Consider the following 55,118-nt stretch of genomic DNA (forward strand, 5'->3'; position numbering starts at 1 on the left):
GGTGGCACCGTAACTTCCGGGAACGCAGGCAAATTTGGCGCTTCCGATGACCACCGACTTCAAGGCCAATCTTCGCAACTTCTCCGACGCCGAGTTGCTGGCGTGCTTCCGCCGGGCGCGGTGGGGGAGCCTGGAGGCGTCGACGATCGGGTGGGAGATCCACCGCCGGCGGAACCCGACGGTGCGCCTCACCCACTGACCCGTAGGCCGGATCACAGCACCTCGAACAACCCCGCCGCACCCATGCCGCCGCCGACGCACATCGTCACCACCACATAGCGGGCGCCGCGCCGCTTGCCCTCGATCAGCGCATGGCCGGTCATCCGGGCGCCCGACATGCCATAGGGATGGCCGATCGCGATCGCGCCGCCGTTGACGTTGAGCAGCTCGTTGGGGATGCCGAGCTTGTCGCGGCAGTAGAGCACTTGGACCGCGAACGCCTCGTTGAGTTCCCACAGGCCGATGTCGCCGATGCCGAGCCCGAACCGGTCGAGCAGCTTGGGGATCGCGACTACCGGGCCGATCCCCATCTCGTCGGGCTCCGTGCCGCCGACCGCCATGCCGACGTAGCGGCCGAGCGGCTCGAGCCCGCGCCGCTCGGCGAGCTTCTCCTCCATCAGCACGCTCGCCGAGGCGCCGTCGGACAATTGGCTGGCGTTGCCGGCGGTGATGGTGAGATCGGGGCCGAGCACGGGTTTGAGCGCATGCAGACCCTCGATCGTGGTGTCGGCCCGATTGCCCTCGTCCTTGGCGAGCGTCACTTCGCGGTGGCTGACCGCCTTGGTCTCCTTGTCGACCACCGCCATGGTCGCGGTGACGGGGACGATCTCGGCATCGAACCGGCCGGCGGCCTGCGCGGCGGCGGTGCGCTGCTGCGATTGCAGCGCATAGGCGTCCTGGGCATCGCGGCTGATGCCATAGCGCTTGGCGACGACCTCGGCGGTCTGCAGCATCGGCATGTAGATGTTCGCGTGCATCGCCAGCAGCGCAGGATCCGGCGCGACGTTCATCTTGGGCGTCTGCACCATGCTGATCGATTCGACGCCGCCGCCGATCGCGACGTCCATCCGATCGACGACGATCTGCTTGGCCGCGGTGGCGATCGCCATCAGCCCGGACGCACATTGGCGGTCGACCGACATGCCGGCGACGCTGGTCGGCAGCCCGGCGCGGAGCAACGAGGTACGGGCGATGTTGGTTGCCTGATAGCCCTGCTGGAGCGCGGCGCCGAGCACCACGTCCTGCACCTCGGCGGGATCGATCCCGGCGCGCTCGACCGCGGCGGTGATCGCATGGGCGGCGAGGCTGGGCGAGGGCAGATCGTTGAACGCGCCGCGATAGGCGCGGCCGATCGGGGTGCGGGCGGTGGCGACGATGACGGCGGAACGCATGGGGTGTCTCCTAGCGGGGCTGGACGATGACGAGGCTGATCCATTCGGCGACCAGCGCGGGGCTGGATTCGCCCTCGATCTCGACGGTGAATTCGGTGGTCTGCTGCCACTGACCGGGCTTCTTCTCGGCAAAGGCGAGCAGCCGGAAGCGGCCGCGGACGCGCGATCCGGCGCGCACCGGGGTGATGAAGCGCAACTTGTTGCCGCCGTAGTTGATGCCCATCGCCATGCCCTCGATCACCGGCGCATCGGCGACCATGCTCGACAGCAGCGGCATCAGCGACAAGGTGAGAAAGCCATGCGCCACCGTGCCGCCGAACGGGGTAGCGGCGGCGGCGACGGGATCGACGTGGATGAACTGGTGGTCGCCGGTCGCTGCCGCGAAGCGGTCGATCATCGCCTGGTCGACCAGCAGCCAGTCGGACAATTGCTCGGTACCGACCCGCTGCGCCATGGCATCGGCGGTGATGGTCCCTTGCGGGGCGGCAGGATTGGCCATTTCCGTTTACGTGCCTTTCGTCGCATAGGCGGGCGATCAGATAGGCGACCACGCGCTTCGCTGGCAAGCGCGCGACCCAACCGGATCTTCGACCATGACCATTGACGCTACGACTTCCCACCGCAAAACCCTGGCAGGCCTGTACCGGGCGAGCGAACCCGATGTTCTAAAGCCGCTGCTCGAGCGCGCCGCGCTGGCACCCGATTCGCGCGAGCGGGTGCTGGGCCATGCCGCCGGGCTGCTCGCCGACCTGCGCGCGGCGCAGTCGCGTGGCTGGGTGAACCAGTTCCTGCAGGAATATCGGCTCAACTCGTCAGAAGGCGTCGCGCTGCTCAGCCTGGCCGAGGCGTTCCTGCGCGTGCCCGATCCCGAGACCGCGGACCTGCTGATCGCCGACAAGCTCGGCGATGCCGACTGGCGCGCACACGCCGGCAAGTCGAACTCCAAGCTGGTCAATTCGGCAACCTGGGGGCTGGTGGTCGGCCGGGTGCTGGTCGGCGAGGGCGAGACGGGGCCGCTGCGGCGCCTGATCAGCCGCGCCGGCGAGCCGTTCGTGCGCCAGGCGGTGGGCGCGGCGATGAAGCGGATGGGTGAGATCTTCGTGATGGGGCGAACCATCGACGAGGCGATGCGGCGGATGCGGCGGCCCGAGAACAAGGGCTTCACCGCGAGCTTCGACATGCTCGGCGAGGCGGCACGGACCCAGGCCGATGCGCAGCGCTATTTCCAGGCCTATGTCGGCGCGATCGCCGCGGTGGGGAACGACCCGGCGGCGGGCCATTCGATATCGGTGAAGCTTTCGGCGCTGCACCCGCGCTACGAGGTGGCGCGGTGGAACGAGTGCGTGCCGGCGCTGACCGAGATGCTCGAGGCGCTCGCGGTGCAGGCCGCGGCCAAGGGCATCGCGCTGACCGTCGACGCCGAGGAATCCGAGCGGCTGGAGATGAGCCTCGACATCATCGGCAGCGTCGCCAGCCTGCCGAGCCTCGCCGGCTGGGAGGGCTTCGGCATGGCAGTGCAGGCCTATGGCAAGCGCGCGCGGCCGGTGGTCGCCTGGGCCAACGAGCTCGACCGGGTGATGAACGTCCGCCTCGTCAAGGGCGCCTATTGGGACAGCGAGATCAAACGCACCCAGGTGGAGGGCCTGGGCGACTATCCGCTGTTCACCCGCAAGGCGGCGACCGACGTCTCCTACCTCGCGGCGGCCAAGGACATGCTCGCGGCCCCCAACATCCGCCCCGCCTTCGCCAGCCACAATGCCCTGACCGTGGCGACGATCATGGAGTGGGCGGGCAACAGCCGCGACTTCGAGTTCCAGCGACTCCACGGCATGGGTGACGGGCTCTACGAGCGGCTGGTGCGCGAGAACGGCTATCACTGCCGGATCTATGCGCCGGTCGGCGGCCATCGCGACCTGCTCGCCTATCTGGTCCGCCGGCTGCTGGAAAATGGCGCCAATTCGAGCTTCGTCCACCAGCTCGCCGATGCGCGGCTGAGCGAGGGCGAGATCCTTGCCGATCCGGTGGCGAAGATCGCTGCGGTGGGCGGCGCGCGCCATCCGAGCATCCCGCTCCCCAAGGACCTGTTCGCGCCGGGGCACCGCAATTCGGGCGGGCTGGACCTTAGCGACGTGGCGACGCTGGCGGCGACGGTGACGGCGGTGAACGCGCCGATCAAGACCGCCGTGGCCAGCGACGTCTCGGTGGCGGACGCGGTGGCGCGCGCCCATGTCGCCTTTCCGGCTTGGTCGTCGACGCCGGTGGCACAGCGCGCCGCCTGCCTCGAGCGGCTCGCCGACCTGCTCGAAGAGCATCGCGACGAGCTGATGGCGATCTGCGTCCAGGAAGCGTTCAAGACCATCCCCGATGCGATCGGCGAGGTCCGCGAGGCCGCCGACTTCTGCCGCTATTATGCGGGCGAGGCGCGAGCGCGGCTGCAGCCGGTGGAACTCCCGGGGCCGACCGGCGAGCGCAACACCCTCCATATCGAGGGCCGCGGCGTATGGGCGACGATCGCGCCATGGAACTTCCCGCTGGCGATCTTCCTCGGCCAGACCGCCGCAGCGCTGGTCGCGGGCAACACGGTGGTCGCCAAGCCGGCGCCGCAGACGCCGGCGATCGCGGCGCGTGCGGTCGCGCTGGCGCACGAAGCGGGCGTGCCGACCGATGCGCTGGTGCTGGTGACCGGCGGCCCCGAGGTGGGCGCGGCGCTGACCGGCGACGTGCGTGTCGCGGGCGTCGCCTTCACCGGATCGACCGCTACCGCCAAGCGGATCGCGCGGACGCTGGTGGCGGACGACGAGCGGCCAATCGTGCCGCTGATCGCCGAAACCGGCGGGATCAATGCGATGATCGTCGATTCCACCGCGCTGCCCGAGCAGGTGGTGGCGGACGTGATCGCTTCGTCGTTCCGCTCGGCCGGGCAGCGCTGCTCGGCGCTGCGGCTGCTGCTGGTGCAGGAGGATGTCGCCGCCACGATCATCGACATGCTCAAAGGCGCGATGGAGACGCTTCGGCTGGGGCCGGCGGGCGATCCGGCGACCGATGTCGGCCCGGTGATCGACCGGGCGGCCTATGATCGGCTGATGGGCTATCGCGACAGCGTCCGCAGCCGCTGGGTGAAGACGCTCGATGCCCCCGCGGAGGGTCTGTTCGTGCCGCCGACGCTGATCGGGCTCGACCGGATCGAGGACCTCACCCAGGAATGGTTCGGGCCGATCCTCCACGTCGCGACCTGGCCGGCGGGGAAGCTCGCCGAGACGATCGCGCGAGTCAACGCCAAGGGCTATGGGCTGACGATGGGGCTGCACAGCCGCATCGCCCGCGCCGCCGAGGTGACCGAGGCGCTGGCCGCGGTCGGCAATCTCTACGTCAACCGCTCGATGATCGGCGCGGTGGTCGGCTCGCAGCCGTTCGGCGGCGAGGGCTTGTCCGGCACCGGACCCAAGGCGGGCGGACCGCATTATCTGTATCGCTTCTGCGCGGAGCGGGCGGTGTCGGTGGACACGACCTCGGCCGGGGGCAATGCGACCTTGCTGAGCTTGGATGAGGGCGGGATCTGACGGCTCGTTGATTATCCTGCGGGATTGGTGGGCGCTCGCGGCCGGGGTAGGGAAGGAGCCGGTCGAGACCCCAGCGTGCGCTGGGGTGACGGCGTGGGGTTTGGCACGACTGCGAGAGATTGGCTGGGCTTACCCTGCCACCGTCGCAATGGTATGATCCTCCATGACTCGGTCGCGTTGCCCTGTGTGGCTGCCCGTGGTGCCGCTTCTCCTTGGCGCGGCACAGGCGCCGCAGCGCGAGCCGCCGGTCACGCCGCCTACCGCAGTACCGCCGATCATGCCGGTTGCGCCGGTGGCGCCGGCGGTGCTCGACGATTCGCTCGATATCACCGGCGACAGTATCGAGGCCTGGCAGCTGCAGAACCGGATGACGGTACCGGTGATGGTCAACGACCGTGGGCCGTATCGCTTCATCGTCGACAGCGGCGCCGATCGCACCGCGATCGGGCTGCGCCTGGCGACGGTGCTGGGGCTGCCGGCAGCGGCACCGGTGGTGCTGCACGGCATGGCCGGGGCGAGCCGCACCGAGACCGTGCGGATCGACCGGCTACGGGTCGGCAGCAGCGCGGTGGAGGAGATCGTCGCGCCGGTGCTGCTCGAGCGCAACCTCGGCGCACAAGGGTTGCTCGGGATCGATGCGCTCGCCGGGCAGCGGCTGATGCTCGACTTCGAGCAGCATGCGATCGTGGTGGAGGATGCGCGGCGGCCGGCGCGGCACAGCGCCGACGACATCGTCGTCACCGCGCGGCGCTTCCATGGCCAGCTGATCCTCACCCAGGCGCGCGCGGGAGGCGTGCCGCTCAGTGCGGTGATCGACACCGGATCCGACATCACCATCGGCAATAGCGCGCTGCACCGCGCGCTGTTCCGGCGGGCACGGCCGGGGATGTTCACCCCGGTGACGATGATCAGCGTCACCGGACAGCCGGTGGTGGGGCAGCGCACCACGGTGCGCGAGATGCGGCTGGGCGGGATCGTGCTGCGCGATGTGCCGATCGCCTTTGCCGAGGTGCCGCCGTTCGCGCTGTTCGGGCTCGCCGATACGCCGGCGATGATGCTGGGATCCGACGTGATGGCGAGCTTTCGCCGCGTGTCGCTCGATTTCCGGGCGAAGAAGGTGCGTTTCCAGTTGCGGCGATGCCCACCGCGGCTGGCGGGTGCGGCAGGGTTCTCGATCGGGCGGACGCCGGGATGTTGAGGGCGGAGGTCGCCCTTATCGGGGATGGAGCCGTTTGAGACCCCATCTTGCGCTGGGGTGACGTAGATGGGTGGCCACGAACGACGGGTTAGGAGTGCGGGGCAGCGTCGGGGCCGCCCGCCGCCGGTGCCGTCGGGGCTCCGGCATAAGGCATGACCAGCGAGCCGTCGGGGGCGGCGGTGAAGGTGGTCTGGGTGGGATAGGGCAGGTTGATGCCCTCGGCGGCGAAGCGGCGCATGATCGAGACCATGATCCGGTCGCGGGTGGGATGGGCGGTGGCCCAATCGTCGCCGGGAATGTCGAACTGGAGCGCGAAATCGAGCGTGCTGGCGCCGAAATTCTCGAACCCCGAGCGCGCGACCTTGGCGTTCTCGGCTTCCACCAATTCCTTGAGCAGCGCCGGAATGCGCGCCAGCGTGTCGGGCGGGGTTTCATAGGCGACGCCGAGGGTGAAGTTGATGCGGATGTGATCGCGCACCGAGGTGTTCTGGATCTCCTTGTCGAGCAACTGCCGATTGGAGATGATCCGGAGCTCGCCGGTGAAGGCGCGGATGCGGGTGGATTTGAGGCCGATCGATTCGATCACGCCGCTGGTGGTGCCGTAGGAGATCTTATCGCCGCGGCGGAACGGGCGATCGAAGATGATCGCCAGCGCCGCGAACAGATCGGCGAAGATGCCCTGCGCCGCGAGGCCGATGGCGATGCCGCCGACGCCGAGGCCGGCGACCAGCCCGGTGACGTTGACGCCGAGGTTGGAGAGCACCACCACCAGCGCGATCGCGAACAAGGCGACGGTGACGAGCAGGCGGATCAGCCCTAGCGCGCTCAGCAGCGCCTCGCCCGAATAATGTTCGGAGCTGGTGCGATGCTCGATCGCGCCGAGGATCAGTTCGCGCGCCCAGATCGCGAACTGGAACACCGAGGCGACGGTCCACAGGAAGTTGACGGTGGTGTCGACCTGGCTCGGCGCGCCAGCGTAGCCGACCACCAATTTGCACGCGAGCATGATGATGAAGAAGTTGTTGGTGCGCGTCACCACCCGGCCGAGGATGGTGCCCCAGCCGCGCATGCTCTTGTCGCGGCTGCACAGGCGGTTGCCGAGGCGGCGCAGACCGTGAAGCACGATCACGATCAGCGCGCCGGCGCCAAAGGCGATCAGGATCTGCAGCCAATGGGTGTGCAGCCAGACCGCGCTGGCGTCGGCCAGTTCCTGGAACTGGCGGTCGACATCGATCTTGTTGATGATCGGCGGCTTGGGCGTGGCGCTGGCGGCTGGGGCGGATGAAGCGGGCATAGGAGCTCTTGTCGGGCGGGCCGTAGCGGCCGGTGGCGTCAGGCGGCCGCGATGGCCGGTGGCGTGCCTTTCTCCAGGAAGGCGATGAGGCCGCATTCCTCGCGGCTCAGATAGCGCTTGGCCCGGGGCAGGCGCAGCGCCTTGCGGAAGCTGTTCTGCCCCTTTTTCACGAGCGCGATGAGCGACGGATGAACGTAGCTCTTGCGCGCGATCGCCGGGGTGTTGCCGAGCTTTTCCACCACCGGCGCGAGCAGCAGCTTCAACGACAGGTCGGCCTCGGCGCTGGCGAGCGCCTCGAATGCGGTGACGCTGGCGCCCCAGGTACGGAAATGCTTGGCGGTGAAATCGCCGCGCGTTGCCTTTTTGATATAGTCGTTGACGTCGGACGAGGTGACCGGATGGGCTTCGCCCTCATCGTCCACCCACGCGAACAGATGCTGGTCGTCGAGATCCTGCATCTTCTTGACGGTGGCGGCGAGGCGCTTGTCGGTGACCGCCATGTCGCGCTCCTTGCCCGACTTGCCCTTGTAGCGCAGCTTGAGGGTGGCGCCGCGCACTTCGCCATGTTCCTTGCGCAAGGTGGTGGCGCCGTAGCTCTCGTTCGCCGCGGCATAGGCCTCGTTGCCGACGCGGATATGGCCGATGTCGAGCAAGCGGACGATCGCGGCGACGGCGCGGTCCTTGGTCAGCCCGCGCGACGCCAGGTCTTCCTCCACCTGCTTGCGCAGGCGCGGCAGGGCATGGCCGAATTCCGCACACCGCTCATATTTCGCTGCCTCCTGCGCCTCGCGGAAGCCGAGGTGGTAGCGATATTGCTTGCGGCCCTTCTCGTCCCAGCCGACCGCCTGGATATGGCCGTTGGGCTTGGGGTTAAACCAGGCATTGGCATAGGCCGGCGGCAGGCCGATCGCGTTGAGCCGGTCGATTTCGTCGCGATCGGTGATGCGCTCGCCGGCGGGGGTGAAATAGGCCCAGCCATTGCGGACCTTCTTGCGGGTGATGCCCGGCTTGGAGTCATCCGAATATACGATTCTGGCCGCCACTCGATGCTCCTACGAAACGATCCCTGCAAATGATCCGCGGCCCGCTTCGTTCCGGAACGGCGAGCCACTGCCGGGGGTTGGGCGTCCACGTTCTCAAGGAGTTTACCATGGCCGATACCGCCTCGTTGCTGGCGCAAGCCCGCGTGCTCATCCTCGCCACCGACGGTTTCGAGCAGGACGAGCTGTTCCTGCCGCGCCAGGCGCTGCTCGATGCGGGGGCGCAGGTGACGCTCGCTTCGATCACCACCGATCCCATCCAGGGCGTGCGCCACGACACCGAGAAGGGCGATACGATCACCCCCGACCTGACGCTCGAGGAGGTGGACACCGACGATTACGACGCGCTGGTGCTGCCGGGCGGCGTCGCCAATCCGGACAAGATGCGGCTGCAGGAGCGCGCGGTCGAGATCGTCACCGAGTTCATGGAAGACGACAAGATCGTCGCGGCGATCTGCCACGCGCCGTGGCTGCTGGTCGAGGCCGATGTGGTCGACGGGCGGCGGATGACGAGCTGGCCGTCGCTGCGCACCGATCTCGAGAATGCCGGCGCCGACGTGATCGACGAGGCGGTGGTGATCGACGCCAATCTGATCACCAGCCGCAAGCCCGACGACATCCCTCACTTCAACCAGGCGATCATCGACGCGCTGGAGGAGGAACTCGCCGACGAGCCGGCGTGACGCGCGGGTACGTCAGGCGCGCGCCGCGGTTCGCCGCGGCCAGCGCCAGGCGTTGACCCAGCGTTGCGCGGGGCGCTCAACCAGATGGTAGAGCGCCACCGAGGCGGCGAGGACGAGCAGCAGATAGGCCGTGATGAGCAGCGGCGGTACCGCGGTGGCGTCGCGTACAGCCGCGAGCTTGAACACCTTCCACAGCAGGAAATGGCTGAGATAGGTCGCATAGCTGATCTCGCCGAGATAATGGATCGCGCGGGTGGCGAGCGGGTTGCCGGGACGGTCCGAGGTCAGCGCGAGCGCGAGCAGCAGCGCGGCGAAGGTGGCGGGGATAGTGACCGTCTCCGCCGCGCCGAGCGCGCGGGCGAGCAGGCAGGCCACGCCCACGGCGAGGCACGGCCATAGCGGCGGCCGGCGCAGGTATAGCGCGGCGATGATCGTGCCGGTGGCAAACTCGGTGAGGCAGCGGGCAAGGCCGAAGCGCGGGATCGCGGCGCCGAGCCCCGGTTGACCGGCCATGATCGCGTGGAGCAGCAGCAGGATCGCGGCGGCGGTGGCGACCAGCGCCATCGTCGGGAGCCGCCGCCAGTCGACCGCGGCGATTAGCAGCGGGAACAACAGATAGGCGGCGAGCTCGCAGCTGATCGACCAGGCGGGGTCGTTCCAGCGCAGCGCGGTCGTGAAACCCCAATTCTGCAGCAGCAGGAGGTGGAGCGGCAGCTCGGCGAGCGGAAAAGCGGGGTCGGGCCGGCCGGTGGCGGCGAGCAGCAGCGCCAGCAAGACGGCGGCGGCGAGCATCACCAGATGGAGCGGCCAGATCCGCGCGACGCGCTTGTGGAGGAAGGCGGCGACGCCGGCCTCGCGGAGGCGCACATGCCAGCTCAGCCAGATCACGAACCCTGAGAGCAGGAAGAAGAAATCGACCGCGAGATAGCCCTTGGTCAGCACTGCGATGGCGGCGGGCGGGGCCCAGGCGAGCGCGCCGCGGATATGGTAGAACACCACGGCCCAGGCGGCGAGGCCGCGGGCGCCGGTAAGCGCGCGCAGCTCGCTCATGCGACGAGCGGGGCGGGCGCGGCGCGATTCATCGGCCGGAAGCTGCCCTCGCCGCGGCGGCGCGTGCAATAGGTGTCGAGCCCGATCTGCGCGCCGATCAGCATATAGATGAACGGCTGAAAGGCGATGGCGATGAAGGCGGCGCCGAGCAGATAGACGAGGTGCGCGGTCTGCAGCGCGGCGGCGAGGCTGCCCGCCCAGGCGAGCTCGCCGGCGGGATCGCGGTAGCGGCGGCGCAGCATCTCCATGCGGACGATGCCTATGAGGCTGATCGACAGCCACAAGGCGAGACCCGGATAGCCCTGTTCGCCGAGCATCTCGAAATAGGCGCTGTGATAGGCGCGGGCCTTGTCCTGGGTGAGCTTGTCCTGGACCCCGGCGCCGTTGCTTGTCTTGATGTCGTAGCGGATGTGGTTGCCGAGATAGGCGGCAAAACCGCCGCCGAACGGGTGGGTCTTGGCGTAGTCGATCGTCCATTGCCACACCGCGAGCCGGGTGGAGGCGGATTCGTCTGCCTGATAGGTCTTCACCGTGTTCATCCGATCGGTGAAGGCCGATGGCAGGAACGGCACGGCGACGATGCCGACGGTGGCGATCATCGCGAGGTAGAGCAGCTTGCGCTTGGCGTTGCGCAGCGACAGCAGCGCGACCAGGCCGATGCACAGCAGCCCGGTGCGGGTGGAGGTGCCGACCGGGATCAGCAGGCAGGCGAAGATCAGCGCCAGGCAGAAGCCGGTCACCTTCCAATCGGGCCGGAAGACCGTGCCATATTTCATGAACCAGACGATCAGCGGGATGATCGCGATCGCCACCGCTGAGATGGTGCTGCCTTCGTACAGCCCCGAATTGTTAGTGATCATCAGATCGAGCTGGCCATAGCCGCCGCCGCCCGCGACCGTCTTGATCCCGCCGACGATGATGATCGAGGCGGCGGAGAGGATCATGAACAGGAGCAGCGCCTCGATCCGCAGGCGGGTGCGCAGGGTGAGCGGGAGGAAGGCCGCGAAGGCGAGGCATTTCCACACCCAGCCCCATTTGTCCGCCGCCTCCAGCGGGTAATCGGCGGTGAGCGTGGTGGCCCAGCAGTAGAGCAGCAGCACCACGATCAGCGCCTGGCGCGGCGCGAAGCGGCTGTCCGCCTTGTTGTCGACGAGCAGCCAGCCGCCGACCGCGAGCACCACCGCAATCAGCGAGATCGGCACGGTGTTGAGCAGCAGATAGGTCAGCCGCTGCGGCGAGACGATGTCGATGTAGACATAGGCGAGCACCAGCAGGAACGGCCGGCGCAGCCCCATGCCGAACAGGGTGACGAGAAAGGCAACGAAGGCAAGATCACGCATCGGCTTGGTCGCGACCTGCATTGATCTCGACCGGCTGAACTCCGCCGGGCCGGCCTCCACCGCGCTCGCGCCAGTGACGTGGCGCCGGCACCTCGGAATCAAGATCGGGCCGCTTGAACAGATAGAAGGCCGCGAGCATCATCAGCCCATGGCTTATGCCGAGCGCGAGATTGTCGATCATCCTTTCGCGCTTCCTTGCTTCCCCGGCGTTGGGCCAGGCTTAGCGCCCGGTGAGTTGACGCGCCGTTAAGTGCATCGCGCGCAGTATCGCTGGCGATGCGTATCCTCCACATCCTCGACCACGGCCTGCCGCTGCAGAGCGGCTATACATTCCGTACCCGCGCGATTCTCAAGGCGCAGGAGGCGCGAGGCTGGGCCGTCGCCGCAGTGACCGGGCCACGCCACGGCGGCGACTACGACGGCGTCGAGCAGGTCGATGGGTTGAGCTTCCACCGCACTCGCGGTGCGCGACCCGGGGGCGTCGTCGGCGAACTCGCTCAGATCGCGGCCTTCGCCCGCCGGATCGGCCGCGCGGTCGACGCGTTTCGGCCCGACATCCTCCATGCCCATTCGCCGGTGCTCGACGCACTGGCCGGCCTCGTGGTGGCACGGCGCCGGAAGCTACCGCTGGTCTACGAGATACGCGCGTTCTGGGAGGATGCCGCGGTCGGCAACGGCACCGGGCGCGAAGGCTCGGCCAAATATCGTGCGACGCGGGCGCTGGAGACCTGGGCGGTGCATCGCGCCGATGCGGTGGCGGTGATCTGCGAGGGGCTGCGCGGCGATCTGGTGGCGCGCGGCGTCGCGGCGGACAAGATCGTGGTCTCGCCCAACGGCGTCGATCTCGCGCTGTTCGGCACGGTGCCACCGCGCGACGATGCGCTCGCCGCCTCGCTCGGGCTGGATGGCGCCGACGTGGTCGGCTTCATCGGCAGCTTCTACGATTATGAAGGACTCGACGACCTGATTGCGGCGATGCCGGCGCTGGTCGCGGCGCGGCCCGCGGCGCGGCTGCTGCTGGTCGGCGGCGGGCCGATGGAGGCGGCGCTGCGTGCCCAGGCCGCGGCGTCCGCGGTGGCGGCGGCGATCCACTTCGTCGGCCGCGTGCCGCACACCGAGGTGGAGCGCTATTACGGGCTGATCGACGTGCTCGCCTATCCGCGCAAGCACATGCGGCTGACCGACCTCGTCACCCCGCTCAAGCCGCTTGAGGCGATGGCGCAGGGGCGGCTGGTGGCGGCATCCGACGTCGGCGGCCATCGCGAGCTGATCCGCGACGGCGAGACCGGAACGCTGTTTCGGCCCGACGATCCCGGCGCGATCGCCGCGGCGCTGGCAGGGATGTTTGCGGATCGATCGGGGTGGGATACAAGACGTGCGGCTGGGCGCAGGTTCGTCGAGACGGATCGTAACTGGTCGTCAAATATTTGTCGTTACGAACCGGTTTACCAGCGGCTGGTCGGCGCCGCTTCAGTGGATTGATCATGGCAGCGTTCCCCCGCCTACCCCTCAACAACCCGGCGATCACCGACCGAGTCGCGCCGCTCGGCGGCGCGGCCGCCGGGCTTGCCGTCGCCGCGCTCGCGGTGCTGGTGCCACGCGGCGTGCTCGAGGATTGGGTGTGGCAGAGCGGGCTTGCCTCGCTGGTCAGCGTCGCCGCACCGCCGCTCGGCACCACCGCACGCGCGCTGCTCGCTCTGGGCGGCGGCGGGATCGCTGCCGCGGTGACCTGGTCGGCGCTGTTCCTGCTGTTCGGCAACGGCGGCCTGCTCGTGCCAAAGCGGGTGCGCGAGGATGGCGTGCCGGTGGTGCGCCGCGCCGATGCCCACCCCGATGCGCCGCCGCGGCGGCCGCTGTCAGCCAGCGATCTCGGCGTGCCGATGCCGCCCGAGGCGGCTGTGCCCGAGCCGGAAGTCCTGCCGGCGCTGGCGCTCGAGCCCGATGAGCAGGACATTCCTGCCGATCTCGACCTGCCGCTCGCGGCCTTTCATCCTGCGGCGGTACCCGCGGTCCCGCGCGAACCGGTGCGGCCGGTGCCGTCGTTGCGCGTACCGGTGGAACTGGCGGAAGGCGAGCGGATCGCTTCGGTCGAATTGCCGCGCGCGCCCAGTGAGGCAGGCGGGCCGCCGTCGATCGAGTCGCTGCTGCGGCGGCTGGAACAGAGCACCCGCGGGCGGCGGACGGCGGCGCAATAGCGCCTGCCGCCCCGCCTCAGCGGCGCGGGCTGCTTTCGAGCAGGTCGATCGCATGGGCAACAACGGCCGCGACCGCCTGTTCGCAACCGAGGTGGTCCAGCGCGTCCAACGCCTGCCTGAGCAGCTCCAAGGCTCTATGTCGCTCGCTGTGTGCCATCGCCAATCCGTTCGCAGTTGCACAAGAACCGGTTAACTGCGGCGAGGTTCCGTGCCGCTCGCGTGTCAGCGCCTAGGCTTGTTCGCGTCGCCCACTCCGGTTAGCCTCCCGAAAACGACCGGGAGAGGGTCAATGGGCGGAACGGCGGCGACGACTGCGCCGGAGACCTCGCGCTATGCGTGGTATGTCCTCGGCACGCTGTTTCTGGTGTATGTGCTCAACTTCGTCGATCGACAAGTGATCTCGATCCTCGCCGAGGATATCAAGCGCGACCTGCATCTCGCCGACGAGGATCTGGGCTTCCTCTACGGCACCGCCTTCGGGGTGTTCTATGCCCTGTTCGGCATTCCGCTCGGGCGCCTTGCGGATCATTGGCACCGGGTGCGGCTGATGACGATCGGCCTTGCGCTATGGTCGGCAATGACGGCGCTGTCCGGCCTGTCGCGCAGCGGCGGGCAATTGACGGCGGCGCGGGTCGGCGTGGGGATCGGCGAGGCGACTGCCAGCCCGTCGGCCTATTCGCTGATCTCGGACTATTTTCCCCGCCGGCTACGCGCGACCGCGCTGTCAATCTATTCGGCGGGGCTGTTCGTCGGCGGCGGCTGCTCGTTGTTCATCGGCGGGTTGATCGTGCAGAACTGGAACCGGGCCTATCCCGGCGGCGGGCCGCTCGGCCTGGCCGGCTGGCAGGCGGCGTTCCTCGGCGTCGGCCTGCCGGGGCTGGTGCTCGCCTTGTGGGTATCGACGCTGCGCGAGCCGATCCGCGGCCGGATCGAGGGATTGCCCGAGCCGGCGCCGCATCCGGCGCCGTTGCGGGCCTTCGCGGGTGAGCTGCTGACGATCGTGCCGCCGCTGACGCTGATCGGCGCCGCGCACGGCGGGCGCCCGGCGCTGGGCATCAACCTCGTCGCCTTGGCGGTCGTGGCCGGGCTGGTGGCGCTGCTTGTCAGCCTCGGCGAGCCGGTCCTGCAATGGGCGGCAATCGGTATCGGCGTTTATGCGGTATTTTCCTGGGCAGCCGCGCTCAGGCGGCGCGATCCGGCGACCTTCGCGCTGATCGTCGGTACGCCGGCGTTCCTGTGCACGGTGGTGACCTATGGGCTCAACGCGTTTCTGAGCTATGCCGCGAGCTTCTGGGCCGCGCCTTATGCGCTGCGGGTGCTCGGCGCCTCGCCGGCCGACACCGGGCTGCTCGCCGGCGGCTGCGGCGCGCTCGCCGGGTTTCTGGGGCTGACGATCGGCGGGGTCGCGGCGGATCGGCTGCGGCGGAGCAATCCGGCGGGGCGGCTGGTGCCGGTGATCCTCGGCGCGGTGATGCCGGCGCCGTTCCTGGTCGCGGCGTTCACCGCGGGATCGGCGTGGCTGTTCTACCCTTGCCTGTTCGTTGCCTTGCTGAGCGCGAGCTGTGCGCTCGGAGCGGCGGCGGCGACCACCCAGGATCTGGTGCTGCCCAGGATGCGCGGCACGGCGACCGCGACGTTCTTCATCGGCACGACACTGATCGGGCTGGCGCTGGGACCCTATCTCGCCGGGCGCGTGTCGACGCTGAGCGGCAGCCTGTCGGTGGGGATGCTGTCGCTACTGGTGGTGGTGCCGGTGGGGCTCGCAACGGCAATCGCGGCCTATCGGTTGGTGCCGGCGGCCGAGGCGAGCCGGGAGGATCGCGCGCGGGCGGCGGGTGAGGTGATCTAGGCCCGCGAGGAAGGAATTCCCCGGCTGTCGCCGGGGAACTGTCGTCGGCTCAGCTGGCGGCGAAGACGCCGCAGGCAATCCGGGCGCCGCTGTTGCCCGAGGGATCGGTCATCAGATCGTCGGCGGCGGCGTGGATCACGATCGCGGCGCCATCGGCATCGAGCATGCCGACGACCGTCGCACCGGGGATGGTGACCGCGACGGTGCCGCGGCCGTCGGCGCCGATCACCAGATTGGGCAGGTCGCCCTCGTGCGGCCCGGCCGGGTTCATCGCGCCATGCTTGGTGTTGCTCGGGTTCCAGTGCGAGCCCGCAGTGGTGAAGCCGGGCGCCTCGCACAGCCCGGTCATGTGGACGTGCGCGCCATGGGTGCCGGCGGGCAGGCCCTTGACGTCGAGCGTGTAGCGGACGCCGCCGGACACGTCGGTCGCGGTGGCGCGGCCGGCGTCGACGCCGGTGGCGGTGTGGAGGATAGCGACTGCCTTGGCGCCGCCGGCGAGCGGCGCGCCCGTCGCCATGTCCTTGTGGTCGCAGGCGGTCAGCCCGAGGGCGAGCAGGGCGGCGAAGGGCAGGGCGGTGCGCATCAGGGGTCTCCCGTTAAATCCTGCGCGCAGATATGGCCGACTAGGTCGCCAAGGGCCAGCGGGCAATCGGCTCGTAGCGCGCGCCCTCGCCGCCGAGATGGCTCTCGTACAGCAACAGATGCGCCATGGTGAACGGTTGGCTCGCCAGACCGGCGTGGACGGCGAGCCAGCCGTCGATCTCGGGGGCATGGCCGTGGCTGCGGGCGAGGCGAGCGAGGGTGATGTGCGGCGCATAGGCGCGGCGATCCGGGGCCAGCCCGGCACGGGCGGAGGCCTGCTCGACCTTGCGGTGGAGGTGGTGGAGCGCATCGGTGGGGGCGAGCCCTGCCCACAATGTATCGGTGCGGCCGCGGTGCTCGAATCGGCCGACGCCGGCGATCGACACCTGCGGCACGGGCGCATGGATCCCGGCGAGCGCGGCGGCGATGTCCTCGCCGAGCGGACGATCGACCGCGCCAATGAAGCGCAGGGTGAGGTGGAGCTGATCGTCGTCCTGCCACCGGGCGCCAGGCACACCGGCCATGACGCCGGCGAGCTGGCGGCGGATCTCTGGCGGTGGGCGGAGCGCGACGAACAGGCGGTGCATGGGCGAGCCGTGTAATGTTGTATTGCTGAAAGCCAGCGGCTTAGCCGGTTTCGCTTGAAAAGGGATCGGTCCGGGCCGATATTTCGAGGTAACCGGCATCGGGCCGGTTTGAAGGAGTTTGGTGTACCATGGCTAACTGGTCTGACCCCCGGCCGAGCGCCGCGCCGTTCGGGGCCACGCGCGCCGACACGACGCGCAGCGCCGGCTATGACGCGGGTCTGCGCTCGTACATGCTGTCGGTGTATAACTACATGTCGTCGGGCGTGCTGCTGACGGGCATCGTCGCGCTGCTGTTCGCCTGGGGCGGCGCCAATTCGCCGGCCGCGCAGGTGTTCCTGGGCGGCGGGCTGATGCGCTACGTGATCATGTTCGCGCCGCTCGCGATCGTGTTCGGGATGAGCATGGGCCAGGGTCGGATGAAGACCTCGACCATGCAGATGCTGTTCTGGGCGTTCGCGGTGCTGATGGGCCTGTCGCTCTCGACCATCTTCCTGGTCTATAGCGGCACCTCGATCGCAGGCGCGTTCTTCTCGACCGCGGCGGGCTTCGCCGGCCTCAGCCTTTATGGCTATACCACCAAGAAGGACCTGTCGGCGTTCGGCACCTTCCTGATCATCGGCGTGGTCGGCCTGATCGTCGCCAGTCTGATCAACCTGTTCCTGCACAACAGCGTGCTCGAGCTGGTGATCAGCGCCGTCGGCGTGCTGCTGTTCGCAGGGCTCACTGCCTATGACACGCAGCGCACCAAGAGCCTGTACTATCAGGTCGCGGGCACCGACATGGTCGGCAAGGTCGTGATCATGTCGGCGCTGTCGCTGTATCTCGACTTCATCAACATGTTCATGTTCGTGCTGCGCCTGTTCGGCTCGCAGCGCAGCTGAGCCGGCGCGGTCGCGGCGACGCGGCCGGCACCGCAGACGTTCAGGGCCCGGCGGGATGATCCGCCGGGCCCTTTCTTTGGGCGCAAGGGCCTGTGATGCGGCTTAATATCGAGGTGGAGCTGGATTATTGGCTGGGCAATGGCCCGGCCGACGTGTTGCTCCAGGTGGAGGTGGCGGCGATGGCCGACCAGCGCCTCGAGCATGAGGCGCTGACGGTGTGGAGCGACACGCCGATCGCTGCGGTGGCGGGCGAGGACGGGATCGGCCAGCGCTGCTGGATCCGCGGCAACGGGCAGGTCCGCGCCTCCTATCGCGCCACTGTCGCCATCGGTCGCACGACGGTGGCGCTCGATACGTTGCCAGCGACGCCGGTGCGGCTGCTCGGCGGCGCGCTGGTGCCCTATCTGCTGCCGAGCCGTTACTGCCAATCGGACCGCTTCGAGGGTTTTGTCCGCCGCGAATTCGCCGGGCTCGAGGGCGGGGCGCTAGCGGCGGCGCTGAGCGACTGGGTGAGAGGGTCTCTCGATTATCGCTGGAACGCGAGCAGCGGCACCACCACCGCGCTCGACACCTTCGCCAGCCGCGCTGGCGTGTGCCGCGACTATGCCCATCTGCTCGTCGCGCTGGCGCGGGCGGGCGAGATCCCTGCGCGCTGCGTCTCGGCCTATGCGCCGGGCGTCGATCCGCCCGATTTCCACGCGGTGGCCGAGCTGTGGCTCGACGGCGGCTGGCGGCTGGTGGACCCCACCGGCATGGCCGACCCGGCGGAGATCGCCCGGGTCAGCGTCGGTCGCGATGCCACCGATATCGCGTTCATGACGATCTTCGGCGTGGCGCAGATGGTCAATCAATTGGTGGTGGTGACCCGGGCCTGACGCGCCGGCAGGAACGTAAGCGGCTGGCCAGCCGTTCTACTCCCGAAACCAATCGAGGAGGGTGTCACCATGACTGCTATTGACGAACGGGCTCTCGACAGTCTCTCGGTCGCGCCGGCCGAGGGCGGCAGCAACCAGGAGCGCGATCCGCGCCAGGACGCCGGCCAGGACAAGTCGATCGCCAAGCGGCTGGAGAAGAATCCCGAGAGCAGCGACGCGCGGCTCGACAATGCGCTGGATGAATCGATGGATGCAAGCGATCCGCCCGCCACGACCCAGCCGGTGCACAACCATGGTCCGGCGCCCTCGTCGGGCTATGACGAGGAAGCCGAGCGCAAGCTTCAGCAGGACTGATCGGCTACCCAAGCTTGACCATCAACAAGGGCGGTTCCGCACCAGCGGGGCCGCCCTTCCCGCTTCGGCTCCGATAGCCACGGCCGCACCATGTTGCGTGAGAGCATCACTCCTGAGTCCGAAAAGACTATCATACATCGGTTCGTCGCAGTCATGTTGCGGCGCAGCGGGATATGTGATGCTTTCGTGAATGTCGGCAGACCAAGGCGTTAAGGGATCCGTTAACCATCCTGGCGCATGATCTGCCGGTTCCATTGCGGGGCGGGGTGACAGATCATGGGTGCCAAGATGAAGCCGGCCGAAGGTGCGATGACGTTGGCCGAGATGAAGGAGTTCGCGGGCTTTCCTGCAGCGACGCAGCGGTACATTCGTCGCAGCCTGGATATCGGCCTCGATCGCGACGATGCGATGGCGCGTTGGTCGCGCGACGTGGTGGAGGCTGCCAGCATCCGTGCCCAGGCGCGGCTTTATCGCGCATTGCCCGAATTGCGCGAGATGGTTCCCGACGATGCCGATCTCGGCGCGCTCGAGCCGTTCCTCGCGCCGGTGGTGACGCTGGCGGCGTTCGACCTCGGCCAGGGACGGCTGACGCATTTCTCGGCATTCCGCTTTCTCTACGAGCGGCTGCTCGGCGCCGAGGTGCGGCCATGGCTGCCGAGCGCGTTTTGCGCTGCAGCGTCGCTGCCGCATCTCCACCCAGAACTGCGCCGCAAGCTACTCCAGTCGATCAGCGAGGCCGCGGCGACCGCGTCGGGCTGGTCCAACCGGCGGCCGGCCTTCTACCCGCATTGGGTGGAGAAGGTGGACAGCGGCGCCGCGCTGCCGAACTGATCGAGGCGAGGGCGGGGCAACGCGCCCCGTCGTCACCTAGCTGCGTGGAGCACGACCGGGCATGGGGCTTGGCGTGTCTCGATACGCTCGGCGCGCACGGGATCGATCTGCCCTCCTTGCGTTTTGCCGCCCCGCGGGCTACACGCCCTCCCACGTTCGTTGTCGAACGCGATAGACACGCGCCCACGGGTGCACGCTGGCCGGCGAGGTTTCGCCCGCCGGCGCTTTTGCGTTTGGCGGCATTGATGAGGTGATGGCGCGATGTTCGACAGTCTGAGCGACCGGCTTGGTGGGGTGTTCGACCGCCTGCGCGGCCGTGGCGCGCTGACCGAAGCCGACGTCCGCACCGCCATGCGCGAGGTGCGCGTCGCGCTGCTCGAGGCGGACGTCGCCCTGCCGGTGGCTCGCTCGTTCGTCGACAAGGTCACCGAGCAAGCGGTCGGCCACAATGTGCTGCGCTCGGTCACGCCGGGGCAGCAGGTCGTCAAGATCGTCAACGATGCGCTGATCGAGATGCTCGGCGCCGATGCCTCGGAGCTGGAGCTTGGGGTGGCGCCGCCGGCGGTGGTTATGATGGTCGGCCTGCAGGGCTCGGGCAAGACCACGACCACCGCCAAGATCGCCAAGCGGCTTTCGACCCGCGATCGCAAGAAGGTGCTGATGGCGTCGCTCGACGTCAATCGCCCGAATGCGCAGGAACAGCTGGCGACGCTCGGCACCCAGATTGAGGTGGCGACGCTGCCGATCATCCCCGGCCAGCAGCCGGTGGATATCGCACGCCGCGCGCTCCAAGCCGCCAAGCTCCAGGGCTATGACGTGCTGATGCTCGACACCGCCGGCCGACTCCATGTCGACGCGGCGCTGATGGACGAAATGAAGGCGGTCGCCGAGATTGCGACGCCGCAGGAGATCCTGCTCGTCGTCGACTCGCTGACCGGCCAGGACGCGGTCAACGTCGCGCAGAACTTCTCCGATCAGGTGCCGCTCACCGGTGTGGTGCTGACCCGGATGGACGGCGACGCCCGCGGCGGCGCGGCGCTGTCGATGCGCGCTGTCACCGGCAAGCCGATCAAGTTCGCGGGCACTGGCGAGAAGCTGGATGCGCTCGAGGCGTTCCACCCGGAGCGGGTCGCCGGCCGCATCCTCGGCATGGGCGACGTCGTCAGCCTGGTCGAGCGCGCCGCGGAATCGATCCAGCAGGAAGACGCCGAGCGTATGGCGGGCCGGCTCGCCAAGGGCCAGTTTGACATGAACGACCTGCGCGGCCAGCTCGCGCAGATGCGCCGGATGGGCGGGCTCGGCGCGCTTGCCGGCATGATCCCGGGCATGAAGAAGGCCCAGGCGGCGATGGCCTCGGCGCCGGGCAGCGATAAGGTGCTGGTCCACATGGACGCGATGATCGGCTCGATGACGCTCAAGGAGCGCGCCAAGCCCGAGCTGATCACCGCCAAGCGCAAGATCCGTATTGCCAAGGGTTCGGGGACCACCGTCCAGGAGGTCAACAAGCTGCTCAAGATGCACCTCGAAATGTCCACCGCCATGAAGAAGATCAAGAAGATGGGCGGCTTGAAGGGCATGATGGCGATGCTCGGCAAGGGCGGGATGGGCGGCGGCATGGCTGGCCTCGGCAACGCGATCGGCGGCGCCCAGCTCGGCGACATGATGGACAAGGCCGGTGGCGGCCTGCCCAAGGGGCTCGCCGGTCTCGGCGGCGGCAACGGCATTCCCCAGCTGCCCCCGGGCTTCGAGAATCTGATCAAGAAGAAGTGATTACCCGCTCCTGACCGTCACCCCAGCGACAGCCGGGGTCTCAGGCGGCCAGGGCACGAACAACAACCACAAGACCCCAGCGTTCGCTGGGGTGACGACTTGAAAGAAGGACTGGTTACCATGGCACTCAGCATTCGTCTGTCGCGCGGCGGCTCCAAGAAGCGTCCCTATTACCGCATCGTCGTCGCCGATGCGCGCAGCCCGCGCGATGGCAAGTTCATCGAGAAGCTCGGCAACTACAACCCGCTGCTCGCCAAGGACAACGACCAGCGCGTTGTGCTCGACGCCGAGCGCGCCAAGTACTGGCTGTCGAATGGCGCGCAGCCGACCGACCGCGTCGCCCGCTTCCTCGACGTCGCCGGCGTGCGCGAGCGCGCTGCCCGCAGCAACCCCAACAAGGGCAAGCCCGGCGAGAAGGCTACCGAGCGCGCCGAGGAGCGTGCCGACAAGCTGAAGGCCGAGCAGGACGCCCGCGCCGAGGCCGAAGCCGTGATCGCCACCGAGGTGGAAGCCGCCACTGAGACGCCGACCGCGGAGTCCGAGCAGGTCGCCGACGCGACGTCCGAGCAGTAAGCATCCGGATGGGCCATGGTGCGTTACCCTCCTACCAACAGGAGACGACGCATCATGGCCATCGATCCCGATCCGCGTACCGCACCCGATGACGACGAAGACGCCACCAACCAGGGTGTCTCCAGCACCGATCCCGCAGAAGGGGAAGACGATGCCCCCGACGGCGGCAGTGGATCACCAAATTAAGGCCGTTCCCGCGCCGCCCGGCATCGAGCCGACGGTGACGCTGGCGGTCGTGATCGGCGCGCACGGCATTCATGGCCAGGTGCGTCTCAAGGTGTTTGCCGAGGACCTCGGGCCCTATCGCAGCTTCAACGGCGGCACGCTGACGTTGAAGAATGCGACCCCGGGCAACAACGGCACCATCGCCCGCTTCGCCGAGGTTGCGGACCGCACCGCCGCCGAGGCGATGCGGGGCACCGAACTCACCATTCCGCGCTCGGCGTTGCCGGCGTTGGCCGAGGGTGAATATTACCACGCCGATCTGATCGGGCTCGCGGCGGTATCGACCGACGGCGAGGCGCTCGGCACGGTGGTGCTGATCGAGAATTTTGGTGCCGGCGACGTGATCGAGATCGAGCGGCCGCCGGTTGACGGCAAGACCGGCAAGCGCTTCATGGTGCCGATGCGGCCCGAGGCGGTGCCCGAATGGAACGCTGAGCGGCTGGTGATCAGCCCGGATTTTATCGAGTAGCCGTGGGGGTGGGTTTGTCCCGCCCGGCTAGCTAGCCAAGAACATTTTCCCCTACCTCCTGATCGGTTGCCGTTCGCTGAGCAGGTTGCGGATCGTCGTCGCCGCAACGCCGGCTTCGCCCATCGCGTGGCTGATCTGGTCCAGACCCTTCACCACGTCCCCTGCGGCGAACAGGCCTGGCACGGTGGTGCGCTGGTGATCGTCCACCTCCAGGCAGCCCTCATCGCTGGCGCGCGCGCCGGCGGCGACCGCGAGGTGCGATCGGATCCGCGAGCCGAGCGCTGGATAGACGCTGTCGAACGCCATGCGCCCGCCGGCGGTGTCGAGTGCGAGCTGGTCGCCCTCGATGGCCCAATTGCCGCAAGGGCCATTGACGCGGACGATGCCGGCCTCGGCGAGCTTGGCGCCGCAGGCATCATCGAGCAGGTGTTCGGCCTCGGGGGCGATCAGCGTCACGTCGCGGGTGTAGCCCCGCAGAAACAGCGCCTCGCGCATACCATGATCTCCGGTGCCGATCACGCCGACGCGCTTGTCGGTGACCTCATAGCCGTCGCAGATTGGACAATAACGCAAGAGGCCGCGCTCGAGCGCCGGATCATGCACCTCGGGCAGGATATGAGGGCGGTGATTGACGACGCCGGTGGCGAGCAGCACCGTGCGCGCGGCGAACCGCCCTTCGTCGGTGACGACCACGAAATTGTCGCCGTCGGGCACGATCTCGGTGACCTTCTTCTCCTCGCGCCGCGCGCCGTATTTCTCCGCCTGCACGCGCATCAGCCGCAGCAGATCCTTGCCGCTGATCCCGTCGGGATAGCCGGCATGGTTGTGGGTGCACGGGATCATTGCCGCGCGGCTCGAGTTGCTGTCGAACAGCCGGATCGAGAGATGGAAGCGGGTGAGGTAGATGGCCGCGGTAAGCCCCGCAGGTCCGGCGCCGATGATGATGCAATCGTCCATGGTGGCGCAATCCCCCGCACCGAGCGTGGTTCCTTGGGCGTGGTTCCTTGGGCGTGGTTCCTTGCCGCAGCAGCGCCCGGCGTATATACATCCGGTATATACGGAGTCAGTGACGATGGGCGCGCTTCCTACGAGAACTTTCAAGTCAGGCAATTCGGTCGCGCTGCGCTTGCCGAAAGGCTTGGGCATCGAGGAAGGCGTGGAGATGAGCATCCGCGAGGAGCAGGGGCGGTTCATCTTAGAGCGGGTCGGCCAGCCCAAGCGCAAGTTCGATATCGCAGGAATCTGGGGCATCGGTCGTCACCTTGGCCTCAAGCCGATTGCGCCGGAGGATCGCGTCTTTGAGGACCGACCTCTGCTGTGGCCCGATATCGACGCCGACGAGCCATTGGTCCCGCCAACGTCGTGAAATATCTGCTCGATAGCAACATCATCATCGTTGCCATGCTTGGCGCATCGGACCCGCTGCGTGACCGGATGGCGGCATGTGATGAAGATGATCTGGTCACCTCCGCCATTGCTTATGCGGAGGTTGCCCATGGCTCGCATCACGGCACACCGCTGCCGATCGCGCTGCTTGACCGCTTCCTGTGGGCCGTTCCTGTGTTGCCGTTCGACGCTGCCGCCGCGAACGCCTATGCGGCACTGCCGTTCGTGCAGGCCAGCTACGATCGCTTGATTGCGGCGCACGCCCTCTCGCTGGGCGTGACGGTCGTCACCGGCAACGAGCGTGATTTCGCCGATGTGCCGGGCCTCTCCGTGGAAAACTGGACGCTGTGACCTTCGCTGCCACTATCCTCACGCTCTACCCCGAGATGTTCCCCGGACCGCTCGGCGCCAGCCTGGCGGGCCGCGCACTGCGCGAGGGGGGCTGGTCGTGCGACGCGGTGCAAATCCGCGACTTTGCCACCGACCGGCATCGCTCGGTCGACGATACCCCGGCAGGCGGCGGCGCGGGGATGGTGCTGCGCGCGGACGTGCTCGCGGCGGCGATCGACAGCGTGGCCGATGACCGGCCGGTGCTGGCGATGACACCGCGCGGGCGGCCGCTCGAGCAGGAGCGGGTGAGGGCGCTCGCGGCGGGGCCGGGGGTAACGATCCTGTGCGGCCGGTTCGAGGGGTTCGACGAGCGCATCTTCGCGGCGCGCGCCATCGAGGAGGTGTCGATCGGCGACTATATCCTCTCGGGTGGCGAGATGGGCGCGCTGGTGCTGCTCGACGCTTGCATTCGGCTGCTGCCCGGCGTAATGGGCGCCCCTTCCAGCGGTGTGGACGAGAGCTTCGAAACGGGGCTGCTCGAATATCCGCAATATACCCGACCTCAGCAATGGGAAGGGCGCACGATCCCCGAAGTGCTGCGATCGGGGGATCATGCGAGGATCGCGGCCTGGCGAAAGCACATGGCCGAGACCGACACACGGCTACGGCGGCCGGACCTTTGGGAGCGCCACGAGGGCGCTCGGGTCCAGTCGCCCTCTGGCGCGCGGCGAATGAAGGACGAATGAGATGAACCTCATCCAGACGCTCGAAGCCGAGCAGATTGCCAAGTTCCACGAGACCAAGTCGATTCCCGAGTTCCGCCCCGGCGATACGCTCAAGGTCGGCGTCAAGGTCGTCGAAGGCGAGCGCACCCGCGTGCAGAACTATGAGGGCGTGTGCATCGCGCGCTCGAACCGCGGCATGGGCTCGAGCTTCACCGTGCGCAAGATGAGCTTCGGCGAGGGCGTCGAGCGCGTCTTCCCGCTCTATTCGCCCAACGTCGATTCGATCGAGGTGGTCCGCAAGGGCGCGGTGCGTCGCGCCAAGCTCTATTATCTGCGTGGCCGCACCGGCAAGTCGGCGCGTATCGCCGAGCGCCGCGACGTCCGCCCGGCCAAGGGCACGGCCGCGGAGTGATCCACCGCGGCGGCTGACCGCCGGTGGGTTGCACAAGAAAACAGGGCGCGGTGGCTTCGGCTGCCGCGCCTTTTTTCTTGGTTCGACGGCTGGCCAACCCGCTCCACCGTGCTACCTCTTGGCCTCCTGTGGAGGATCGTTGCGGCAGCTGCGCCGTTATGATGCTGATAACAGTGGAAAAGAGAGGCGAGATGCGGCGAGCGATGGGCGCGTGGAGTTATCCGATGGCGGCAGCCGCGGCCTGCTGTGCGCTGGCGGGAACGTCGGTGCCTGCCGCTGCGCAGACCGGTAGCCTGTCCGCGCGCGACGTGCTCACCCAGGCCTCGTTTGGCTCCGCGACCAAGCAGGCGGCCATGCAGGGCGTGCTGACCGCCCAGCGGCTTGCCGCGGCGGCGCTGGCACGGTCGCCTACCGATCACGAGGCGCTGCTGATGCAGGCCACCGCCAAGGGCTATGAGGCCAAGCTCAGCGGCAGCCGCGCCGATGCGATTGCCGCCCGCAAGCTGTTCGAGGCGCTCGCCAGCCGTTCGCCCCGAGATGCCGAGCCGCAGCTCGGGCTCGGCGCCTGGCATATGGGGGCGGTGTTCAAGCTCGGCAGCCTGATGGGCCGTGCGGCGCTCGGCGCGCAGAAGGCGGTCGGGCTGGCGGCGCTGGACCGTGCGGTGGCGCTGGGTGGTGATCGTGCGTCCTGCGCAGGAGTCGCCGCGCTGCTGCGGCTCGAGCAGGATCCAAGCGATCAGCGTGGGCGCGCGCTCGCCGAGATGGCAGCGCGGGCGAGCACGCCGACCGCGTTCGACCGGGCGATGCGCCGGGCGTCGGCCGCCGTGCTGGCGTCGCTTAACGGCGGCGATGCGGCAGCGACCAAGAAGCTGGCGGCCAGGCTGCTGCCGTTCGGGCAACTCGGCGACTGAGCGGGCGGCCGTGACGCGCTGGTCGGCCACGAAATTGGTCCACGCCAAGCACAAAAAGGGCCGCCGGGCTGATGCTCGGCGGCCCTTTCTGATCTGGTCGATGCTCGCTTACTGATCCAGGAAGCTGCGCATCTTGCGGCTGCGGCTCGGATGTTTGAGCTTCCGCAGCGCCTTGGCCTCGATCTGGCGAATGCGCTCGCGCGTCACCGAGAACTGCTGGCCGACCTCTTCAAGCGTGTGATCGGTGTTCATGCCGATGCCGAAGCGCATGCGCAGCACGCGCTCCTCACGCGGAGTGAGGCTGGCAAGGACGCGGGTAACCGTTTCCTTGAGGTTGGCCTGGATCGCGGCATCGACCGGGATCACCGCATTCTTGTCCTCGATGAAGTCGCCGAGGTGCGAATCTTCCTCGTCGCCGATCGGCGTCTCAAGGCTGATCGGCTCCTTGGCGATCTTCATCACCTTGCGCACCTTTTCGAGCGGCATGCTCAGGCGCTCGGCCATCTCCTCCGGAGTAGGCTCGCGGCCCTGCTCGTGGAGGAACTGGCGGCTGGTGCGGACCAGCTTGTTGATCGTCTCAATCATGTGGACCGGAATGCGGATCGTCCGCGCCTGGTCGGCGATCGAGCGGGTGATCGCCTGGCGGATCCACCAGGTCGCATAGGTGGAGAACTTGTAGCCCCGGCGATACTCGAACTTGTCCACCGCCTTCATCAGGCCGATGTTGCCCTCCTGGATGAGATCCAGGAACTGCAGCCCGCGGTTGGTGTACTTCTTGGCGATCGAGATCACCAGGCGGAGGTTGGCCTCGACCATCTCCTTCTTGGCGATACGCGCCTCGCGCTCGGCCTTCTGCACCGTGTTGACGATGCGGCGGAACTCGGTGAGCGCCATGCCGGTCTGCTGGGCGATGTCGGCGATCTCGGCACGAATGCGGTCCACCGCCTCGCCCTCGTTGGTCGCGAACGCCGTCCACTTCTTGTCGAGCTTGCCGATCGAGCTCAGCCAGTTCTCGTCGGTCTCATGGCCGACGTAGCGATCGAGGAAGTCCTTGCGCGCGACCTTGTGCCGCTCGGCGAGGCGCAGCATCTGCCCGCCCAGCGTCGTCAGGCGCCGGTTATAGGCATAGAGCTGGTCGACCAGGAACTCGATCTTGGCGTTGTGGAACTGCACGCTCTCCACCTCGGCGGTGAGCTCCTCGCGCAGCTTCTGGTACTTGCGTTCCTCGGCAGCCGACAGCTCGCCACCGGCAGCCATCGCGTCGAGCCGGGCCTGCTGGACCTTGCTGAACTTCTTGTAGAGCGCGGTGATGTTGGCGAATCGCTCCAGAGCCTGCGGCTTGAGCGTCTCTTCCATCTGCGCGAGGCTGAGGGTGTTGTCCTCTTCCTCGTCATCGGCCGGTCGCGGCGCGCGGCGCTCGCCGCCTTCCTCATCCTCGTCGGCGGAGGCCTCCTCGGGCTCTTCCTCTTCCTTGAACGACGGGCCGGCGGCCTTCTCGGAGATCTCGCCGTTATCGTCTTCCTCGGCGCCCTCGACCTGCTCGGCGGTCGGGCCCTTGGAGAGCATCGCATCGAGATCGAGGATCTCGCGCAGCTGCATCGTGCCTTCGTTGAGCGCGGTCGACCAGTCGATGATCGCGTTGAAGGTGATCGGCGACTCGCACAGGCCGAGAATCATCGTGTCGCGACCGGCCTCGATCCGCTTGGCGATGGCGATCTCGCCCTCGCGGCTGAGCAGCTCGACCGCGCCCATCTCGCGCAGGTACATCCGCACCGGATCATCGGTACGGTCGATCGTCTCTTTCTTCTTGGTGTCAAGCGCGGGCGCGCTGCCGGTGTCCGTCTCGGCATCCGGGGTCTCGACCTCGTCATCCTGCGCGTCGTCGGTCTCGCCGTCGTCGCCTGCCTCGTCGTTCTCGACGATGTTGACGCCCATCTCGTTGAGCGCCGCCATCACGTCCTCGAGCTGGTCGGACGACATCTGGTCCTGCGGCAGCGCCTCGTTGAGCTGGTCGTAGGTGATGTAGCCGCGCTTCTTGGCGCGCGCGATCAGCTTCTTGACCGACGCATCGTTCATGTCGATCAGCGGCGCATCGCCCGTCTCAGCCGTGTCGGGAGCTTCAGCCGCCATGTTCGATTTCGCCATCAATTGCCCTCGGATCCAAACGCCCGGGCGTCTTCGTTCGCCTGCACGAGATTTGCAAGCCGAAGCTCCAACGCCTGTTTCTCTCTCACCAATGCCACTTGCCGTTCAAACGCCTCGTCAGTGAAATGCGCCTGCATGGCGCTGGTTGCCTCGGCAAGCGCCAAATCGACTTCCGGGCGCGCCACCATGATGGCGATCGCTTCGTCGAGGTCGGCTCTGGCTCTGGCCGGATCACCGGCATTCTGCGTGAACGAATAGGGCATCGTATCGGCTCTCAGCAGGTCGCTCGCGACTGAATCGAAACCGGATAACGCCAATATGGTAATCAGGCGGCCGCTATCAAGCGCCTGCTCCTCCAGCGCCAGATCGACCACCGCCTCGTAGAGCCTGCCGAGCGCACCATCGATCAGCTTGAGGCTGCCGAGCACCTCCATGTGGCGCGCGATCTCGACCGGGTGGCGGATCAGCCCGGCGAGCACCGCCTTGGCGAGCACGCGATCGATCCCGGCGGCACGGACGGCCTTGGCGTCCTCGGTCGCCGGGGCGTGCGGCTGCTTCCACTGGCCTTTGATGTCGCGCTTGCCCTGAGGGCGGGGCGGGGAGGGTGTAAAGGCGCGGCGCTTGGGCGCGAAATGCTCGTAGACGCGGTTGCGGAAGTCGTTCTCATACTCCTTGCGGACCGACGCATCGACAATGGTCGCGGCAAGCTCCTGGAGGCGCTGTTTGAGCCCGGCCCGCTGCTCGGGCGTGTCGAGCGGGCCGGCGGCGAGTTCGCTCTGCCACAGGCGATCGACCAGAGGCTGGGGCTGCCGGAGCAGGGCTTCCATCGCTGGTGCGCCGCCGGCGCGGACCAGATCATCCGGATCCTGGCCGTCGGGCAGGGTGACGAAGGCAAGGCTGCGCCCGCCGCCGAGCATCGGCAGCGCGCGGTGAGCGGCGCGCAGCGCGGCCTTCTGCCCGGCGCTGTCGCCGTCGAGGCAGAGGATCGGCACGTCGACCATCCGCCACAAGCGCTCGAGCTGCCCTTCGGTGAGCGCGGTGCCGAGCGGGGCGACCGCCTCGGCGATCCCCGCCTGGGCGAGCGCGATCACGTCCATATAGCCCTCGACCACCAGCACCCGGCCAGACTTGCGGCTGGCCGGCGCGGCGCGATCGAGATTGTAGAGGGTGCGGCCCTTGTCGAACAACGGCGTCTCGGGCGAGTTGAGATACTTGGGCTCGCCCTCCCCGATGATCCGGCCGCCGAACGCGATCACCCGGCCGCGCGGATCGCGGATCGGGATCATCAGCCGGCCGCGGAACCGGTCATAGGGCTCCTTACCCTCGACCTGGATCAGCATGCCGGTCTCGACCAGCATCGGGTCGCCATAGTCCTTCAGCGCGGCCTTGAGCTTGCCGCGGCTGTCCGGCGCAAAGCCCATGCCGAAGGTGCGCGCGGTCTCGGGCGTGATGCCGCGCTTCGCCAGCGCGGCGCGGGCATCGTTGCCGCCGAGCCCGCCGAGCTGCTCGGTGAACCACGCGGCGGCCTCGGCCATCGCCTCGTGCAGGCCCTTGGCGCGCTCGGCTTTGCGCGCGGACTGATGGTCCTGCGCGGGCATGTCGAGCCCGGCCGCTTGAGCGAGTTCCTTGACGGCGTCGATAAACGGCAGGCCGCGCTGGTCGGTCATCCAGCGGATCGCGTCGCCATGCGCCGAACAGCCGAAGCAATGGTAGAAGCCCTTGTCGTCGTTGACGTAGAAGGAGGGCGTCTTCTCGTTGTGGAACGGGCAGCAGCCGCGCATCTCGCGGCCCGCCTTCTGCAGCTTGGTGGTCTTGCCGACCAGCGCCGACAGCGAGGTGCGGGCGCGCAGTTCATCGAGGAATTGGGGGGAGAGGCTCATGGTTGGGTGCCTGCCTTCTCGACTGCGCGCCGTACGATCGGGAGGTGCCAATCCGGGCCCGCCGCCGCTTCGAGCCCGATCGATACGCGCGCCCGGCGGGTTACGCCAGCGCCGCCTTCACCAGCCCGCTTGCTTTGGACATGTCCAGGCTCGCCGCATGCCGCGCCTTCAGCTCGGCCATCACCCGGCCCATGTCCTTCATCCCGCTGGCGCCGAGCTCGGCCTTGATCGCCTCGATCGCCGCGGTCGTCTCCGCCTCGCTCATCTGCGCCGGCAGGAAGCGCTCGATCACCGCGACCTCGGCCTTCTCGGCGTCGGCGAGTTCCTGGCGGCCGCCGGTCTCGTACATGGCGATCGACTCGCGGCGCTGCTTGACCATCTTCTGCAGCACCTCGACCACCACCGCATCGTCGTCGGCCGGCGCGGTGCCGGTGCGCAGCTCGATGTCGCGGTTCTTGATGGCGGCCTGGATCAGGCTGATGGCGGCGCGCGCTTCCTTGTCGCCGGCCTTCATGGCGGTGACCTGCGCGGCCTTGATGTCGTCGCGAATCATGGGTGTCTCTCGAAGCCTCAGCGGTAAAGCGGGTGACCCTAGCGGAACAACGCCTCCCCGTGAACCGGTTGACCTCGGCCGGCGCGGGGTCTAGCGGGCGCCACTTAGCGACATCGCGAACCAACACAGGAGTGCCCGCCAAGCCATGGCCGACGCCAAACCCTCTGCCGCGCCTGCTGCGTCCGCCAGGCCAGATGGCGCGACCGGCGTGCTCGTCCTCGCCAGTGGCGAGATCGCCTGGGGCCGCGGCTTCGGCGCCGAGGGGCAGGCGGTGGGCGAGGTGTGCTTCCACACCGCGATGACCGGCTATCAGGAGATCATGACCGATCCGTCCTTTGCCGGGCAGATCATCACCTTCACCTTCCCGCACATCGGCAATGTCGGCGCCAACCCCGACGACATCGAGGCCGATGCACCGCATGCGCTGGGCATGATCGTCCGCGAGGACGTCACCGCGCCATCCAACTTCCGCGCCGTCGAGCGGCTCGACGGCTGGATGAAGCGCCATGACCGGATCGGCCTTGCCGGGATCGATACCCGCGCGCTGACCCGCCGGATCCGCAGCGGCGGCGCACCCAACGGCGTTATCGCGCACTCGGCGAGCGGCGACTTCGACCTCGACCTGCTGCTCAAGCTGGCGCGCGGCTGGCCGGGGCTGGAGGGCATGGACCTCGCCAAGGAGGTGTCGACCGCGACCCACTATGCCTGGGGCGAGGCGCGCGAGGGCGGGGCCTGGAAGCTCGGCCATGGCTATCTTCACAAAGGTCACGCAAACGACGCCCCGCGGCCGCATGTCGTCGCGATCGATTATGGCAGCAAATTCAATATCTTCCGCAACCTTGTTGAGGCGGGCGCGAAGGTTACGGTGCTACCGGCGGACGCGACGTTCGACCAGGTGATGGCGCTCGCGCCGGACGGCATCTTTCTTTCCAACGGCCCTGGCGATCCCGCCGCGACCGGCGACTATGCGGTGCCGGTGATCCGGCAGCTGCTCGAGACGGGCAAGCCGCTGTTTGGCATCTGCCTGGGCCACCAGTTGCTCGGGCTGGCGGTGGGCGCGACCACCACCAAGATGTTCCAGGGCCATCGCGGCGCCAACCACCCGGTCAAGCGGCTCAGCGACGGCGCGGTGGAGATCACCAGCATGAATCACGGCTTTGCGGTGGAACGCGACAGCCTGCCCGCCAACGTCCGCGAGACCCATGTGTCGCTGTTCGACGGCTCGAACGCGGGGCTGGAGCTGACCGACCGGCCGGCGTTCAGCGTGCAATATCATCCCGAGGCAAGCCCGGGGCCGCAGGACAGCCTGTACCTGTTCGAGCGGTTCGTGGGTTCGCTGACGTGAGCGGGCGGCCGGCTGTGTTGCTGCAGCCAGGCCGCGATCAACTGAACGGCGCCGGTTCGCGCCGACTCCAGCTCGTCGGCGACGGGCTTCATACCAGACACAAAGGCTGAGAATGCCAAAACGCACCGACATCTCCTCCATCCTCGTCATCGGCGCAGGGCCCATCGTGATCGGCCAGGCGTGCGAGTTCGATTATTCGGGCACGCAGGCGATCAAGGCGCTGAAGGAAGAGGGCTATCGCATCGTCCTGGTCAATTCGAACCCGGCGACGATCATGACCGATCCCGAGCTCGCCGACGCGACCTATGTCGAGCCGATCACGCCCGAGATCGTCGCCAAGATCATCGAGAAGGAGCGGCCCGACGCGGTGCTGCCGACGATGGGCGGGCAGACCGCGCTCAACACCGCGCTGGCGCTGTTCCGCGACGGCACGCTGGAAAAGTATGGCGTGCAGATGATCGGCGCCGATGCCGAGGCGATCGACAAGGCCGAGGACCGCCAGAAGTTCAAGGTGGCGATGGACAAGATCGGGCTGGAAAGCGCGCGCTCGGCGATCGCGCACAGCGAGGCCGAGGCGCTGGAGGGGCTCGCCAAGGTGGGGCTGCCGGCGATCATCCGCCCAAGCTTCACCATGGGCGGGTCGGGCGGCGGCATCGCCTATAATCGCGAGGAATTCCTCGGCATCGTCCGCTCGGGGCTAGACCTGTCGCCGACCAACGAGGTGCTGATCGAGGAATCACTGCTCGGCTGGAAAGAATATGAGATGGAGGTCGTGCGCGATCGCCACGACAATTGCATCATCATCTGCTCGATCGAGAATGTCGATGCGATGGGCACCCACACCGGCGATTCGATCACCGTCGCGCCGGCGCTGACGCTGACCGACAAGGAATATCAGATCATGCGCAACGCATCGATCGCGGTACTCCGGGAAATCGGCGTCGAAACAGGCGGTTCCAACGTCCAGTTCGCGGTCAATCCGAAGGACGGCCGGCTGATCGTGATCGAGATGAACCCGCGCGTGTCGCGGTCATCGGCGCTCGCCTCCAAGGCGACCGGCTTCCCGATCGCCAAGGTCGCCGCCAAGCTCGCGGTGGGCTATACGCTCGACGAGATCGAGAATGACATCACCGGCGCGACGCCGGCGTCGTTCGAGCCGACGATCGACTATGTCGTTACCAAGATTCCGCGCTTCGCGTTCGAGAAGTTCAAGGGCGCCGAGGCGACGCTCGGCACCGCGATGAAGTCGGTCGGCGAGGTGATGGCGATCGGCCGCAACATCCATGAATCGATGCAGAAGGCGTTGCGCGGGCTGGAGACCGGGCTGTCCGGCTTCAACAATGTCGAGCGGCTGGCCGGCGCGCCGCGCGACGTGATCGAGGCCGAACTGGCGATCCGCTCGCCCGACCGGCTGCTGATCGCGGCCCAGGCGTTGCGCGAGGGCTTCACCGTCGCCGAGGTGCAGACGCTGACCGCCTACGATCCCTGGTTTCTCGAGCGGATCGCGGAGATCGTCGAGGCGGAAGCGCAGATCTGCCGCGAGGGCCTGCCGATCGAGGCCGCCGGCATGCGGCGCCTCAAGTCGATGGGGTTCAGCGACAAACGGCTGGCGTTCCTGGCGCTGCATTCGGCCAACCTCCGCGGCAATGCGCGCGGCATCGCCCGCGGCACCGGGCTGATCCACGAAGCGGTGGTGGCGATGACCGGCGGCGTCACCGAAGACGAAGTGCGTGCGTTGCGCCATCGGCTCGGCGTGCGCCCGGTGTTCAAGCGGATCGACACCTGCGCGGCCGAATTCGACGCCAAGACGCCATATATGTACTCGACCTACGAGGCGCCGAGCTTCGGCGAGCCTGAGAGCGAGGCGGCGCCGAGCGACCGGCGCAAGATCGTGATCCTCGGCGGTGGCCCCAACCGCATCGGCCAGGGCATCGAGTTCGATTATTGCTGTTGCCATGCCTGCTTCGCGCTGGCGGACGCTGGCTATGAGACGATCATGGTCAACTGCAATCCCGAGACGGTGAGCACCGACTATGACACCTCGGACCGGCTTTATTTCGAGCCGCTGACCGCCGAGGACGTGCTCGAGATCCTCCATGTGGAGCAGTCGCGCGGCGAGCTGGTGGGCGTGATCGTCCAGTTCGGCGGGCAGACCCCGCTCAACCTCGCACGCGCGCTGGAAAAGGCGGGGATCCCGATCCTCGGCACCTCGCCCGACGCGATCGATCTCGCCGAGGACCGCGAGCGGTTTGCGGCGCTGATCAACAAGCTCAAGCTGCGCCAGCCGGCCAATGGCCTCGCGCGCAGCCGTGACGAGGCCGTCGCCGCCGCCGAGCGGATCGGCTATCCGGTGCTGATGCGGCCGAGCTATGTGCTCGGTGGCCGGGCGATGGAGATCGTCGACTCGCTCCAGCAGCTCGACGACTACATCCAGACCGCGGTGCAGGTATCGGGCGAATCGCCGGTGCTGATCGACCAATATCTGCGCGACGCGATCGAGGTGGACGTGGACGCGATCTGCGACGGCACCGATGTGGTGGTTGCGGGCGTGCTCCAGCATATCGAGGAAGCCGGCGTCCATTCGGGCGACAGCGCCTGCTCGATCCCGCCTTATTCGCTCACCCCCGCGATCATCGCCGAGATCGAGCGGCAGACGGTGCTGCTCGCGCATGCGCTGTCGGTGGTCGGGCTGATGAATATCCAGTTCGCGGTGAAGGACGACCTTGTCTATCTGATCGAGGTCAACCCGCGCGCCAGCCGCACGGTGCCGTTCGTCGCCAAGGCGATCGGCGCGCCGATCGCCAAGATCGCGAGCCGGGTGATGGCGGGCGAGAAGCTGAAGGATCTGCCGGCGATCAACCGCCACATCGATTATTATGCGGTCAAGGAAGCGGTGTTCCCGTTCAACCGCTTCCCGGGCACCGATCCGGTGTTGTCACCCGAGATGAAGAGCACCGGCGAAGTGATGGGGATCGATCCCGATTTCACCACCGCCTTTGCCAAGTCGCAGCTCGGCGCGGGCACGGTGCTGCCGACCAGCGGCACCGCGTTCGTCAGCGTCAAGCATGGCGACAAGCCGCACATCGTGCCGGCGGTGCGCTCGCTGCTCGAGCATGGCTTCCACGTGCTCGCGACCGGCGGCACCGCGGATTACCTCGAGCTCGCCGGGCTGTCGGTGGAGCGGGTCAACAAGGTCGCGCAGGGGCGGCCGCACATCCTCGACCGGATCATGGACGGCGAGGTGGGGCTGATCTTCAACACCACCGAGGGATGGCAGAGCCTCAAGGACTCCAAGCCGATCCGCCAGGCGGCGCTCGCGCAGAAGATCCCTTACTTCACCACCGCGCCGGCCTCGGTACAGGCGGCGGCGGCAATCGGCACGCGCTCCCTTGAAGTGCGTCCGTTGCAGTCTTATTATTCGCAATCGCACTATTAATCCCGGCATGATCGCGTGATGTGCGGGCGGGCGCCCTGGTCGGGGCCCGCTTGGGAACGAGTTATTGGGGACGAGACAATGGCCACCGTCGAAAAGATGCCGATGCTGCAAGAGGGCTATGAGAAGCTCACTGCGGATTTGCGGCGTCTCAAAGAGGAGCGGCCGCACATCGTCGACGCGATCGAGGAAGCGCGTGCTCATGGCGATCTGTCGGAAAACGCCGAATATCATGCTGCCAAGGAGCAGCAGGGCCAGAATGAGGCGACGATCAGCGACATCGAGGACAAATTGTCCCGCGCGCAGATCATCGACCCGCGCGACCTGTCGGGCGACAAGGTGGTGTTCGGCGCCACGGTGACGCTGCTCGACGACGACAACAAGCCGGTGCGCTACCAGATCGTCGGCCAGACCGAGGCGAACGCCAAGACCGGCCGGATCTCGTACAATTCGCCGCTCGGCCGCGCGCTGATCGGGCGCAAGGTGGACGAAGAGGTCGAGGTCGCGGTGCCCGCGGGCGACCGCTATTATGTGGTGTCGAAGATCGAGTTCATCTGATCAGCGCGCCACAGCCGTAGACATGAAAAAGGCCGGGGAAACCCGGCCTTTTCTGTTGGGGGCGTTTCCCCGGCGGGGAATGACGATCTCGGGCTGATCCGTTCATGCCGCGTCAGTCGACGCACACGCGGGGCGAACAGCCGGCGTTGATCGACCGTTGCCGGGCGGTGATTACGCCGCGGGCGGCGCGATCGTGTCGGGTTCGAGCAGGCGGTGGAGATGGACCACCACGAACTTCATCTCGGCGTCATCGACGGTGCGCTGCGCCGCGGCACGCCACGCCTTTTCGGCATCGCCATAGTCGGCGAAGATGCCGACCACTTCGAGCTGTGAGGGATCAGCGAAGTCGAGGGTGCGGGGATCCTTGACGCGACCGCCGAATACGAGGTGGAGCTTGCTCATGCGACATCCTGGCTGAAAGGGTTCGCCAGCCGCCCTAGCGTGTTGCGGCGCAATATTGAACCCTGCGCGTGGCGTGGCAACAGAAGGTAACGGGACACCATCGCTGGTGCCACGCCGGATGGCCCCGGCCTCTCTGCGCCCCGCGAATCAACCCTCAACCGGTAGGGTGAACAGGCGCGGCGATCCGGGGAGAGGGGGGCGGCGCCGTCCTCTCCCCGTTCGCTTCACGCCTTGCTGGCGGCCGTCTTGGCGGCGGCGGCGCCGGCGGTCTGCGCGGCCTTGACGACATTGCCGAGCAGCGTCTTGACCTGATCGCGCGCGGCATCCTTGTTGATGCCGAAGCCGTCGAGTTCGGCGGTGCCGGCTTCGCGGGCGGCGGCGAACGCCTGGCGTGCGCGCTCGCCGATCTGCTGGCCGAGCGGTGCGAGCAGTTCCTTTTCCTTGGCCGAGCGCGGGATCAGCGCACCGGCAATGGCACCGACGGCGAGGCCGCCGATCAGGATGCCGAGCGGGTTCGATTCGAGCCCCTCGACGGTGCGGCGCGCGGCATCGCTGGCGACCTCCTTGGAGCTGCCGAGCGCGGATGACGCTTTCTCGACGGTGGCCTCATAGGCGTGGGTCACGGTCTCCTTGGCATCGTGCAGGCGGCCATGGGTCTCGCGGTCCTTGGCGGTATCGGTATCGGTCATGGAAGGTCCTTTGCGAGCATTGACGGGATCAACGGCTGGCGCCGTTGGCGGTTTCATCAGGGACGGCGACGGAACAGGCCGAAGAGCCGGCGCCGGGCAAGCACCGCGCCGGCAAGCGCGACCACGCCGGCGACCGCGGCGGGGTTGCGCCGCGCGGTCTCGATCCCGGCCTGGGCGGCAGCGCCGCTCTTGTCGGTGACCTCGACCATCGCCTGGCGGGCGAGCGTCTTGGGGTTGAGCTTGACCTGCAGCCGGGCGAGCGTCGCGGACAGACGCTGGCGGGCTACCGCGGCCTCAAGCTCGGCATCGACCAGCCGCGCGACCGGATCGGGCGAGAGGTTGGCCATCACACCGTCTCCCGCCGGGCAGGGGCGAGCCGGCCCTTGCCGATGATGCCGAGCACCGCGGCGATCACCAGCACCGTCACCACCACCGCGGCGGTCGCGAAGCCGGGGCCGATCAGCGTCGCGAGACTGAGGATGAGGCCGACCAGCAACGCGATCAACGCCGCCAGCGCCAGCACCCCGGCGACGGCGAAGAACAGGATCGCGCTCTTATAGGCGCCGGCACGTTCAGCGAACTTGGCCTTGTACAGCGCGATTTCGGCTGCGGCGAGATCGCGGGTGTCTTCCACCAATTGTCCGACCAGCGTCGCCACGCTCTCATCGTCGGTGGCCTGCTCGATTGTCCCGGTCGCCAAGCTAATCAGGCCTTGTTGTCGTCGAGGCCGGACTGGGCGAGGCGGGCGACCACGAAGCCCAATGCGGCAGCGATGCCGACGGCGACCGCGGGGCTCTTGCGGATGTAGCCGCGCGCCTCATCGATCAGCGCGTCGACGTCCTTGCCCTTCACCTGCTCGGCGAAGCCCGAGACGGTGCTCGCCGCGGTGCGGGCATATTCGCCATATTGCGCGCCGAGCTTGTCATCGACCTGGCCTGCGGCGTCGGTGAGCAGCTGCGAGAGCTGGTCGAGCGCGCCGCTCGCCTTGTCCTTGCCGGTGTCGGCAAAGGCGCGGAGCTTGTCGTTGGCTTGCGCGCCATATTTGGCGGAATAGTCCTTGAACGCCTGGCGCGCCTGATCGGCCTTGCTGCCGGTGGCGCTGTTCTCGGTCTCAAAGCTGCCCGTGGCATCGAACTCAACGCCGGTGTCCTTGAGCGGCGCGGCGGGCTCGAACTCGGTGGTGGCGGGCGGCGGGGTAATGTCGCCGTAGGTCATCGGGGTTGCGTTGTCGTCGGCCATGGTTTGCGCCCTTTCGATTGTTCGTCGCTTCAACCCCGCGTCACGAACACCGGTTCCATCGGCGCGGCGATTGCCCGCGGCGGGACAGCGCGGTAGAGGCGCGGCGAGATATGGCCTGACCTAGGAGCTTCGTTACGTGACCGCAATCATCGACATCCATGCCCGCCAGATCCTCGACAGCCGGGGCAACCCGACGGTGGAAGTCGACGTATTGCTCGAGGACGGCAGCTTCGGCCGCGCCGCCGTGCCGTCGGGCGCCTCGACCGGCGCGCACGAGGCGGTGGAGCGCCGCGACGGCGACAAGAGCCGCTGGGGCGGCAAGGGCGTCGACGAGGCGGTCGAGGCGGTCAACGACGAGATCACCGACACGGTGCTCGGCATGGATGCCGAGGACCAGGCCGATCTCGACCAGGCGATGATCGAGCTCGACGGCACCGAGAACAAGGGCCGTCTCGGCGCCAACGCGATCCTCGGCGTCAGCCTCGCCGCCGCCAAGGCGGCCGCCGAGGCGCGCGGCATGCCGCTGTACAAATATGTCGGCGGCGTCTCGGCGCACGTGCTGCCGGTGCCGATGATGAACATCATCAACGGCGGCGAGCATGCCGACAACCCGATCGACTTTCAGGAGTTCATGATCATGCCGGTCGGCGCCGCCAACATCGTCGAGGCGGTGCGCTGCGGCTCGGAGATCTTCCACACGCTGAAGAAGGGCCTGTCCGAGAAGGGCCTCGCCACCGGCGTTGGCGACGAAGGCGGCTTCGCGCCGAACATCGCCAGCACCACCGAGGCGCTCGACTTCATCATGACCAGCATCGAGAAGGCGGGCTACACCCCCGGCGATGACGTGATGCTCGCGCTCGATTGCGCCGCGACCGAATTCTACAAGGACGGCCGCTACAATATCTCGGGCGAGGGCAAGATCCTCTCGAGCGACGAGATGGCCGAATATCTCGCCGACCTCACCCGCCGCTACCCGATCTTCTCGATCGAAGACGGCATGGGCGAAGACGATTGGGCGGGCTGGAAGACGCTGACCGATCTGGTCGGCGACAAGGTTCAGCTGGTCGGCGACGATCTGTTCGTGACCAACCCCAAGCGCCTCAAGCGCGGCATCGACGGCGGCTATGCCAATTCGCTGCTGGTCAAGGTCAACCAGATCGGCACGCTCACCGAGACGCTGGAAGCGGTGTCGATGGCGCAGCGCGCCAAGTACACCGCGGTGATGAGCCATCGTTCGGGCGAGACCGAGGATGCGACCATCGCCGACCTCGCGGTCGCCACCAACTGCGGCCAGATCAAGACCGGCAGCCTTGCCCGCTCGGACCGGCTCGCCAAGTACAACCAGCTGATCCGCATCGAGGAAGAACTGGGCGATTCGGCACGTTACGCCGGCCGGAGCGTTCTGAAGGCTTGATCGCCCGACACGGAGAGTGAATGATGGCGCGCGTGAAAACATCGGCCTTTCGCAGGACCATGAAGCGGGCCGCCTGGCCCGCGATCGGCTTCACGCTGATCGCGGTGTTTGGCACCTATGCCGTGCTGGGGCCCAACGGCATTCTCGCTTATGGCGATTACAAGCGGCAACTGGCCAAGCGCGAGCGCGACTATGCGGTGCTCGACCATCGCCGCGAGGTGATCAAGAACCGGGTGGCGTTGCTCGACCCCGATCACGCCAATCCGGACATGGTGGACGAGATGACGCGCAAGGAGCTCAACGTCGTCCATCCGGATGAGGTGATCGTGCCGCTCAAATAGTCGGTTGGCGCGACGCTGAGTGAGGTCGCGCAGAGGCGCGGAGAGGGTTCGCCTGCGGCGGCCGCGGCCCTGTCACCGTTGATGTGAAGGACGCCCTCCGCGGGGACAGCATCTCCGCGGCTCTGGGCGAGCATCATCTTACCCGCCGCCGCACGAGATCGCAGCGTTCGCTGGAATGGTAAGGGGGAGGCGGCGACGCTCTTGGGGAGGTCGCCGCCTGTCAGGGCTTACTTGCCGAGGAAGGTCAGCAGGTCGTTGGTGAGGCGATCGCTCTCGGTGACGTTGAGGCCGTGGGGCGCGCCGTCATATTCCACCAGCTGGCTGTTCGCGATGCCCTTGGCGGCGGCGCGGCCCGAGGCGTCGATCGGCACCGTCTTGTCGCCGGTGCCGTGGACGATCAGCGTCGGCACCCGGAAGGCGGCGAGATCGGGGCGGAAATCGGTGTGGCTGAACGCCTGGGCGCAGGCGAGGGTCGGCTTGAGCCCCGCCTGAAGCGCGAGCGCGGTGGAATAAGCGACCATATCGTCGCTGACCGGGCTGGTGATGTAGCCGACGCCGTAGAATTGCGGAACGAAGGTCTGGCGGAAGAAGTTGGGCCGGTCCGCCTTGATGCCCGCGATGATCTGGTCGAACGTCGATTGCGGCGTGCCGTCGGGATTGTCATCGGTCTTGAGCATATAGGGCACGACCGACGAGATCAGGCCGGCGGCGATCACGCCCTGGCCATTGTGGCGGCTCATGTAGCGCGCGACCTCGCCGCCGCCCATCGAGAAGCCGACGATGGTGGCGTCCTGGTCGGCGCCGGTTTCCTTCATCACGTCGGCGAGATCGTCCGACAGCGTGTCATAGTCATAGCCGCTCCACGGCTGGCCCGAGCGGCCGAAGCCACGGCGGTCATAGGCGATCGCGCGGAAGCCGGCCTCGGCGAGCGCTACGGCCTGCGCGTCCCAGCTGTCGGCGTTGAGCGGCCAGCCGTGCAGCAGGATCACCGGGCGGCCGCTGCCCCAGTCCTTGACGTAGATATCCGTTCCATCGCGGGTCTTTACGTAGGGCATCGGGTCTCTCCAGTGGATTGCTCGAGGTTAAACAAGGCGCCGTTGTGGACGTTCCCGCCGGATGCGGGCTGGTGCTCGAATTGCGTCTCTGGCAGCATGTACGGCGAACGAGGAGAGACGGATGCGCGCAACGGTGGCGGTTTCGATGGTGGCGCTGGCAATGGCCGGGGCGGGGGCGCTCGCGGGATGTTCGCGCGAGGCGGCGGCGCCGACCAACCAGGTTGTGGCGGCACCGAGCCCGGCGGCCACCGCGGCGGCGAACTGGGCCCAGTTCCGCAACGGCTTCATCGAGGGCTGGTTCAAGATCGATCCGGCCAACGCCGTCTACCAGGGCCGCCACGATTTTGACGGCCAGCTGCCGGACTGGAGCGCCGCGGGACTCAAGCGGCAGAGCGACTATCTTCACCAGGCGATCGACCGCGCCAAGGCGTTCGGCGATAACGGGCTGAGCCCGCAGGACAAGTTCGAACGCGATTATCTGATCAAGGTCGCCGAAGGAAAACTGTTCTGGCTGGAGGATGCCGACCAGCCGCACACCAACCCGGCTTATTATGTCGGCGGCGGGCTCGACCCCAATGTCTATATCGCGCGGCCTTATGCCGATGCGCCGACGCGGATGAAGGCACTGATCGCCTTCCTGCAGCGAGTGCCGGCGGCGGCGCAGAACATCCGTGCCAACCTCAAGACGCCGATGCCGCGCTCGTTCGTCGATTATGGCGTTTCGGGCTTCCAGGGCTTCGCCGATTACTATGTGGGCGATGCCAAGAAGGCGTTCGCGGACGTAAAGGACCCGACGCTGCAGGCGCAGCTGACCGACGCGGCGACTAAGGCGAGCGCGTCGATGAAGGAGCTGGCGGGCTGGGTGAAGAGCCAGCAGGGCACGGCGACCGACAATTTCGCGCTCGGTGCCGATCGCTTCCAGCGAATGATTCTCGCCACCGAGGGCGTCGACACGCCGCTCGACCAGCTCGAGGCGGCGGGTCGCGCCGATCTCAAGCGCAACCAGGATGCGCTGGCGGCGGCCTGCGCGATCTTCGCCAAGGGCCAGACGATCCCGGCGTGCATCGACAAGATGGGGGCGAACAAGGCACCGGACGGGCCGGTCGCGGAGGCGCGGCGGCAGATCCCGATGCTGCGCAAGTTCGTGGTCGAGCACGATCTGGTCTCTATCCCCGGCACCGAGGAAGCCAAGGTGGAGGAGAGTCCGCCCTACAACCGACAGAACTCCGCCTACATCGACCCGCCGGGACCGTTCGATAAGGGCATCCCCTCGGTCTATTACATCTCGCCGCCCGATCCCGCCTGGGACAAGAAGACGCGCGATGCGTTCGTGCCGGGCAAGGCGGACCTGCTGTTCACCTCGGTCCACGAGGTGATGCCAGGGCATTTCGTCCAGTTCCTCCACGCCAACCGCTCGCCGTCGTTATTCGGGCGATTGTTCGTCGGCTACGCGTTTGCCGAGGGCTGGGCGCATTACATGGAGGAGACGATGTGGGAGGCGGGGCTCAACCAGGGCGACGCCGAAACCCATGTCGGCCAGATCTCGAATGCGCTGCTGCGCGACTGCCGCTTCCTCTCGGCGATCGGCATGCATGCGCGAGGCATGACCCAGGCGCAGAGCCTGACCATGTTCCGTGAGCAATGCTATCAGGACGAGGGCAATTCCCGCCAGCAGGCCGCGCGCGGCACCTATGATCCGGCCTATCTCAACTACACGATGGGCAAGCTGATGATCCGCAAGCTGCGCGACGACTGGACCGCCACCCGCGGCGGCCGCAAGGCATGGAAGGCGTTCCACGACCAGCTGCTGAGCTATGGTGGCCCGCCGATCCCGCTGCTGCGCCAGCAGATGATGGGTGAGCCGACGGCGAGGGCGGTGTTCTAGCCCCTCGTCATGCTGAACTTGTTTCAGCATTCATGGCCTACACTGACCGCAGGCTTGCAGCGCGCGATGGTTATGGATCCTGAAACGAGTTCAGGATGACGAAGGAGGGCCGCTATCGCGTGTGGCGCATCACTGGCACGTCGTTGCGCGTCTCGGCGAGCGTCGGGTTGCGGATCGAAGGGCGCAGCCGGGCGATGCTGCACAGGCCGGCGACCAGCGCGAGCCCGGCGGCGACCAGCGGCGGGGTGGTGCCGGCACCGATGCCGAGCGCGAGCAGCGCCGCGACCAGCGTCGCGCCGGTGGTCTGGCCCACCAGCCGTACCGTGCCGACCAACCCGCCCGCGGCGGCGGCGCGCTCGCGCGGGGCCGAGCCGATGATCAGGCGTGCGTTGGGCGGCAGGAACAGCCCGAAGCCCGATCCGCACAAGGCCATCCGCCAGGCGATGTCGAAATAGCTCGGGTCTGCCGGCAGCAACGCGATCAACGACAAGGCCACGATCGAGATCGCCATGCCGATGCCGCCGAGCAGCCCGGCAGGCACGCGGTCGGACAGCCACCCCGAGAGCGGCGCGACGATCATGTTGGTGAGCGGCCAGGGCGCGATCGCGGCGCCGACCTCGGCGGCGGAGAAGCCATAGCCGTGCTGGAGGCGGAACGGCGTCGACAGCAGCAGCGTCATCGATGCGGTAAAGGCTGTATAGGCGCCGATCGCCGATAGCGCGATCACCGGCTTGGCGAGAAGGTCGATCGGCAGGATCGGCTTGGCCTCGCCGCGCTCGCGGCGGACGAAGAACCAGCCGATGACGACGCCGGTGAGCACGATTGCCGCCGAGACGATCGGGCTGTCGCCATGGACGCCGCTTTCCGCACCCGAGATCACCAGCCCGATCATCGCCGCGCACATCACCGCGCCGAGCACGTCGAACGGCTCGTCATGCGGCTGCGGATCGGGCAGCGCGCGGCCGAGCGCTAGGCTGAGCAACGCGAACGGTACCGCGCTCGCGAACACCCACGGCCATGGCGCGATCGCGAGGACCAGGCCGCCGATCGTCGGCGCGAGGGCGGCCGAGCTCGACACCACCACCGAGTTGATGCCCAGGCCGCGGCCGAGCTGCTTGGCCGGGTAGATCGATCGGATCAGCGCCGAGGACACGCTGAGCGCCGCCGCCGCGCCGAGCGCCTGGGCGGCGCGGACGACCAGCAGGAACGGCAGGCTCTTGGCGAAGAAGCACAGGATGGTCGCGATGGTGAACACCATCTGCCCGAACTGGTAGGTGCGCTTCAGCCCGAACTTGTCGCCGAGCCCGGCGAAGGGCAGGATCATCATCGCCAGGATCAGCTGATAGACCGTCACCACCGCGACCACCGCGCTGCTGCCGACATGGAGGTCGCGCGCGATCGTCGGCAGCGCGACAGTGGCGACGCCGCCGTCGATGATCACCAGCGCGGTGCCGGCGGAGATCGCGCCGATCGCGAGATAGCGGCGGGGAAGGGGAAGGCCGTCGGTCATGGCAGCTCAAAAATCCTGCGGTTCGGGCTTGTTCCGGCCGGGGGCGTCCCGCACACTCGGGCGCAGAGCCGATAGGGGCAGGCGGCGAGGGCAACAACCCGGCCGCTGATCAACAAGGGGACGACATGCGCAACTGGTGGATGGGTACGATGGCCGCGGTGCTTGCGGCGGCGCCCGCGCTCGCGCAGAGAGGCGCGATGACCAATGATCCCTATATCTGGCTCGAAGACAAGGATGGCGCCAAGCCGCTGGCGTGGGTGGAGGCGGAGAACGCCAAGACGCTGCCGCGGCTGCAGAACGACCCGCGCTATGCCACCTTCTACAAGGAAGCGCTGGCGATCGCCGCGGCCAAGGATCGCATCCCGATGCCGGCGCAGATGTTCGGCCGGATCTACAATTTCTGGCGCGACGCCGATCACCCGCAGGGCATCTGGCGCTGGACCAGCGAGGCCGATTACGCCGCGCCCGCGCCGCACTGGACGACGACGCTCGATCTCGATGCGTTGAGCAAGGCCGAGGGCAAGAAGTGGGTATGGAAGGGTGCGACCTGCCTCGAGCCCGAGGAGCGCTTGTGCCTGGTGGCGCTGTCCGAAGGCGGCGAGGACGCGGTCACCTATCGCGAGTTCGATCTCGCCGCGGGCCAGTTCGTCGCCGGCGGCTTCACCCTGCCCAAGTCGAAGCAGGGCGCCGAATGGCTCGACAAGGATACGCTGCTGGTCAGCCGCGACTGGGGCGCGGGGACGATGACGGCGTCAAGCTATCCGTTCGTGGTCAAGACGGTGAAGCGCGGCGCGCCGCTCGAAGCAGCGACCGAGGTGTATCGCGGCCAGCCGACCGATCAGCTCGGCACCTATGCGGGCGTGATCACCGACGGCCAGGGCCATCGGCTGGTGACCATCATGCGCCGCACCACCTTCTTCGGCGGCGAGACCTACATCTGGACCCCGGCGGGCACGCGCAAGCTCGACCTGCCGGCGCGGACCTTTCCTGCCGGCATGGTCGATGGCCAGGTGCTGTTCCAGACCAGCGATCCCTGGGGCAGCGTGCCCGCGGGCGCGATCGCCTCGGTGCCGCTCGCCGATGTCGAGGCGGGCCGGCTCAACCCCACCATCCTGTTCGCGCCGACGCCGCGCCAGTCGGTCGACGAGGTGGTCGCCACCCGCAACCATGTGGTGCTGATCTATAACGACAATGTCCGTGGCCGCGCCTCGGTCTATACCCATGGCATGGGTGGCTGGAGCGCAAAGCCGATCGCGCTGCCCGACAATGCCTCGCTCGGCGTCGCCAGCGCCGACGACAAGAGCGACCATGGCTATCTGACCGTCACCGGCTTCCTCACGCCCACGACGCTGCTGCCGCTCGATGCGGCGGCGGCCACGGCAGCGCGGCCGGTGAAGACGCTGCCGGCGAAGTTCGATGCTACCGGACTGGTGGTCGAACAGCATGAGGCGACCTCGACCGACGGCACCAAGGTGCCTTATTTCGTCGTCCACAAGCAGGGCATCCCGCTCGACGGCACCACGCCGACGATCATGACCGCTTATGGCGGGTTCGAGCTGCCGATGCTGCCGAGCTATTCGGGCGTCACCGGCAAGCTGTGGCTGGAGCGCGGCGGCTCCTATGTGCTCGCCAACATCCGCGGCGGCGGCGAGTTTGGCCCGGCGTGGCATGACGCCGGCCGCAAGACCAAGCGCCAGGTGATCTACGACGATTTCGCTAGCGTCGCCAAGGACCTGATCGCCCGGCAGCCGACCAGCCCGGCCAAGCTCGGCATCTATGGCGGCTCCAACGGCGGGCTGCTGATGGGCGTCGAGTTCAACCAGCATCCCGATCTGTGGAAGGCGGTGACCATCCAGGTGCCGCTGCTCGACATGATCCGCTACGAGCAGATCGCCGCCGGCGCCTCGTGGGTCGACGAATATGGCTCGGTGGCGAACCCGGACGAGAAGGCGTTCCTCGAGACGATCTCGCCCTATCAGAACATCAAAAAGGGCGTCGCCTACCCCGAGCCCTATATCTGGACCACCACCAAGGACGATCGCGTCGGGCCCCAGCATGCCCGCAAGTTCGCGGCGCGGCTCAAGGAATATGGGCTGCCCTATCTGTTCTACGAGGACACCGCGGGCGGCCATTCGGGCGATGCCGACATCGAGCAGGGGGCGCGCCTGCAGGCGCTGCAGATGACCTATTTCGCGCAGAAGCTGCTCGGCCCGGCGACGCCAACGCGCTGAACGGGCGTTGCGCTAGCGGAACGAAATCCTCTCTTCCCCGGTTCTGCTGGTCCGGGACATGTGAAGAGAGGAGTTCGTGATGGGCAAGGGCATTCTATTGTGGCTGATCGGTATCCCGCTGCCGATCATCATCCTGCTGCTGATCTTCTGGCACTAACGGCGACCAACCGGGCGGCGCGAGCTCGAAGCCGGCGAAGTCGAAGCCGGGCGAGACGACGCAGCTGACCAGCACCCATCCCGCCCGCGCCTCGGCGGCCTGCCAGGCGTGGGCGGGGACCAGCGCCTGGGGCTGCTCGCCCGCAAGCACGTTGCCGCCGAGCACCAGCTCCGTCCCGTCGATCAGCAGCGCAAGCGGCGCGCCGGCATGCCACATCCACAATTCGGCGGCGTCCACGCGATGCCAGTGCGATCGGCCCCCCGCCGGCAGCAGGAACAGGATCGCAGTGGCCAGCGACCGGCCGCCATCCGCGGCAGGCTGGCGGAACGTCTCGCGGTAGAAACCGCCCTCGGGATGGGGTATCAAACCCAGATGGGCGATCAGCGCGGCTTCATCCATGATGGCATCCATTCCGAAGGGTGGGTTGTCCCAATATTGCGCAGTGAACGCTGCGTTGCCGAATGCGGTCTTGCTGCATTGCAGCAGAAGCGGCTAGACCCATGACGATGAAGCAGCCCAGTGACGCCGACCAGCAGGCGCCTACCGGCCCGGTGCCGACCATGTTCGAAGCGATTGTCCGCCAGATGACCGTGACGGCGACGTACAATCGGGGCGCGGTGACCCTTGCCCCGCACATCATCTACACCCGCCACGGCGAGATTTATATCGACGCCACCACGGTGGAGCGTGACGGCAAGCCACCGCGCGAGGAAAAGCTCGGCACGTTCAAGGTCGACGGCCTCGGCGAACCGCGGCTTGGCGCCAAGCCGTTCACGCCGAGCGCGTTGTTCGAGCCAGAGGCGGAGAAATATGCCGGCGTCACGCTGATGGCGATCGAGCGCGGCTGACGGTCACCCGAGCCTCAACGCTCGCGGCAACAAGAACCTGCAAAGCATGAACGGAGCGGCTGCCGGATCACCCCGGCAGCCGCTCGCTTTTATCAGCGGCAGCGTACCTGGCTGTTGTTCTGATCGATCGACTTGCCGGCGAGCGCGCCGACCGCGCCGCCGAGCAGCGTGCCGACGACGCGCGAATGGCCGCCGTCGATGACGTTGCCGAGGATACCACCTGCGGCGCCGCCGACGATCAGCCCGGTGGTGCCGTCGTTGCGCTTGCAATAATAGCGACCGTCGTTGCCGGCGTAGACGCGATCATCGGCGCTGAGCGTGCGCTCCTGATAGTTCGGGCCCGAGCGATAGAAGCGCGCCGGATCATAGCCATTCTCATCGCGCTCATCGCCGCCGCCATCATCATAGCGCTCGGGCGCCTCGCGGTAGCCGCCGGGGCCGGGGTTGTAGCCGCCCCGATTGCCGCGCGCGGCGAGGTAGCGATCGGTCTCGTCGCGGTAGATCTGATATTCGCGGTCGAAGCGCTGCTGCGCCTGGCGGAAACGGGCCTCGTCGGCGCCGCTCTGCGCGGCGGCGGGCATGGCGGTGGCGAGGGTGGCGGCGGCCAGGCCGGCGGCGAGCAGGCGGTTGAGCATGGTTCACGTCCTTTACCGCCCGATGAGTCGGGCTGAGCGAGCATACGCAGGATCTTGCTTGGCGGTTCCTGAACGGATCGCGACGGTGCGTGGGCGACGATTGCCAGGATGGGAGAAGGAGCTGTCTCGACCAATGCCGGAACCGATCGCGCGTCCATGCATTATCTTAGGTTAATAACGTGGTTCAAGTGAATGCCGGCGCGATCGGCGTGACAGGAGAGTACCATGGGTCAGTCCATCTACCCGGGACCGTCGGCGGTGCGCCCGATCACGCCGGTATCCGCAGTGCTGGTGGTAGAAGACCAGCCCCTGTTGCTGATGGCGGCGATCGAACTGGTCACCACCGAAGGGTTCACCGCGATCGAAGCGCGCAACGCCGATGAGGCAGTGGCCATTCTCGAGCGCCGTGCAGACGTCCGCGTGATCTTCAGCGACATTGACATGCCCGGATCGATGGACGGGATGAAGCTTGCCGCGTGCGTGCGCGATCGCTGGCCGCCGGTGCGGATTATCCTCACGTCAGGCCGGGCCAAGCCAGGCGCCGGCGAGCTTCCCTCCGGCAGTCTATTTTTTGCCAAGCCCTATACCCGGATCGCTGTGGCCAGCGCGATCCGCCAGATGGCTGCCTGATCGGGTCGGTAGCGGGGCTGTCCGCGACAGTGGCCCCGTACGCCGCGCTGTGCTACGAGGTGTCATCACCTGATCGTTTCGTAAGCATCCTCGTGATGGCGGCCCGTCGCGGCCCTCGCTTACAAGCAGAGGTATCCATCATGGACATCAGCTTTTTCCAGGCCCGCGGGCGGGCCCTGGCGGCCCATGCGTGCTGCGCGCCGCGGGGATCGAGCCTGTTGGCGCTCCCCGCCGCCGCCGGATGCAACTGGAACCACGCGCATGGATGAGGACGACCGGCAGCAACCGATCCGCGCCCTCTCCACGGTGGAGCGCGCCTATGCGCTGGCGCGCAACGGCCCGTGCACCTCGCTCGACGATATCCGCCGGCAACTCGAGCGCGAGCGTTACCCGTCGGTCAATGCCCATCTCAGCGGTCCGAGCATCCGTCGCGACCTGCGCCAGATCTGCCGCAACCGGCTGGTCGCGGCGAGCAGCACGGCGTCGGCGTCAGGGCCAGTTCCGGAGCCATTCACGGAATAACGGCCGCGATCGGGCGAACCGAACGATCGCGTGGCGGACGTGTCACGCCGCGAAGCTGGTCGAGCGCGAGAGCGCGTCCCAGGCGGCCATCTCGGCCTTCATCATCCCCAGCTTCTGGTCGACCAGCCCGAGCGCGTCGTTACCCAGGAATAGCCGTACCGGCGGCTGTTCCGCATCGACAAGAGCAAGCAGCGCCTGGGCGGCCCGAGCCGGGTCGCCTGGCTGGTTGCCGCTCTTGGCCTGACGCCCGGCGCGGATCGGGTCCATGACCTCATCATAATCGGCGATGCTGCGCGGCGTGCGATCCATCGATCGGCCCGCCCAGTCGGTACGGAACTGGCCGGGGGCGAGCGCGGTCACCCGGATTCCGAGGCCCGCCACCTCCTTGCCGAGTGCTTCGGAGATGCCCTCCAGCGCGAACTTGCTGCCGCAGTAAAAGCTGATCCCCGGCATGGTGATAAAGCCGCCCATCGAGGTGACGTTGACGATGTGGCCACGCCGCCGCGCGCGCATGGCGGGGAGCACCGCCTTGATCATCGCCACTGGCCCGAACACGTTGGCGGCGAACTGGCGCTGGAGGTCGTCCATCGATGATTCCTCCAGCACGCCTTCATGGCCATAGCCGGCGTTGTTCACCAGCACGTCGATCGGCCCGGCCTGGCGCTCGGCAGCGGCGATGGCAGCCGGGATCGCTGCGTAATCGGTGACGTCGAGCACCAACGGGATCGCGTGGGCTGGCGAGAGCGCGGCAAAGGCATCCGCATCGCTCGTGCGGCGCACGGTGCCGATCACGCGATGGCCCGCAGCGAGCGCGCCCTCGGCAAAGGCGCGGCCGAGCCCGGAACTGACCCCGGTGATGACGAAGGTTTTGGCGGCAACGACCATGATCATTTCCTCAGTAGCAATGCGGTATATCATGATATAGAAAGAGCGATGATGATCGACAAGACGTCCCCACCCACCAGCGTGCGCGGCGAACCGCTGCGCCAGCGCGTGATCGACGCCGCCGAGCGGCTGCTGCGCCTCGACCGGGCCGACTTTTCGATGCGCGATCTCGCGGCCGAGGCGGGGGTCAGCTTCGCCACCCCGTTCAACCAGTTCGGCAGCAAGAATGCGATCATGCACGCGCTGTCGGGCCGGCGGATCGACAGCATGGAAGCGCGCTACCGCGCGGCGCGGCCAGCGGGAGAGGCGCCGCAGCGCGTGCTGCTGGCGGTCGATACGGCAGCGGCGGTGATGCTGGAGGAGCCGGTGGTCAACCGCGCGGTGATGGGCTTCATCGGCACTGGGGGTGGTAGCCCGGGCACGGTGTGGGCGCGATCGACTGCCCTGTGGGCGCTGGCGCTGGGCGCGGGCGACGGGCTGATCCCGGCGCAACGGGAGGGCGCGCTGCGTCGCTTACCCGGCCAGCTGGCGTTCGGCTTTCGCGGCGTGCTGTCGTTCTGGACGGCGGGCGAACTGCCGGACGCGGCGCTCGCCGGCGCTGCGCGCGACATGGCGCTGGCGCTGCTGCTCGGGGTGATCGAGCCGCCGCTGCCGGCCGATCGACTGCCCTGAGCGCGGGCTCAGCCCAGCGTCACGAAACTGTCCATCACCCGCTTGCGACCGGCGGCCTCGAAATCGATCTCGAGCTTGTTGCCTTCGATCTCCGCGATAGCGCCATAGCCGAACTTCTGGTGGAACACGCGCTGCCCGACCGAGAGGTCGCTGCGGCCCTTGTTGCCGATGCTGACCGATGGCGTGCGGGTCTCGACGATACGCGTCTGGGCGGTGGTGAAGCCCGATCCCGAGCCGGCGGCGCGCTGCCAGCCGGGGCCGCGGCCGTTGCCGCGCGCGACATTGGCGAAGGGATCGGCACGCTCGCTCCAATTAGCCTGCCACAGGCTGGCGCCGCCGGACATGGTGGTCTCGCTGTCGATATGCTCGGGCGGCAGCTCGCCGACGAACCGGCTGGGGATGCTCGAGGTCCATTGGCCATAGATGCGACGGTTGGCGGCATGGATGATCACCGCGCGGCGGCGCGCGCGGGTGATCGCGACATAGGCGAGGCGGCGCTCCTCTTCCAGGCTGCGCAGCCCGCCCTCGTCGAGGCTGCGCTGCGACGGGAACACGCCTTCCTCCCAGCCCACCAGGAACACGGTGTCGAACTCGAGGCCCTTGGCGGCATGGATGGTCATGATCGTGACCTGCGGGTCCTGCTTGCCGCCCTCATTGTCCATCACCAGGCTGACATGCTCGAGGAAGGCGCCGAGGCTCTCATATTCCTCCATCGCGCGGACGAGCTCGTTGAGATTCTCGAGCCGGCCGGCGGCCTCGACCGACTTCTCGGCCTGGTACATGGCGGTATAGCCGCTCTCGTCGAGCAACTGGCGGGCGAGCTCGGCATGCGGCAGGTCGCGCGCCATGTCGCGCCAACGAGCGATGTCGCCGATGAAATTGCCGAGCGTGCGGCGCGCCTGAGGGGTGAGCTCGTCGGTATCGAGAATCCGCGCGGCGGCGGTGGTCAGCGGCACGCGGGTGGCGCGGGCGAGCTGGTGGATCTTGGCGATCGCCTTGTCGCCCAGGCCGCGCTTGGGGACGTTGACGATCCGCTCGAAGGCGAGATCGTCGGCGGGCTGGTTGACGATGCGCAGATAGGCCAGCGCATCGCGGATCTCGGCGCGCTCGTAGAAGCGGAAGCCGCCCACGATCTTGTAGGGCATGCCGATCGCGATGAAGCGATCCTCGAACTCGCGGGTCTGGTGCTGGGCGCGAACCAGGATGGCAATGTCGTCGAGGCTCTTGCCGTTCCTTCGGCATGCCTCGATCTCGTCGCCGACGCGGCGAGCCTCCTCGGGCCCGTCCCAGACGCCGATCACCTGGACCTTCTCGCCGGCGTCGAGCTCGGTCCACAGCTGCTTGCCGAGCCGGCCGCTGTTGTTGGCGATGACGCCGCCGGCGGCGCCGAGGATGTGCGGGGTGGAGCGGTAATTCTGCTCGAGCCGGATCACCTTGGCGCCGGGGAAATCCTTCTCGAACTTGAGGATATTCTCCACCTGGGCGCCGCGCCAGGAGTAGATCGACTGATCGTCGTCGCCGACGCAGGCAATGTTGCGCCGCGCCTGGGCGAGCAGCCGCAGCCAGAGATACTGGACGCTGTTGGTGTCCTGATACTCGTCGACCATGATATATTTGAAGCGGCGCTGGTAGTCCTCGAGCACGTCGCGGTGGGTCTTGAGGATGGTCAGCATGTGCAGCAGCAGATCGCCGAAGTCGCAGGCGTTGAGCGCCTTCAGCCGCGCCTGATATTGCGCATAGAGCTCGCCGCCGCGGCCGTTGGCGTAGCGCTCGCTCTCGCCGGCATCGATATCGGCGGGAACGAGCCCCTTGTTCTTCCATTCGTCGATCAGTCCCGCGAGGCTGCGCGCGGGAAAGCGCTTCTCGTCGAGATCGGCGGCGACGATCATCTGCTTGAGCAGGCGCAGCTGGTCGTCGGTGTCGAGGATGGTGAAATTGCTCTGCAGGCCGACCAGCTCGGCGTGGCGGCGCAGCATCTTGGCGCCGATCGCGTGGAAGGTGCCGAGCCAGGGCATGCCCTCGACGAGATCGCCGACCAGCCGGCCGACCCGCTCGCGCATCTCGCGCGCGGCCTTGTTGGTGAAGGTCACCGACAGGATTTGCGAAGGATAAGCGCGCTGGGTGTAGAGCAGGTGCGCCAGCCGCGCGGTGAGTGCCGCGGTCTTGCCGGTGCCGGCGCCAGCGAGCATCAGCACCGGGCCTTCGGTGGTCAGTACCGCCTCGCGCTGGGGATCGTTCAGGCCCTGAAGATAGGGCGGATCCTGCACGGCGGCAGACGGGCGGGGGGCGAGGTCGTTCACCGGTGAACAGGTAGGGAACGCCGAGGCCGGAGGCAACCGCCAAGCTGTTGTGGAAGCCCCGACAAAATCCGGGGCGGCTCGGTGAGGAACCGCCCCGTAGTTCAGGGAGGCCGGGCGACAGGGGAGGCGCCCGACAGCCGCGCTCAAAGGGGGAGAGGAGCAGCGGCTGCCGGCGCTATGGGGGAGCATTGTTGCCGTAAAATGTCAGCGGGTCGGGGATGTCGGTTTCGGTGCGCCGGGCCGTTCTTCTTTCCTCCGCGAACCCAGGTAGCGGCGGCGCATCTTGCAAGCCGGGGCAGCATCGACATTCCTTTAGTTGCGCGATGCGGCTGCTAAACGATACAGGGCGGCATGCATCCTCCCGCCGCCCGCCGTATCCTGCTCGCCAGCCTGGTTGGCACCGCCGTCGAATTCTACGACTTCTACATCTACGCCACGGCCGCGAGCCTGGTGTTCGGCGAGCTGTTCTTCCCCAAGGGCGCGGCCGGCACCCAGCAGCTTGCCGCCTTCGCGACGCTCGCAGTCGCGTTCTTCGCGCGGCCGATCGGCAGCGTGGTGTTCGGCCATTTCGGCGATCGCATCGGCCGCAAGTCGACTTTGGTCGCGAGCCTGCTGACGATGGGCTTGTCGACGACCTTGGTCGCGGTGCTGCCGACTTACGCGAGCGCCGGCTGGGCAGCCCCGGTCGCCTTGTGCCTGCTGCGCTTCGGCCAGGGCTTCGGCCTCGGCGGCGAATGGGGCGGGGCGGCGCTGCTCGCGGTGGAGAATGCGCCGCCGGGCTGGCGCGCGCGCTACGGCATGGCGCCGCAGCTCGGCGCGCCGGTCGGCTTCATCGCCGCCAATGGCCTGTTCCTGCTGCTCGGCCTGTGGCTGACGCCCGACCAGTTCCGCGACTGGGGCTGGCGGATCCCGTTCGCGATCAGCGCCTTGCTGGTGCTGCTCGGACTGTGGATCCGGCTTAAGCTGGTCGAGACCGCCGAGTTCGCCGCCTCGCTTGCCGAGGCGCCACCGCCAGCGGTGCCGATCGCCGAGGTGCTGCGCCGCCATGCGGGCGTCACGATCGCCGGCACGATCGGCGCGGTCGCCTGCTTTGCGACCTATTACATCGCCACCGCCTTCGTGCTCGGCTATGGCACCAAGACGCTGGGCTATCCGATGCAGGCGCTGCTTGGCGTTCAGCTCGGCGCGATCCTGTTCATGGCACTCGGCATCTATCTGTCCGCATGGCTCGCCGATCGCTGGTTCGACGAGCGCCGCGTGCTCGCCGCCGGCTGCGTC

The 55,118-nt window shown here is 67.7% G+C and carries 57 protein-coding genes (1 of these 57 running past the window's edge); 32 read left to right on the forward strand and 25 right to left on the reverse strand.

Translation table 11 applies throughout. The annotated features are described in order from the left end of the window. The first annotated feature begins 46 nt into the window (after positions 1-46). Entirely contained in the window at positions 47-199 is a 153-nt protein-coding gene (locus tag OXR60_RS15210) for a hypothetical protein (protein WP_267396785.1), read from the forward strand. A gap of 13 nt (positions 200-212) precedes the next feature. On the opposite strand, the gene OXR60_RS15215 is transcribed toward OXR60_RS15210, so the two are convergent. Both OXR60_RS15215 and OXR60_RS15220 read right to left on the reverse strand, forming a co-directional pair. After that, positions 213-1,391 (reverse strand): acetyl-CoA C-acyltransferase, encoded by a 1,179-nt coding sequence (locus tag OXR60_RS15215; protein WP_267396786.1) that lies wholly within the window; start codon positions 1,389-1,391, stop codon positions 213-215. A 10-nt stretch (positions 1,392-1,401) separates the two neighbouring features. Continuing rightward, positions 1,402-1,890, reverse strand: coding sequence for a MaoC family dehydratase (locus OXR60_RS15220; RefSeq protein WP_276046625.1), 489 nt, complete (start codon positions 1,888-1,890; stop codon positions 1,402-1,404). Positions 1,891-1,984: 94 nt separating this feature from the next. On the opposite strand from OXR60_RS15220, the gene OXR60_RS15225 reads away from it, so the two are divergent. Both OXR60_RS15225 and OXR60_RS15230 read left to right on the forward strand, forming a co-directional pair. Continuing rightward, positions 1,985-4,951 (forward strand): L-glutamate gamma-semialdehyde dehydrogenase, encoded by a 2,967-nt coding sequence (locus tag OXR60_RS15225; RefSeq protein ID WP_267396787.1) that lies wholly within the window; start codon positions 1,985-1,987, stop codon positions 4,949-4,951. A 196-nt stretch (positions 4,952-5,147) separates the two neighbouring features. After that, complete coding sequence (locus tag OXR60_RS15230) at positions 5,148-6,149, forward strand: retroviral-like aspartic protease family protein (protein WP_267396788.1); 1,002 nt, start codon at positions 5,148-5,150, stop codon at positions 6,147-6,149. Between the two features lie 88 nt (positions 6,150-6,237). On the opposite strand, the gene OXR60_RS15235 is transcribed toward OXR60_RS15230, so the two are convergent. Both OXR60_RS15235 and OXR60_RS15240 read right to left on the reverse strand, forming a co-directional pair. Beyond that, positions 6,238-7,443 carry a mechanosensitive ion channel family protein gene (locus tag OXR60_RS15235; RefSeq protein WP_267396789.1) on the reverse strand — a complete coding sequence of 402 codons (1,206 nt, stop codon included), beginning with the start codon at positions 7,441-7,443 and terminating at the stop codon, positions 6,238-6,240. 38 nt (positions 7,444-7,481) lie between these two features. Then, a complete protein-coding gene (locus tag OXR60_RS15240) occupies positions 7,482-8,486 on the reverse strand; it encodes a DNA topoisomerase IB (protein WP_267396790.1) in 1,005 nt (334 codons plus the stop codon). Positions 8,487-8,593: 107 nt separating this feature from the next. On the opposite strand from OXR60_RS15240, the gene OXR60_RS15245 reads away from it, so the two are divergent. Further along, the gene (locus tag OXR60_RS15245; protein WP_267396791.1) at positions 8,594-9,166 is read left to right on the forward strand and encodes a type 1 glutamine amidotransferase domain-containing protein; all 573 of its coding nucleotides are present in this window, start codon (positions 8,594-8,596) and stop codon (positions 9,164-9,166) included. A 12-nt stretch (positions 9,167-9,178) separates the two neighbouring features. On the opposite strand, the gene OXR60_RS15250 is transcribed toward OXR60_RS15245, so the two are convergent. The 3 genes from OXR60_RS15250 to OXR60_RS15260 are packed head-to-tail and all read right to left on the reverse strand — an operon-like array spanning position 9,179 to position 11,737. After that, positions 9,179-10,216 (reverse strand): acyltransferase, encoded by a 1,038-nt coding sequence (locus OXR60_RS15250; RefSeq protein ID WP_267396792.1) that lies wholly within the window; start codon positions 10,214-10,216, stop codon positions 9,179-9,181. Further along, on the reverse strand, positions 10,213-11,556 hold the full coding sequence (locus OXR60_RS15255) for a putative O-glycosylation ligase, exosortase A system-associated (protein WP_267396793.1): 1,344 nt from the start codon (positions 11,554-11,556) through the stop codon (positions 10,213-10,215). Before OXR60_RS15255 ends, OXR60_RS15250 begins: the two co-directional genes overlap by 4 nt. After that, positions 11,549-11,737 (reverse strand): hypothetical protein, encoded by a 189-nt coding sequence (locus OXR60_RS15260; RefSeq protein WP_267396794.1) that lies wholly within the window; start codon positions 11,735-11,737, stop codon positions 11,549-11,551. Before OXR60_RS15260 ends, OXR60_RS15255 begins: the two co-directional genes overlap by 8 nt. A 95-nt stretch (positions 11,738-11,832) precedes the next feature. Here OXR60_RS15260 and OXR60_RS15265 point away from each other — a divergent pair, with 95 nt between their 5' ends. Further along, a complete protein-coding gene (locus tag OXR60_RS15265; protein ID WP_267396795.1) occupies positions 11,833-13,038 on the forward strand; it encodes a TIGR04063 family PEP-CTERM/XrtA system glycosyltransferase in 1,206 nt (401 codons plus the stop codon). A 2-nt stretch (positions 13,039-13,040) separates the two neighbouring features. Further along, positions 13,041-13,751 carry a hypothetical protein gene (locus OXR60_RS15270; protein WP_267396796.1) on the forward strand — a complete coding sequence of 237 codons (711 nt, stop codon included), beginning with the start codon at positions 13,041-13,043 and terminating at the stop codon, positions 13,749-13,751. A 16-nt stretch (positions 13,752-13,767) separates the two neighbouring features. Here OXR60_RS15270 and OXR60_RS15275 read toward each other — a convergent pair whose 3' ends face one another. Beyond that, complete coding sequence (locus OXR60_RS15275; protein WP_267396797.1) at positions 13,768-13,908, reverse strand: hypothetical protein; 141 nt, start codon at positions 13,906-13,908, stop codon at positions 13,768-13,770. Between the two features lie 132 nt (positions 13,909-14,040). Here OXR60_RS15275 and OXR60_RS15280 point away from each other — a divergent pair, with 132 nt between their 5' ends. Then, positions 14,041-15,600, forward strand: coding sequence for an MFS transporter (locus OXR60_RS15280; RefSeq protein ID WP_267396798.1), 1,560 nt, complete (start codon positions 14,041-14,043; stop codon positions 15,598-15,600). Positions 15,601-15,649: 49 nt separating this feature from the next. Here OXR60_RS15280 and OXR60_RS15285 read toward each other — a convergent pair whose 3' ends face one another. Further along, positions 15,650-16,183, reverse strand: coding sequence for a superoxide dismutase family protein (locus OXR60_RS15285; protein WP_267396799.1), 534 nt, complete (start codon positions 16,181-16,183; stop codon positions 15,650-15,652). A gap of 40 nt (positions 16,184-16,223) precedes the next feature. Next, positions 16,224-16,769, reverse strand: coding sequence for an RNA 2',3'-cyclic phosphodiesterase (thpR, locus tag OXR60_RS15290; protein WP_267396800.1), 546 nt, complete (start codon positions 16,767-16,769; stop codon positions 16,224-16,226). A gap of 128 nt (positions 16,770-16,897) precedes the next feature. Here thpR and OXR60_RS15295 point away from each other — a divergent pair, with 128 nt between their 5' ends. From OXR60_RS15295 to rimM, 8 genes are all read left to right on the forward strand, one after another. Further along, positions 16,898-17,650 carry a Bax inhibitor-1/YccA family protein gene (locus OXR60_RS15295; RefSeq protein WP_267396801.1) on the forward strand — a complete coding sequence of 251 codons (753 nt, stop codon included), beginning with the start codon at positions 16,898-16,900 and terminating at the stop codon, positions 17,648-17,650. A 95-nt stretch (positions 17,651-17,745) separates the two neighbouring features. Beyond that, positions 17,746-18,525, forward strand: a complete 780-nt coding sequence (locus OXR60_RS15300) for a transglutaminase family protein (protein WP_267396802.1) — start codon at positions 17,746-17,748, stop codon at positions 18,523-18,525. 69 nt (positions 18,526-18,594) lie between these two features. After that, positions 18,595-18,879 carry a hypothetical protein gene (locus tag OXR60_RS15305; protein ID WP_267396803.1) on the forward strand — a complete coding sequence of 95 codons (285 nt, stop codon included), beginning with the start codon at positions 18,595-18,597 and terminating at the stop codon, positions 18,877-18,879. Positions 18,880-19,155: 276 nt separating this feature from the next. After that, a complete protein-coding gene (locus OXR60_RS15310; RefSeq protein ID WP_267396804.1) occupies positions 19,156-19,710 on the forward strand; it encodes a hypothetical protein in 555 nt (184 codons plus the stop codon). A gap of 261 nt (positions 19,711-19,971) precedes the next feature. After that, positions 19,972-21,480, forward strand: a complete 1,509-nt coding sequence (gene ffh / locus OXR60_RS15315; RefSeq protein WP_267396805.1) for a signal recognition particle protein — start codon at positions 19,972-19,974, stop codon at positions 21,478-21,480. 120 nt (positions 21,481-21,600) lie between these two features. Next, a complete protein-coding gene (gene rpsP / locus OXR60_RS15320) occupies positions 21,601-22,053 on the forward strand; it encodes a 30S ribosomal protein S16 (RefSeq protein WP_267396806.1) in 453 nt (150 codons plus the stop codon). Positions 22,054-22,107: 54 nt separating this feature from the next. Next, positions 22,108-22,239: a hypothetical protein gene (locus tag OXR60_RS15325; protein WP_267396807.1), complete on the forward strand. Its 132-nt coding sequence runs from the start codon at positions 22,108-22,110 to the stop codon at positions 22,237-22,239. Beyond that, positions 22,223-22,747, forward strand: coding sequence for a ribosome maturation factor RimM (gene rimM / locus OXR60_RS15330; protein ID WP_267396808.1), 525 nt, complete (start codon positions 22,223-22,225; stop codon positions 22,745-22,747). The genes OXR60_RS15325 and rimM overlap by 17 nt, the downstream gene beginning before the upstream one ends. A gap of 51 nt (positions 22,748-22,798) precedes the next feature. Here the strand turns inward: rimM and OXR60_RS15335 are convergent, their stop codons facing one another. Continuing rightward, positions 22,799-23,704: an NAD(P)/FAD-dependent oxidoreductase gene (locus OXR60_RS15335; protein WP_267396809.1), complete on the reverse strand. Its 906-nt coding sequence runs from the start codon at positions 23,702-23,704 to the stop codon at positions 22,799-22,801. Between the two features lie 115 nt (positions 23,705-23,819). Between OXR60_RS15335 and OXR60_RS15340 the strand changes: the two genes are divergently transcribed. The 5 genes from OXR60_RS15340 to OXR60_RS15360 all read left to right on the forward strand — a co-directional run bounded on the left by OXR60_RS15340 (position 23,820) and on the right by OXR60_RS15360 (position 26,511). After that, positions 23,820-24,113 carry a hypothetical protein gene (locus OXR60_RS15340; protein ID WP_267396810.1) on the forward strand — a complete coding sequence of 98 codons (294 nt, stop codon included), beginning with the start codon at positions 23,820-23,822 and terminating at the stop codon, positions 24,111-24,113. After that, a complete protein-coding gene (locus OXR60_RS15345; RefSeq protein ID WP_267396811.1) occupies positions 24,110-24,484 on the forward strand; it encodes a type II toxin-antitoxin system VapC family toxin in 375 nt (124 codons plus the stop codon). The genes OXR60_RS15340 and OXR60_RS15345 overlap by 4 nt, the downstream gene beginning before the upstream one ends. After that, a complete protein-coding gene (gene trmD / locus OXR60_RS15350; protein WP_267396812.1) occupies positions 24,481-25,209 on the forward strand; it encodes a tRNA (guanosine(37)-N1)-methyltransferase TrmD in 729 nt (242 codons plus the stop codon). Before OXR60_RS15345 ends, trmD begins: the two co-directional genes overlap by 4 nt. A gap of 1 nt (position 25,210) precedes the next feature. Beyond that, on the forward strand, positions 25,211-25,600 hold the full coding sequence (rplS, locus tag OXR60_RS15355) for a 50S ribosomal protein L19 (RefSeq protein ID WP_267396813.1): 390 nt from the start codon (positions 25,211-25,213) through the stop codon (positions 25,598-25,600). 224 nt (positions 25,601-25,824) lie between these two features. Next, a complete protein-coding gene (locus OXR60_RS15360; protein WP_267396814.1) occupies positions 25,825-26,511 on the forward strand; it encodes a hypothetical protein in 687 nt (228 codons plus the stop codon). A 108-nt stretch (positions 26,512-26,619) separates the two neighbouring features. Here the strand turns inward: OXR60_RS15360 and rpoD are convergent, their stop codons facing one another. From rpoD to OXR60_RS15375, 3 genes are all read right to left on the reverse strand, one after another. Continuing rightward, on the reverse strand, positions 26,620-28,656 hold the full coding sequence (gene rpoD, locus OXR60_RS15365) for an RNA polymerase sigma factor RpoD (protein WP_267396815.1): 2,037 nt from the start codon (positions 28,654-28,656) through the stop codon (positions 26,620-26,622). Beyond that, positions 28,656-30,536 carry a DNA primase gene (dnaG, locus tag OXR60_RS15370; RefSeq protein WP_267396816.1) on the reverse strand — a complete coding sequence of 627 codons (1,881 nt, stop codon included), beginning with the start codon at positions 30,534-30,536 and terminating at the stop codon, positions 28,656-28,658. The genes rpoD and dnaG overlap by 1 nt, the downstream gene beginning before the upstream one ends. Before the next feature lie 100 nt (positions 30,537-30,636). Then, the gene (locus OXR60_RS15375) at positions 30,637-31,089 is read right to left on the reverse strand and encodes a GatB/YqeY domain-containing protein (RefSeq protein ID WP_267396817.1); all 453 of its coding nucleotides are present in this window, start codon (positions 31,087-31,089) and stop codon (positions 30,637-30,639) included. 145 nt (positions 31,090-31,234) lie between these two features. On the opposite strand from OXR60_RS15375, the gene carA reads away from it, so the two are divergent. From carA to greA, 3 genes are all read left to right on the forward strand, one after another. After that, on the forward strand, positions 31,235-32,434 hold the full coding sequence (gene carA, locus OXR60_RS15380) for a glutamine-hydrolyzing carbamoyl-phosphate synthase small subunit (protein WP_267396818.1): 1,200 nt from the start codon (positions 31,235-31,237) through the stop codon (positions 32,432-32,434). A gap of 112 nt (positions 32,435-32,546) precedes the next feature. Beyond that, positions 32,547-35,870: a carbamoyl-phosphate synthase large subunit gene (gene carB / locus OXR60_RS15385; protein ID WP_267396819.1), complete on the forward strand. Its 3,324-nt coding sequence runs from the start codon at positions 32,547-32,549 to the stop codon at positions 35,868-35,870. A gap of 78 nt (positions 35,871-35,948) precedes the next feature. Further along, positions 35,949-36,425 (forward strand): transcription elongation factor GreA, encoded by a 477-nt coding sequence (greA, locus tag OXR60_RS15390; RefSeq protein ID WP_267396820.1) that lies wholly within the window; start codon positions 35,949-35,951, stop codon positions 36,423-36,425. A gap of 171 nt (positions 36,426-36,596) precedes the next feature. On the opposite strand, the gene OXR60_RS15395 is transcribed toward greA, so the two are convergent. The 5 genes from OXR60_RS15395 to OXR60_RS15415 form a co-directional block, all read right to left on the reverse strand. Beyond that, on the reverse strand, positions 36,597-36,827 hold the full coding sequence (locus OXR60_RS15395; RefSeq protein ID WP_267396821.1) for a DUF4170 domain-containing protein: 231 nt from the start codon (positions 36,825-36,827) through the stop codon (positions 36,597-36,599). Between the two features lie 224 nt (positions 36,828-37,051). Then, positions 37,052-37,516, reverse strand: a complete 465-nt coding sequence (locus tag OXR60_RS15400) for a hypothetical protein (protein ID WP_267396822.1) — start codon at positions 37,514-37,516, stop codon at positions 37,052-37,054. 56 nt (positions 37,517-37,572) lie between these two features. Beyond that, complete coding sequence (locus OXR60_RS15405) at positions 37,573-37,863, reverse strand: DUF3618 domain-containing protein (RefSeq protein WP_267396823.1); 291 nt, start codon at positions 37,861-37,863, stop codon at positions 37,573-37,575. Beyond that, the gene (locus tag OXR60_RS15410; RefSeq protein WP_267396824.1) at positions 37,863-38,216 is read right to left on the reverse strand and encodes a phage holin family protein; all 354 of its coding nucleotides are present in this window, start codon (positions 38,214-38,216) and stop codon (positions 37,863-37,865) included. Before OXR60_RS15410 ends, OXR60_RS15405 begins: the two co-directional genes overlap by 1 nt. A 5-nt stretch (positions 38,217-38,221) precedes the next feature. Continuing rightward, positions 38,222-38,755 carry a hypothetical protein gene (locus OXR60_RS15415; RefSeq protein ID WP_267396825.1) on the reverse strand — a complete coding sequence of 178 codons (534 nt, stop codon included), beginning with the start codon at positions 38,753-38,755 and terminating at the stop codon, positions 38,222-38,224. A 136-nt stretch (positions 38,756-38,891) separates the two neighbouring features. On the opposite strand from OXR60_RS15415, the gene eno reads away from it, so the two are divergent. Then, on the forward strand, positions 38,892-40,169 hold the full coding sequence (eno, locus tag OXR60_RS15420; RefSeq protein ID WP_267396826.1) for a phosphopyruvate hydratase: 1,278 nt from the start codon (positions 38,892-38,894) through the stop codon (positions 40,167-40,169). 59 nt (positions 40,170-40,228) lie between these two features. Further along, positions 40,229-40,510: a septum formation initiator family protein gene (locus OXR60_RS15425; protein ID WP_267396827.1), complete on the forward strand. Its 282-nt coding sequence runs from the start codon at positions 40,229-40,231 to the stop codon at positions 40,508-40,510. Between the two features lie 227 nt (positions 40,511-40,737). Here the strand turns inward: OXR60_RS15425 and OXR60_RS15430 are convergent, their stop codons facing one another. Then, positions 40,738-41,565, reverse strand: a complete 828-nt coding sequence (locus tag OXR60_RS15430) for an alpha/beta hydrolase (protein ID WP_267396828.1) — start codon at positions 41,563-41,565, stop codon at positions 40,738-40,740. Between the two features lie 121 nt (positions 41,566-41,686). Between OXR60_RS15430 and OXR60_RS15435 the strand changes: the two genes are divergently transcribed. After that, positions 41,687-43,450: a DUF885 domain-containing protein gene (locus tag OXR60_RS15435; protein WP_267396829.1), complete on the forward strand. Its 1,764-nt coding sequence runs from the start codon at positions 41,687-41,689 to the stop codon at positions 43,448-43,450. A 112-nt stretch (positions 43,451-43,562) separates the two neighbouring features. Here OXR60_RS15435 and OXR60_RS15440 read toward each other — a convergent pair whose 3' ends face one another. Then, positions 43,563-44,960 (reverse strand): MFS transporter, encoded by a 1,398-nt coding sequence (locus OXR60_RS15440; protein ID WP_267396830.1) that lies wholly within the window; start codon positions 44,958-44,960, stop codon positions 43,563-43,565. Between the two features lie 149 nt (positions 44,961-45,109). On the opposite strand from OXR60_RS15440, the gene OXR60_RS15445 reads away from it, so the two are divergent. Next, positions 45,110-47,191 carry a prolyl oligopeptidase family serine peptidase gene (locus OXR60_RS15445; RefSeq protein ID WP_267396855.1) on the forward strand — a complete coding sequence of 694 codons (2,082 nt, stop codon included), beginning with the start codon at positions 45,110-45,112 and terminating at the stop codon, positions 47,189-47,191. A 94-nt stretch (positions 47,192-47,285) separates the two neighbouring features. Here the strand turns inward: OXR60_RS15445 and OXR60_RS15450 are convergent, their stop codons facing one another. Then, positions 47,286-47,747: a cupin domain-containing protein gene (locus OXR60_RS15450; protein ID WP_267396831.1), complete on the reverse strand. Its 462-nt coding sequence runs from the start codon at positions 47,745-47,747 to the stop codon at positions 47,286-47,288. 107 nt (positions 47,748-47,854) lie between these two features. Here OXR60_RS15450 and OXR60_RS15455 point away from each other — a divergent pair, with 107 nt between their 5' ends. Continuing rightward, positions 47,855-48,196: a hypothetical protein gene (locus OXR60_RS15455; protein WP_267396832.1), complete on the forward strand. Its 342-nt coding sequence runs from the start codon at positions 47,855-47,857 to the stop codon at positions 48,194-48,196. A gap of 92 nt (positions 48,197-48,288) precedes the next feature. On the opposite strand, the gene OXR60_RS15460 is transcribed toward OXR60_RS15455, so the two are convergent. Beyond that, positions 48,289-48,831, reverse strand: coding sequence for a glycine zipper 2TM domain-containing protein (locus tag OXR60_RS15460; RefSeq protein WP_267396833.1), 543 nt, complete (start codon positions 48,829-48,831; stop codon positions 48,289-48,291). A gap of 225 nt (positions 48,832-49,056) precedes the next feature. Here OXR60_RS15460 and OXR60_RS15465 point away from each other — a divergent pair, with 225 nt between their 5' ends. Both OXR60_RS15465 and OXR60_RS15470 read left to right on the forward strand, forming a co-directional pair. Beyond that, complete coding sequence (locus OXR60_RS15465) at positions 49,057-49,461, forward strand: response regulator (protein ID WP_267396834.1); 405 nt, start codon at positions 49,057-49,059, stop codon at positions 49,459-49,461. 261 nt (positions 49,462-49,722) lie between these two features. Beyond that, on the forward strand, positions 49,723-49,983 hold the full coding sequence (locus OXR60_RS15470; protein ID WP_267396835.1) for a hypothetical protein: 261 nt from the start codon (positions 49,723-49,725) through the stop codon (positions 49,981-49,983). Between the two features lie 42 nt (positions 49,984-50,025). Here OXR60_RS15470 and OXR60_RS15475 read toward each other — a convergent pair whose 3' ends face one another. Next, the gene (locus OXR60_RS15475) at positions 50,026-50,868 is read right to left on the reverse strand and encodes an oxidoreductase (RefSeq protein WP_267396836.1); all 843 of its coding nucleotides are present in this window, start codon (positions 50,866-50,868) and stop codon (positions 50,026-50,028) included. A gap of 51 nt (positions 50,869-50,919) precedes the next feature. Here OXR60_RS15475 and OXR60_RS15480 point away from each other — a divergent pair, with 51 nt between their 5' ends. Then, complete coding sequence (locus tag OXR60_RS15480; protein ID WP_267396837.1) at positions 50,920-51,540, forward strand: TetR/AcrR family transcriptional regulator; 621 nt, start codon at positions 50,920-50,922, stop codon at positions 51,538-51,540. Between the two features lie 8 nt (positions 51,541-51,548). On the opposite strand, the gene OXR60_RS15485 is transcribed toward OXR60_RS15480, so the two are convergent. Beyond that, positions 51,549-53,840, reverse strand: coding sequence for a UvrD-helicase domain-containing protein (locus OXR60_RS15485; protein WP_267396838.1), 2,292 nt, complete (start codon positions 53,838-53,840; stop codon positions 51,549-51,551). A gap of 351 nt (positions 53,841-54,191) precedes the next feature. Here OXR60_RS15485 and OXR60_RS15490 point away from each other — a divergent pair, with 351 nt between their 5' ends. Further along, positions 54,192-55,118, forward strand: partial view of an MFS transporter gene (locus OXR60_RS15490; RefSeq protein WP_267396839.1) — the 5' portion only. Its footprint extends 357 nt past the window's final position; 927 of the gene's 1,284 nt are visible here — the first part of the coding sequence; its start codon is at positions 54,192-54,194; its stop codon lies beyond the right edge, outside the window.

It is taken from the genome of Sphingomonas sp. GC_Shp_5 (genome assembly GCF_026540855.1).
Classification (GTDB): Bacteria; Pseudomonadota; Alphaproteobacteria; order Sphingomonadales; family Sphingomonadaceae; genus Sphingomonas.

Bases quoted from the DNA above. Each gene is read 5' to 3' on its own strand.
- OXR60_RS15265 (WP_267396795.1), top strand. From the start codon at position 11,833: ATGCGTATCCTCCACATCCTCGACCACGGCCTGCCGCTGCAGAGCGGC.
- OXR60_RS15425 (WP_267396827.1), top strand. From the start codon at position 40,229: ATGAAGCGGGCCGCCTGGCCCGCGATCGGCTTCACGCTGATCGCGGTG.
- rplS (WP_267396813.1), top strand. From the start codon at position 25,211: ATGAACCTCATCCAGACGCTCGAAGCCGAGCAGATTGCCAAGTTCCAC.
- OXR60_RS15210 (WP_267396785.1), top strand. From the start codon at position 47: ATGACCACCGACTTCAAGGCCAATCTTCGCAACTTCTCCGACGCCGAG.
- thpR (WP_267396800.1), bottom strand. From the start codon at position 16,769: ATGCACCGCCTGTTCGTCGCGCTCCGCCCACCGCCAGAGATCCGCCGC.
- OXR60_RS15245 (WP_267396791.1), top strand. From the start codon at position 8,594: ATGGCCGATACCGCCTCGTTGCTGGCGCAAGCCCGCGTGCTCATCCTC.
- OXR60_RS15270 (WP_267396796.1), top strand. From the start codon at position 13,041: ATGGCAGCGTTCCCCCGCCTACCCCTCAACAACCCGGCGATCACCGAC.
- rpsP (WP_267396806.1), top strand. From the start codon at position 21,601: ATGGCACTCAGCATTCGTCTGTCGCGCGGCGGCTCCAAGAAGCGTCCC.
- OXR60_RS15360 (WP_267396814.1), top strand. From the start codon at position 25,825: ATGGCGGCAGCCGCGGCCTGCTGTGCGCTGGCGGGAACGTCGGTGCCT.
- OXR60_RS15405 (WP_267396823.1), bottom strand. From the start codon at position 37,863: ATGGCCAACCTCTCGCCCGATCCGGTCGCGCGGCTGGTCGATGCCGAG.
- OXR60_RS15430 (WP_267396828.1), bottom strand. From the start codon at position 41,565: ATGCCCTACGTAAAGACCCGCGATGGAACGGATATCTACGTCAAGGAC.
- OXR60_RS15285 (WP_267396799.1), bottom strand. From the start codon at position 16,183: ATGCGCACCGCCCTGCCCTTCGCCGCCCTGCTCGCCCTCGGGCTGACC.
- OXR60_RS15465 (WP_267396834.1), top strand. From the start codon at position 49,057: ATGGGTCAGTCCATCTACCCGGGACCGTCGGCGGTGCGCCCGATCACG.
- OXR60_RS15460 (WP_267396833.1), bottom strand. From the start codon at position 48,831: ATGCTCAACCGCCTGCTCGCCGCCGGCCTGGCCGCCGCCACCCTCGCC.
- OXR60_RS15250 (WP_267396792.1), bottom strand. From the start codon at position 10,216: ATGAGCGAGCTGCGCGCGCTTACCGGCGCCCGCGGCCTCGCCGCCTGG.
- OXR60_RS15455 (WP_267396832.1), top strand. From the start codon at position 47,855: ATGAAGCAGCCCAGTGACGCCGACCAGCAGGCGCCTACCGGCCCGGTG.
- OXR60_RS15280 (WP_267396798.1), top strand. From the start codon at position 14,041: ATGGGCGGAACGGCGGCGACGACTGCGCCGGAGACCTCGCGCTATGCG.
- OXR60_RS15305 (WP_267396803.1), top strand. From the start codon at position 18,595: ATGACTGCTATTGACGAACGGGCTCTCGACAGTCTCTCGGTCGCGCCG.
- OXR60_RS15235 (WP_267396789.1), bottom strand. From the start codon at position 7,443: ATGCCCGCTTCATCCGCCCCAGCCGCCAGCGCCACGCCCAAGCCGCCG.
- OXR60_RS15300 (WP_267396802.1), top strand. From the start codon at position 17,746: ATGCGGCTTAATATCGAGGTGGAGCTGGATTATTGGCTGGGCAATGGC.
- OXR60_RS15215 (WP_267396786.1), bottom strand. From the start codon at position 1,391: ATGCGTTCCGCCGTCATCGTCGCCACCGCCCGCACCCCGATCGGCCGC.
- greA (WP_267396820.1), top strand. From the start codon at position 35,949: ATGGCCACCGTCGAAAAGATGCCGATGCTGCAAGAGGGCTATGAGAAG.
- OXR60_RS15310 (WP_267396804.1), top strand. From the start codon at position 19,156: ATGGGTGCCAAGATGAAGCCGGCCGAAGGTGCGATGACGTTGGCCGAG.
- OXR60_RS15400 (WP_267396822.1), bottom strand. From the start codon at position 37,516: ATGACCGATACCGATACCGCCAAGGACCGCGAGACCCATGGCCGCCTG.
- OXR60_RS15450 (WP_267396831.1), bottom strand. From the start codon at position 47,747: ATGGATGAAGCCGCGCTGATCGCCCATCTGGGTTTGATACCCCATCCC.
- OXR60_RS15260 (WP_267396794.1), bottom strand. From the start codon at position 11,737: ATGATCGACAATCTCGCGCTCGGCATAAGCCATGGGCTGATGATGCTC.
- OXR60_RS15475 (WP_267396836.1), bottom strand. From the start codon at position 50,868: ATGGTCGTTGCCGCCAAAACCTTCGTCATCACCGGGGTCAGTTCCGGG.
- rpoD (WP_267396815.1), bottom strand. From the start codon at position 28,656: ATGGCGAAATCGAACATGGCGGCTGAAGCTCCCGACACGGCTGAGACG.
- OXR60_RS15340 (WP_267396810.1), top strand. From the start codon at position 23,820: ATGGGCGCGCTTCCTACGAGAACTTTCAAGTCAGGCAATTCGGTCGCG.
- OXR60_RS15275 (WP_267396797.1), bottom strand. From the start codon at position 13,908: ATGGCACACAGCGAGCGACATAGAGCCTTGGAGCTGCTCAGGCAGGCG.
- OXR60_RS15220 (WP_276046625.1), bottom strand. From the start codon at position 1,890: ATGGCCAATCCTGCCGCCCCGCAAGGGACCATCACCGCCGATGCCATG.
- dnaG (WP_267396816.1), bottom strand. From the start codon at position 30,536: ATGAGCCTCTCCCCCCAATTCCTCGATGAACTGCGCGCCCGCACCTCG.
- OXR60_RS15255 (WP_267396793.1), bottom strand. From the start codon at position 11,556: ATGCGTGATCTTGCCTTCGTTGCCTTTCTCGTCACCCTGTTCGGCATG.
- OXR60_RS15295 (WP_267396801.1), top strand. From the start codon at position 16,898: ATGGCTAACTGGTCTGACCCCCGGCCGAGCGCCGCGCCGTTCGGGGCC.
- OXR60_RS15225 (WP_267396787.1), top strand. From the start codon at position 1,985: ATGACCATTGACGCTACGACTTCCCACCGCAAAACCCTGGCAGGCCTG.
- OXR60_RS15415 (WP_267396825.1), bottom strand. From the start codon at position 38,755: ATGGCCGACGACAACGCAACCCCGATGACCTACGGCGACATTACCCCG.
- OXR60_RS15335 (WP_267396809.1), bottom strand. From the start codon at position 23,704: ATGGACGATTGCATCATCATCGGCGCCGGACCTGCGGGGCTTACCGCG.
- OXR60_RS15325 (WP_267396807.1), top strand. From the start codon at position 22,108: ATGGCCATCGATCCCGATCCGCGTACCGCACCCGATGACGACGAAGAC.
- OXR60_RS15445 (WP_267396855.1), top strand. From the start codon at position 45,110: ATGGCCGCGGTGCTTGCGGCGGCGCCCGCGCTCGCGCAGAGAGGCGCG.
- OXR60_RS15480 (WP_267396837.1), top strand. From the start codon at position 50,920: ATGATCGACAAGACGTCCCCACCCACCAGCGTGCGCGGCGAACCGCTG.
- OXR60_RS15395 (WP_267396821.1), bottom strand. From the start codon at position 36,827: ATGAGCAAGCTCCACCTCGTATTCGGCGGTCGCGTCAAGGATCCCCGC.
- OXR60_RS15435 (WP_267396829.1), top strand. From the start codon at position 41,687: ATGCGCGCAACGGTGGCGGTTTCGATGGTGGCGCTGGCAATGGCCGGG.
- carA (WP_267396818.1), top strand. From the start codon at position 31,235: ATGGCCGACGCCAAACCCTCTGCCGCGCCTGCTGCGTCCGCCAGGCCA.
- OXR60_RS15375 (WP_267396817.1), bottom strand. From the start codon at position 31,089: ATGATTCGCGACGACATCAAGGCCGCGCAGGTCACCGCCATGAAGGCC.
- OXR60_RS15440 (WP_267396830.1), bottom strand. From the start codon at position 44,960: ATGACCGACGGCCTTCCCCTTCCCCGCCGCTATCTCGCGATCGGCGCG.
- ffh (WP_267396805.1), top strand. From the start codon at position 19,972: ATGTTCGACAGTCTGAGCGACCGGCTTGGTGGGGTGTTCGACCGCCTG.
- carB (WP_267396819.1), top strand. From the start codon at position 32,547: ATGCCAAAACGCACCGACATCTCCTCCATCCTCGTCATCGGCGCAGGG.
- OXR60_RS15470 (WP_267396835.1), top strand. From the start codon at position 49,723: ATGGATGAGGACGACCGGCAGCAACCGATCCGCGCCCTCTCCACGGTG.